The organism is Sphingomonas sp. PAMC 26621, assembly GCF_000251145.1.
In the GTDB taxonomy this organism is placed as follows: domain Bacteria; phylum Pseudomonadota; class Alphaproteobacteria; order Sphingomonadales; family Sphingomonadaceae; genus Sphingomonas.
In genome coordinates this window covers 165,980-221,220 of record NZ_AIDW01000003.1, presented here as the reverse complement: position 1 = coordinate 221,220, position 55,241 = coordinate 165,980, and the positions used below count along the sequence as shown (strand labels likewise).

Below are 55,241 nucleotides of genomic sequence, written 5' to 3'. Positions count from 1 at the left end.
CGAATTCGCGGTGCCGTTCGCCGAATTCGAACCAGACGCCGAACAGCATCCATTGCAGCGAACAGGCGGCGATCAGCAGCAGCAGCGAAAGCGGAATCCGGCTGTTCCGCAACGCGGTACCCGCCAGCATCGCGATGTGCGCCAGTTGCGCGACCGGCCATAGCAATGCGGCAAGCGCGACGGGCAGCGCAGGCTGCATCGCGGTCAGTCGCGCGACGCCGAACACGCCGATCCCGCCTGCGCGCGCCAGCTTGGTGGCGGTCAGGCGCAGGAATGCGGTCGGGTGGTTATCGATCCAGTCGAGCGCGATCGCCTTGATCCGCGCATTATAGACGAGTTCGGGGAGGCCCTTGAGCGCGGGCGGTGGGGTTTCCCAATTGCCGGTCGCGGCCGGGTTGTTGCCGATCCACAGGCTCGCCCCGCTCGCGCTGGTCAGCGGGACGAAGGCGTGGAACACCGCCCAGTTGCGCACCCACCACGGCAGCAGCACCCCCGCCGCGACGATCGCGCCGCGCAGCCCGAACAGCAGGATTCGCCAGCGCGGCATGCGTCCGAGCAGGACGATCCCGAACAGCGCGGCCAGCGGAGCCTCCCCGGGCTGCGTCAACGCGAGCAATCCGGCGGGCAGTCCGAGCGCGACCGCGCCGCGCCAGCCGGGGCGCGGCGTCAGCCACGCCAGCGCGAGCAGCACGACGAGCAGCGCGCACAGCGATTCCTTCTGCCCCAGCGGGGCGGAGAACAGCACCGACGGCCAGACGAGATACAGCCACGCCGCGCGCCGCCCCGCGGTCGGATCGCCCAGCCGTCCCCCGAGCCGCGCGATCAGCCACGCCGTCGCCAGATCGGTCAGTGTCCCCAAGGCGAGCAGGGACGGTGTCGAGACCCCCGCCAGCGCGCCCCATCCCGCGAGCAGCAACGGATAGACCGGGGGAAACAGGGCATGCCAGTCAGACCCGAAATAGGGTTCGTAGAATACGAGCCCCCGCCCCGCGCGCATCGTCTGCGCCAGGACGAGATAGGCATGCGGATCGCCCGGGGAGACACGGCCTGCGCCGATCCAGGCGGCACTCGCGCGCAGCGCCAGCACCAGCGCGAACAGCAGCGCGGTTCCGGCGGAGGTCGGGGCCTCGCGCAACCGCGCGATTCCGAACGCCGCGACCGCGATCCACACCGCGACCGCCCCGACACTCCCCCATCCCAACCCCCAGCGCGCGGCCAGGTCGGGCAGCGCCGACAGGCCGTAGACCGCAAGCACGGTGAAGAGCGCGGCCGTCGCCAGCCGCAACGCACGCGGCGCGGGCATCACTCGCCGAACGCGGTGGCGCGGTACAGCAGCGTGATCGCGACGCGGCGGTTGCGCGGATCGGACGGATTGTCCCGGATGATCGGTTCGCGATCGGCGACGCCCTCGATTCGGTTGAAGCGGTTCTCGGGCGTGCCGCCCGCCGCGAGGCGTCGCCGGGTCGCCTCGGCGCGCGCGCTCGACAGCATCCAGTTGTTCATCGCGAGCGGGTCGCCATAGCCCAGGCTATCGGTATGCCCGCGGATCATGATCGGGTTGGCGGTGCCCTTGATCGACTGCGCGATCAGCCCGAGCAGCGCGGAGGCGCGCGGTTCGAGCTGGGTCGTACCGAGGTCGAACATCGAATAATCGGCATCGTCGAGCAGATCGATCCGCAACCCGCTCTGCGTCCGGACGAAGCGGACGTGCGACGACAGCTTCACCAGTTGCGGGTTGGACGCCATCGCGCTCAGCACCTGGCGACGCATCTTCTCGAAATTCTTGCGATCCTCGGCGGACAGCGCGGCACGGTCCTTGAGCGTGCCCTTCTGGCCCGAGCCGACCTGCATCCCGCCAGTCGCATCGATCGGCACGGTCATCGCCCGAGTCCCGGTCTGCGACGCCTTGTGCTGGTAATTGTCCTTGTCGGTGATCGACGAGCCGCCGAACAGCCCCATCGAGCCCGCGCTGTTCTGCTTGAGCTGGACGAGCGTGGGCGAGAAATAATCGGCGAGCGCCTTGCGCTGCTTCTCGTTGGTCGCGCCGAGCAGCCACATCAGCAGGAAGAACGCCATCATCGCGGTCACGAAATCGGCATAGGCGACCTTCCACGCGCCGCCGTGATGGCCGCCATGCCCTTCGATATAGATCTTCTTGTAGATGATCTTGGGCGGCTGGTTGGTGCCATGCGGCGCGCGCGCGGCCATCAGCGGCGGTTCCCGAGCACGACCGGATCACACAGCATCGCCACCGCGCGAAGCGCAGAGACGGCATCGGCGTAGGCACTACCGCGGGGAGGCGCTGAACCGAGTAAGTTTGGCTCGCACAAAGCCACAAAGTCACGAAGAGAAGAGGGCGTCTCATTCTCGCGTTGCCGCGCCTCGATCGGGCGACCGACCAATGCGGACCGCTTTGCGGCTTTGTGGCTTTGTGCGAGATTTCCTGCTTCGAAACGCGTCGCGCCAACGGTTTGATGGTGAACCATCACGTCACCGCGCCCGCAGGCCGTCGAAGACTTCGGCGAAGCCCGGCTGGTTCGAATGCGCGATTCCCGAGCGCGCCGCCTCGATCACCAGCGGCTGCGGGTGGCCGTGGAGCGAGGCGATGATGATCTGCTTGACCACGTGATAGATCGCGCCATCCGCCTCGATCACCTGCTTCAGCCGGTTGGCGAGCGGGGCGACGATGCCGTACGCCAGCAACACGCCCATGAACGTGCCGACCAGCGCTGACCCGATCATCGCGCCCAGGATCGCGGGCGGCTTGTCGATCGAGCCCATCGTCTTGACCACGCCCAGCACCGCCGCGACGATGCCGAGCGCGGGGAGCGCGTCGGCGAGGCTGTTGATCGTGCCGTGCGGGCCCTCGACCTCGTGGTGGTGGGTCTTGATCATGTTGTCCATCACGTCCTCGACCGCATGGACGTCGAGCGTGCCCGAGGAGACGACGACCAGCCGCAGCGTGTCCGCGATCAGGTTGATCAGCGTATGATCCGCCAGCAGCCGCGGATATTCCGCGAAGACCGCGGAGGACTTGGGATCCTCGACATGCGGTTCGAGCGCGATTGGCCCTTCGGTACGGAGCATCTTCATCAGCTTCGAGACCAGGAAGATGACGTCGAGATAATCCTGCTTCTTGTATTTCGGCCCCTTGAAGACCTTCAGGAAGCCGCCGCCGAGCGCCTTCAGTTCCTTCATCGAATTGCCGATGATCAGCGCGCCGACCGCGGCGCCGCCGATGATGAGCATTTCGTGCGGAATCGCTTCCATCACCGGGCCAAGCGCGCCGCCGGTGATGGCAAAGCCCCCGAAGATCATCACGAGCAGGACGACTAGGCCGATTGCGGGAAACATGAGGGGCGGTACGCCTTTGTAAACGCTGCAATAAATTGTGCTGTACGACACTCGCGACGCACGTTTGCCGCTATAAGTACGGTCTACGGGGATTCCGTAGCAAAACGGTTAACCGGCGTGGGGTCGGCGTTAATTCCTGGGCGCGCCAGCGGAGGTCTTGCGTCCGGGCAGCACGCCGACGTTCTCCGGCAAAAGCCGGAGTCGAGGGGTACGGACGCGCCGCCCGTTGCCCTGGCCTCCTGCGTTCGCAGGCGCACGAAGAGACGCCGAATCAGCGCAGATAGGTGAAAAGCGACAGGCTGCTCAGCTTGGTGAAGCTCGCCTGCGTCGCCGACAGGATCGTCATCTGCTTCTGCAATTCGGTGATCGCGCTCGACAGGTCGGTATCCTCGAGCCCGGTGCGATCGACCTCGCGCGCGGCGGCGGCGTCGGTTGCCTGGGACGACACGATGTCGAGTCGCGCGCCACGCGCGCCGACCGAGCCCTGGACGTTGTTGACCTGCGTCTGGGCAGCGCTGAGCCCGTCGATCGCATCGGAGGAGGCCGTGGAAACGTCCCCGCCGGTATCGAGCGCTGTGATGTAGTCGGAGAGGATCGCAAAGACGTCCGTCGTGCCGCCGGCCTTGGTGGGAATCTTGCCGAACACGCGCTCCGCGCTGTCGGTCGCCGCCACCGCGGTGCCGTCGCCAACCGGGATCGCGGGCAACTCGCCCGTCCCGCCAAGCGACACCTTGCCGTCCGCCGCCTGCGTGACCGCAGCGGTCCCGGTCGCCGCGCCGAACAACGGCTGGCCCCGCGCGTCGCTGGTGTTGGCGAGGTTGACGAGATCGTCGAGGATGCTCTTGAGTTCGATCGCGATGGTCTTGCGGTCGCCGTCGTTGAGCGTGCCGGTATTGGCGCGGATCGTCAGTTCGGACGCGCGCTGCAACTGCGTCGACACCGCGGTCAGCGTCGAATCGGACTGTTGCAGCAGCGATTTTGCGAGGCTGATGTTGCTCGAATAGGCCGACTGGTCGGCGGTCGCCTGCTTGATCGACGCGAGCCGGTTGTACGCGACCACGTCCTGCGACGGCGCGGTCAGTTTCTTGCCGGTCGCGATCTGCGTGTTGAGCGTGCTCGTCTGCGCGGACAGATTGGTCATCTGCGCGGAGGTGCGATCGAAGAACAGGCTGGTGCCGATTTGCATGGCGGGTTCCGTCCGGGGCCTAGTGGAGGTCGAGGATCGACTGGAGCGTATCCTTGGCGACCTGAATCACCCGGCTGGACGCTTGATAGGCCTGCTGGAAACGCAGCAGGTCGACCGCTTCGGTATCGAGGTTGACGCCCGACACCGCATCGCGCGCGGACACGGCGTTGGTGCGAATCGCGCCCTGCGCATCGGCCACCTGCTTGCGGGCGGCGAGCGCGGCGGCATTGCCCGAGACGAGCGCGGTCGTGTTCGATTCGAAGGCACGGCTGGTGCGCAGCGTATCGAGCTTGCCGAGATTGCTGTTGTCGCGTGGCCCCGCGCCGACCGCCGCCGCGGCGACGCCGCGCGGATCGGTCAGCGCGACGGTGATGTCGGTCGGGTTGGTCCCGGTCGCGAACAGCGCGGTGCCGGGCTTCGAATCGAGATCCGCGCCGCCCTGTTGCACCGCATTGACGCCGTCGGTGAAGGACGTCGCAATGGCGTTGAGCTTGATCCGCGCGTCCGAAATCCGCTGCGCGCCCTCGACGACGCCCGCCAGCGCGCCGCCGGACGGCGAAACGCTCGCCTGCGACCGCTGGAGCGTGAAGGCGATCACGCCGTCGGTGCCGCGCGCGAATTGCAGCGTCTCGGCCTGGTTGCCCGAGACGAACGGCGGACCGCCCGCATTGCCGAGCTTCACCGCGGCGCGACCGTAGGGGTCGATCGACACCGAAACGTCGCTGATCGCGCTCATCTGGTCGAGGATCGAGTCGCGCTGGTCGGCAAGCTGCGCCGCGCCGGTCGAGCCGGGCTTGACCCGCGAGAGCCCCTCATTGACCTTGGCGAGCGCGGTGCCGAGGCCGTTGAGCGTGCCGACCGCGGTGGTCGCGGTACTGTTCACGTCGCTGTCGAGCTGATCGAGCGCCTTGCCCGTCGCGTTGAACGATCCCGCGACCGACGTCGCCTGTTCCAGCAGCGCGGCACGCGGCGTGGTCGCGGTCGGATCGGCGGAAACCGTCTTGGTCGCGTTGAAGAAGCTGGTCAACCGGTCGCCGAGCTGGTTGCCGGTCAGCGCGGTCTCGATCCGGCCCATCCAGGCGATACTGGTGTCGCTGCGCGCGAGGTCCGCCTGCGAGGTGCGCACATCGGCATCGCGGAGCGTATCGGCCGAGCGGGTGATTCCCGACACCGCGACGCCAAAGCCGCTGCCGTTGACCGTCGCCGAATTGATCCCGGTGGCGGGTGCGATTTCGGACAGGTCGGTGGTGCGCTTGGCATAGCCCGGCGTCGACGCATTGGCGATATTGTCGGAAACGGTGGTCAGCGCGGTCTGATACGCTTTGACGCCACTCGCGCCGATGCTCAGCATGTCGCTCATGGCGTCTTCGCCTTGTCGGTCGCGGGTGCAGCCTGCAGCCCGGCCTGGACGCCCGCCTGCGATTTCGCGAGAAACTCGGTCATCGCCTTGCCGATGCCGAGCGGCGCGTGCGCGGCCATGTTCTGCGCGACCTGCGTGTCCTGCATTTCCTTGAACGTATCCATGCCCTTGGACCCGAACAGATCGTCCTCGGCGAGATGCGTCGAGCGCATCGCCTTGACCATCATGCCGGTGAACACCGCCTCGAACTTCTTTCCGGCGGCATCGAGGTTGGCACGGTTCGACAGCCGGCTGGTGTCGCTTGCGACACCACCGACCGCCGAAGGCGCGTTGACCGGGGGAAGGGCAGGGACGTCACTCACAATACGATCAACTCCGCTTTGAGCGAACCCGCTTCCTTGAGCGCCTCGAGGATCGCGACCAGATCGGCGGGCGACGCGCCGATCGCGTTGATCGCCTTGACCACGTCGGACAGTTTCGGCCCCGGCGCGATCAGGAACATCGGGTGCTTTTCCTCGTCGACCACGACGCCCGACTTCTGCGCCTTGGTCGTCTGGCCCTGGCTGAACGGCGCGGGCTGGCTGACGCGTTCGTTCTCGTCGATCCGGACGGTGAGCTTGCCGTGCGTGATCGCAGCGGTGCTGACGCGGACCGCCGAATTGATCACGACCGTGCCGGTGCGCGCGTTGACGATCACCTTGGCGGGCGGCTCGGCCGAGACGACGCTCAGATTCTCGATCTCGCTCATCAGCGTCGCGCGGACGTCGCCACCCATCGGCGCGCGGACCGACACCGACACCGCATCCACTGCCTGCGCCACCCCGTTGCCGAAGCGCGCGTTGATCGAGCCTGCGACATTCTGCGCGGTCGTGAAATCGGCGCGCGCGAGGTTGAAGGTGAGCGCAGGCGTGTTCTCGAACCCGGTCTTGACCGCGCGCTCGACCGTCGCGCCCTCGGGGATGCGCCCGGTCGACGGGATGTTGATGACGATCTGCGACCCGTCCTTGCCCTCGGCGCCGAGGCCGCCGACCGCGAGGTTGCCCTGCGCCATTGCGTAGATCTGGTTGTCGGCACCAAGCAGCGGCGTCAGGATCAGCGCACCGCCGCGCAGGCTCTTGGCCTTGCCCATCGAGGCGACGGTGATGTCGAGCTTCTGCCCGGGCTTGGCGAACGGCGGCAGTTCGGCGGTGATCATCACCACCGCGGCATTCTTCAGGCCCGGGTTGATGTTGGCAGGAAGCTGCAGCCCGAAGCGCGAGGTCACCGCCTTCATCGACTGGATGGTATATTCGAGATTGTCGTCGCCGGTGCCGGGCAGCCCGACGACCACGCCGTAGCCGGTCAGCTGGTTGGTGCGGATCCCCTGGAACCCGCCGAGATCCTTGATCCGATCGGCGGACGCGGGGGACGCGACGACCAGCGTCGCCAGCAACGCGAGCAGGAGCGGGAGCAGCCGGCGCATCAGAACGGACTCACGACGGAGAAGAACCGGCCGAGCCAGCCCTGGCGGCTCGCGCGCGCGACGTCGCCCTTGCCGGTATAGGCGATCTGCGCGTCCGCGACGCGGGTCGACAGCACGCGATTGTCCGCATCGATATCGGCGGTGCGGATCAGCCCCTTGATCTGGACGAACTCGTCGCCGCGGTTGAGCGTGACGCGCTTCTGGCCCTGCACCAGCATCGTGCCGTTGGGCAGGACGCGGCTGACCGTGACGCTGATCTCGCCCGACAGCGTGTTCGACTGGTCGGCACCACCGCCGCCCTTGAAGGTGCGGGTGCCGCTGGTCGCGACGTCGGTCCCCTGGAACAGCGCAAGCCGCCCGGTGGTCGGGGGGATGAGCGACAGGCCGCCCGACGAATCGAGCTTCGAATTGGCGGACTTGGAAGCAGCGGTGCGCTCGACCAGCACGATCGTCAGCGGATCACCGACGCGGCGCGCGCGCGTGCCCTCGTAGAGCGCGGCATAGCCGTCGTTGACCTGGAAGATCGATCCCGTCGCCGCGGCGGGAGCCAGCGCCGCTTCGGGCATCGCCGCCGAGAAATCGACCGGCGGCGTTTTCTTGCCAAGCAGGCGCGACTCGGCTGCGCTGGGCAAAAACAGCGCAAATCCGACGGTCAGCTGAATGACGAACGGTTTCATGACCTTAGTCATCAGATATTTTGATTAACATATTTGAGCATTTCGTCGGTCGCGGTGATCATTTTTGAATTCACCTCATACGCGCGCTGGGTTTCGATCATGTCGACCAGCTCCTCGACGACGTTGACGTTCGATCCCTCGAGCTGCCCCTGGCGGACGTTGCCGCGCCCATCCTGCCCGGCGACGCCGAGGTTGGCGGCCCCGCTCGCAGCGGTCTCGACGAGGTAATTGTCACCCTTGCTCAGCAGCCCCGCCGAATTGGGAAAGCTCGCGACCTGGATCTGGCCGAGCTCGCTCGGCGCGGTCTGGCCGGGGACCATCGCGGTGACGGTGCCGTCGGTGCCGATCGTGATCGCGGTCGCGCCCTGCGGCACGGTGATGCCGGGCTGGACCTGATAGCCCTCGCTTGTGATCATCAGACCCTCGGGCGAGCGGGAGAAATTGCCCGCGCGGGTGTAGCCGAGCGTGCCGCCGGGCATCTGCACCTGGAAATAACCGTCGCCGTCGAGCGCGAGGTCGAGGCTGTTGTTGGTCGACTGGAACGAGCCCTGCGTGTCGATCCGCGCGGTACCCTGGATCTTGACGCCGGTGCCGAGGTTGAGCCCGGTCGCGTATTTCGTCTCGGACGTGCTTGGCGCGCCCGGCGCGGTTACCGTCTGGTACGCGAGCGTCTCGAACGCGGCTCGGTCCTTCTTGTACGCGGTCGTGTTGACGTTCGCGAGGTTGTTCGAGATGACTCGCATGCGCATGTCCTGGGCATCAAGCCCGGTCCGCGCGATATGCATGGCTGCACTGCCCATCGTCTATTCCTTCAGCTCGGGAGCCGCATCACGGATGCGGCGCTTTCGTCCATGTCCTTGGCCGACTTCATCATGTTGGCCGAAACTTCGTAGCTGCGCTGGTTCTCGATCATGTCGACCAGCGCCTGAGTCATGTTGACGTTCGATCCCTCGAGCGCGCCGCTCTCGACCTTCGCGTCCATGTCCTGCGGCAGCGTTCCGCCGCCCTTGACGTAGAGCAGATTGTCGAGCCCCTTGACCGTCGTCGTGCCCTTGGGGGTGGCGAGCTTGAGCTGGTCGATCACCTGCGGGTTCTTGGCGTCGCCGCCCTGCGGGACGATCGACAGCGTACCGTCCGCCGAGATCGAGATGCTCTGCGCCGGCGGCACCGTGATCGGCCCGCCCGCCCCCATCACCGGGAAGCCGTCGCCGGTCTGCAGCACCCCGGAGGGAGCGACCTGAAGGTCACCACGCCGCGTGTACGCTTCGCTCCCGTCGGGCGACTGGACCGCGAGCCAGCTTTCGCCGGTGATCGCGACGTCGAGCGGGCGTCCGGTCTGCTGGATCGCGCCGGTGCTGCGATCCGCGTCGAGCACGTCCGCCGAGGAGGGCGTGCGCGTCTCGAGCGGGGAGCCTTTCAGCGACAGCCGGTCGAACACGACGCGATCGGCGCGGAACCCGATCGTCGAGGCGTTCGCCATGTTGTTGGCGATCGCGGCTTGCGACGCGAGATGCGCCTTGAGCCCCGTCGCCGCCGTGTAGACCAGCTTGTCCATGTTCCGCTCCGGTTCCGCCTAGATCAGTTGCGGATGTTGAAGATGGTCTGCGAAATCTGGCCGTTGATATCGAGCGCCTTGGCATTCGCCTGGAAGTTGCGCTGCGCGGCGATCAGGTCGACCAGTTCCTCGGTGATATCGACGTTCGAGCCCTCGAGCGTGCCCGCGCTGAGCGAACCGAAGCCGTTCTCGTTCGCCGACCCGAGCGCCGCGCTGCCCGAGATGCCGGTCGACGACCAATAGCTGTTGCCGGTCTGGCGCAGCCCGGTCGGGTTGGCGAAGTTGGCGAGCGCGACCTTGCCGAGCGCGACCGTGTCGCCGTTCGAATAGTTCGCCGAGACGATGCCCTGCTTGTCGACCGAAACGCCGGCGAGCTCGCCGACCGAGGCACCGTCCGCGGTCTTGGCGTTGACCGAGAAGGGGCTCGACTGCTGGGTCGATCCCGCGAGATCGAGCTTGATCGCCTGCGCGACGCCGCCGGTGATGGGGTTGAACGAGTCATAGGTTACCGACGACGGCGTCGAGGACAGGTTGCCCGATGCATCGAACGTCACCGGCGTGCCGGCGTTCGACCCGCCGACCTTGAGCTCCTGGTCGCCGACATAGCTGTGGACGGTCCAGGCATCGGTGCCGGTATGAACGTAATAGCTGGTGAGCGTGCTCGCCTTGCCCGCTGAATCGTAAATCGTCGTCGCGGTCGAGCTGTTGTAGCTCGACGCGTTGGTCGGCGAGAACGCCGCACTGGGGACCGAGGCGGCGGCATACAGGTTGATCTTGAGCCCGACATTGCTGGTTGCGGCGGGCGTCCCGTTGGTCTCGGGCAGGTTCAGCGCGATCAGGCCGTCGGTGCCGCTCGCGGTGGTATTGCCCTTGGCGTCGACCGGATAGCCGAGCAGCGCCGAGCCCTGCGCGTCGACGATGTTGTGCGTCGCCGGATCGACCTGGAACGCGCCGTTGCGCGTGTAGGCGGTCGCGGTGTTCACGCCGCTGGTCTTGACCGCGAAGAAGCCGTCCCCGGTGATCGCGAGGTCGAGCGACGAGCCGGTCGTCTTGAGGTTGCCCTCGCCGAACTGCTGGCGGTTCGACTTCACCACCGCGCCCGAGCCGACGAGCTTGGTCGGATCGGTCGCGATGCTCGACGCGATGACGTCGGCAAAATCGGTGCGGCTCTTCTTGAAGCCGTTGGTCGAGACGTTGGCGAGGTTGTGCGACACGGTCGAGAGTTCGGTCTGCGCGGCCTGCAGGCCGCTGAGCGAGGTGTAGAAGGACATCGGGTTGCTCCTGTGCGATTCGGATTAAGCGAGGAAAGGGATCAGCCGACCTGGCGGACGGCGCTGGCGGCGACCTGTCCGATCCCGGGCAGGGTGAGCATCGGGGTGCCCGAGGCGGGCAGTGAGACCGCGGCGACCGGCGCCCAGACGAGGTTGCGCGACGTGACGCTGTCACCGCCGTTCGCGGCGTTGACCGAGACGGTGAATGGCCCGGTCCCCGCCTCCGCGCCGTCGGCGGTCTTGCCGTCCCAGTCGTAGGTCGCGGTGCCCGCCTTCTGCGCGCCGAGCGACAGCGTGTTGAGCGTCTGGCCGTTGGCGTCCTTGATCGACACGGTGACGTTGGTCGCGTCCTTGTCGAGCTCGACCGCGCCGGCGAGCCCGCCCGCGGCGCGCCCGTAAGCGGTCGATCCCTCGGTCAGCACCGTACGCCCGACATAGGCGAGCGCGTCGCTCGGCGTGGTCGCGCCGAGCTTGTCCTGGATCGCCTTGAGCGTGGTGCCCATGTCCGCGATTCCCGACGTGCTCGAGATCTGGGCGAGCTGCGCGACCATCTGCGTGTTGTCGACCGGCGAGAACGGATCCTGGTTGTTGAGCTGCGCGGTCATCAGCTTGAGGAAATCGCCGGTGCCGAGCGTCGACGACGTCTTGGGCGCGTTCGCCTTGGCGGTGGTGGTGGCATTGACGCCAAGGCTGTTGAGCGTGGAATCGAACGTGGAGGCCATGATCAGCGTCCCAATTTGAGGGTATCGAGGATGAGCGACTTCGCGGTCTGCATGACCTCGACGTTGTTCTGGTAACTGCGCGAGGTCTCCATCATGTCGACCAGCTCGCGGGTTTCATCGACGCCCGACTGCCAGATGTTGCCATCCTTGTCGGCGAGCGGATGCGACGGATCGTAGACCTTGGTCGGGCCTTCGCCCGCGGTGACGATGCTCTCGACGTTGACCGTCGCGAGACCGGACGCCTTGTCATATTGCGTGCGGAAGACCGGTTTGATCGTCTTGTAGGCGGTGTCCGCGCTGCTCGTGACCGCGCCCGCATTGGCGAGGTTCGATGCTGTGGTGTTCATCCGCACGAGCTGCGCGGACATCGCGCGTCCGGCGACCTGGAAGATGGAAAGCGGTTGGTCGGCCATCTGTTATTCGCCCTTCAGAGCACGGGTGATCTGGCCGATCCGCCCGTTGAGGAAGGAGAGCGTCGTCTGATAGGCGACGGCGTTTTCGGCGAAGGCAGTCTGCTCGGTCGACAGTTCGACCGTGTTCCCGTCGAGCGACGGCTGCGACGCGGTACGATAGCGCATCGCGCCGGCGATGCTGGCGCTGCCGCCGGTATCGATCGCGCTTTCGGCGGACGACAGCGCGGTCTGGAAATCGATGTCCTGCGCCTTGAAGCCGGGCGTGGACGCGTTCGCGATGTTGGACGCAAGCACACCCATGCGCTGCGAGCGCACCTCGAGTGCCGCACCATGTACACCGAACAGTCCTTCGCTGGGCATCGCCCGTCTCCAGCGCCTCATTGCGCAGCCAGGTCTCAGCAAGGGGCGTGCCAAATGCGCATGGGGGCCGGGCGGCAAGCGAAGCACTGGCAAAGCGGCAATGGCTTGCCGGGCGGCGGCAAGCGGGTTGCCGCCGCTGCCGCTGCCCCGGCGGCACCGGCGGTCGCCCGGGTGACGGCGGGAGCGTTTACCAGATTGGCCCACGGCTTGCAGTGGCCGCTGCGATGCCAATGACCCTTGCCCCGTTCCTCGACCCCATCGCCTTCGCCATCGTCGTCGGCGGTACGCTGACGGCGGTCGTGCTACGCACGCCCGCGGGCGACCTCGGGCGGGGCATTGCGGCACTCCGCACGCTCGCCGCGCCGCGGTTCGCCGCCGATCCGCTGGTCGAGCAGATCGCCGCGTTCGGGCGGATCGCCAAGCGACACGGGGTGCTCGCGCTCGACCGCTCGGTCATCGCCGACCCCGACATCGCCGCCGCGGTCGCCGCGATCGTTGATGGCGCCGCGCCCGAGGAGATCGCCGAGCTGCTCCGCCAGCGCCGCCGCGCGCGCGCCGAGCGCGCCGCCGCAAGCGCCGAACTCTGGTCGGGTGCCGCCGAGACCGCGCCTGCGATGGGGATGGTCGGCACGCTGATCGGGCTGGTCGGCATGTTCGTCAAAATGCAGGATCCGCGCGCGATCGGCGCGTCGATGGCGGTCGCGTTGCTGGCCACGCTTTACGGCGCGCTGCTCGCCAATCTCGTGCTCGCGCCGGTTGCCGCGCGGCTGCGCCGGATCGCGCGCGACGAGGCGGTCGACCGGCTGCGGCTCGAACCCCCGTTGATCGCGCTGGCAACGCGCGAACAGCCGCGCCGCCCGCTCGCCGTGGCGAAATCGGCATGATCGCGCCCGACAACGACCTACCCGAGATCGCCGCCGTGCGCCCTGCGTGGCTTATGACGCTGGCGGATCTGGCGTTGCTGCTCGTCGCGTTCTTCGTCTTCATCCAGGCCAATCAGCAGCTCGACGGCGGCACCCTCGCGCGCGGGATTCGCGCGGGCTTCGGTGCGCCCGATACGGGCGCGATCGTCCCGCCGGCACCGATGCCGGTCACCGCCAACGCGGTCGGCGGCTTTGCGCAGGGGTCGGCGGAGCTGCCGGGTCCGGTCGCCGCGCTGTCCGACTGGGCACGCGAGGCGCTGCGCGATCCGCGGGCGATGCTTGCGGTGACGGGCATGGTCGACGGCTCGCCGCCGGATGTCGATCCCACCACCCATAGCGCAGCGCTGCTCGCCGCCGACCGCGCGCGATCGGTCGCAAGTGCGCTGATCACCGCGGGAATCGCCCCCGATCGCATCGCCATCACCGCCGCCGGCCGGTCCGGCCGGCGCGGCGTCAGCGTGACGACGGGGTTTGCCGGCAACCGGCAAGACGCTGCCGTTCCGGTTGCCGCTCCCCCTGCCGCTCCCCCTGCCGCTCCCCTAGCCGCCAAAAGGACCTGACCCATCATGCGCCGTTTCCCGCTGTTCCTCCTCGGGCTCGTCGCCACCCCCGCGTTGGCCGCGCCATTCCAGGATACCGGCGCGATCGATCGCGCGGTTGCCGCCTTCACCGGACACGGCGTCGGCAACGAAGGCGGCGCGCGCACGCCCGTGGATGCGCGGCTGAAGCTTGCCGCCTGTCCGATGGTGTCGATGGCGTGGCGCACCGACACGCACGACGCGGTGGTCGTCACCTGCACCGGCCCCGAATGGCGGCTGTTCGTCCCGGTCAAGCTCCCCGCCGTCCTGCCCAAGGGCGCAAGCCCGCTGGTCATCACGCCGAGCGCGCAGCCCGCCGCGATCAAGGCGGTCTATGTCATCAAGCGCGGCGATCCGGTCACGATCAGCGCGGGGTCGCCCGGCTTCTCGATCACGCGCGAAGGCGTCGCGGTCGGCGATGCGGTCGTGGGCGGGCGGTTCATGGTCAAGGTCGATGACCAACGGAACCCGGTCCAGGCGGTCGCGACCGCGGCGGGAAGCGCGACGCTGCCGGGTTGGACAGAATGATTTAAGCTTTGCCCGGAACGGTCGTTATACCTTTCGTCATCTCTTCCCAAAGGTGCTGATGTGGTGGACGCGATCGGACCCAAGACTGTTTCAACGCCGGATCGGCCGGTCATTTCGACCCCGCCGGTGACGACGATCGCGGCTGCGGCCAAACAGCCGGCCAATCCCGCGCGCCAGCCGCTCGAGCTGTCGGCGGTCGCGTCGGAAGTCGGCAAGGGCGTGCCGGTCGATAGCCAGCATGTCGAGGATGTCCGCCGCGCGGTGCGCAACGGCACCTATCCGCTCACCCCCGACACGATCGCCGACCGCATGCTCGCCTTGAAGCTCAACTGGAGCCCCAAGAAATGATGCCGCCCGAAACGCGCCGCGACGCCCTCATCGCCGTGATCGAAGCGCTGCATGCCGAAATTGAGGCGCTCAAGACCAACGACGTGCGCGCGTTGGAACAGGCGACCAACGACAAATTGATGCGGATCGAAGCGGTCGCGGCGTTCGGGGATTTGCCCCCGGGCGCCGAAACCCGCGCCTTGGCCGAGGAAGCGCAGCGGCTGAACGACACCTGCCGGATCTACGTCAACCTGATGGCGGCAAATGTTCGCCGCCGCCTGCAAAATCTGACCGGGTCTGCCGGGGTGGCGATGGGATCGGCACCGGGGAGCGTGTATCGCGCGGGGATGGGGCTGGCGGCGTTCGCCTGAGGGGCGGCATCGCTACCTTTTCATAACCGCTTCCCCGGCGAAGGCCGGGGTCCAATAGCGCAGGTCTTGGTAACGAAGCGCTGACCTCCGCCACTTCTGCTCCTCTCCTGGGCCCCGGCCTTCGCCGGGGTAGCAAAAGGTAGGAAGCAGCAGCTCCCCAAAAACTGGCACGTCTCTTGCTGATACCCGGCTGTCCGCCTGATCGCGGATCAAAAGCCGGGGACCAATGCCTTTCAATCCGCTTTCCATCCTGAACGGAGCCGCCGACGCGACCGGCGCGGGCGGGTCGATTCGCAACGCGATCGCGAACGCGAGCCAGAAGACCGGCATCGATTTCAACTATCTGATGGGCCAGGCCAAGCTCGAGAGCGGGATGCGCAGCAACGCGCATTCGGGCACGTCGAGCGCGAGCGGCCTGTATCAGTTCGTCGACCAGAGCTGGTTGCGCGTGGTCAAGGCGCATGGCGCGGAGCACGGCCTCGGCTGGGCCGCGAACGCGATCTCGACCAGCGCGAGCGGCAAGGCGGTCGTCAACGATCCCGCGACGCGCCAGGCGATCCTGTCGCTCCGCAACGATCCGACCGCCGCGTCGCTGATGGCCGCCGAGCATGCCAGCGACAACAAGGGCGCGATCGAGGGCTCGCTCGGGCGCGCCGCGACCAGCACCGATCTTTACATGGCGCATTTCCTGGGCCTGGGCGGCGCGCGGCAGTTCCTCACCGCGATGCAGGCGAACCCGGACCGCAGCGGCGCCGCGATGTTCCCCGCCGCCGCCAATGCCAATCGCAGCGTCTTCTACGATTCGACCGGAGCGCCGCGCTCGCTCGGCCAGATCTACGGCCGCTTCGCCGCCAAGCTCGATGCGGCGGGCGCGACGCAGCCGACCGATGCGACCTCCGGCCTGTCCGCGACGCGGCTGGGCGAATGGGGCGCGGACGTCATTCCCGGGAATGGCGAGGAGTCCACCTCCAACGCCGCGGTCTGGGCGCAGAACACGCTCGCGCAGTTGAACGGCACCAGCAGCCTTGCGGGCACGCGCACCGAAACCGCGAGCTTGCTGCGCCCGACCCCGAATACCGCGCGGCTCGCGTACATGATGCTCGCGACGATGGGAGCCTGATCCAGTGGCCTTGCCCCCCAAGCCAGGCGGCGTGATGCCGCTGCTGCGCTCCGCCGCGCTGCCGGTCGCGATCCTGTTGCTGGTCGTGCTGATGGTCGTGCCAATCCCGGCGGCGATGCTCGACGTGTTCTTCATCATGAACATCACGATCAGCCTCGCGGTGTTGATGGTCAGCCTCAACGCGCAGAAGCCGCTCGATTTCTCCGCCTTCCCGACCGTCCTGCTGTTCGCCACACTGTTCCGCCTGAGCCTCAACGTCGCCTCGACCCGTGTCGTCCTGGTCCACGGGCATGAGGGCGAGAGCGCGGCGGGCCATGTGATCGAGGCGTTCGGCACCTTCCTGATCGGCGGCGATTATGTCGTCGGCCTGTTCGTCTTTGCGATCCTCGTGATCATCAACATGATCGTGGTGACCAAGGGCGCGGGCCGCGTGTCCGAAGTGTCCGCGCGTTTCACGCTCGATGCGTTGCCGGGCAAGCAGATGGCGATCGACGCCGATCTCAACGCCGGACTGATCACCCCCGACGAAGCCAAGGCGCGCCGGATCGAGGTCTCGACCGAGGCCGATTTCTACGGCTCGATGGACGGTTCGTCCAAGTTCGTGAAAGGCGACGCGGTCGCCGGCCTGCTGATCCTGGCCGCCAACATCGTCGGCGGGCTGATCCTCGGCCCAGTCAGCCACGGCATGACGATTGCGGCCGCCGCGCACAATTATGTGCTGCTCGCGATTGGCGATGCGCTCGTCGCGCAGATCCCGTCGCTGATGCTGTCGATCGCCGCCGCCGCGATCGTGACTCGCGTCACGTCCAGCATGGATCTCGCGGGCCAGATCGGCAGCCAGTTCGGCTCGGCGCGGACGTGGACGCCGGTCGCGATCATCCTTGCGCTGCTCGGGCTGATGCCGGGGATGCCGCATCTGGTGATCCTCCCCGCCGCCGGGCTCGCCGGGTTCGCCGCGTGGAAGATGCGCCAGGCGTCGCGCCGCCCCGCCCCGGTCGAGGTGGTCGCGCCCGAGCCGGTCGATCATTCGAAGATCGGCTGGGACGAAGTGTCCGACCTCATGCAGGTCAACCTCGACATCGGATACGGCCTCGTGCCGCTCGTGGACGAACGTCGCGGTGCGCCTTTGATGGGCCGGATCACCGGGGTCCGCCGCCAATTGTCGAAGGACATGGGCTTCGTCATCCCGCAGGTCCGCGTCCGCGACGACATCAACCTGCCACCCTACACCTACCGGATCATCGTCGGCGGCGTGGTCGTCGGCGAGGACAGCGTGTCGCCCGACGAGATGCTCGCGCTCGACACCGGGCAGGCGATCGGCGGGCTGATGGGCAAGCGCGCGAAGGACCCGACCTTCGGGCTCGACGCGGTGTGGATCGCGGCGGGGGATGCCGATGCGGCTACGGGTGCGGGCTATCTCGTGGTCGATCCGGGCACGGTGATGGCGACGCACCTCAACCATCAGCTTACCCAGCATTCGGCCGAGCTGCTCGGCCCCGACGAAGTCCAGTCGCTGCTCGACGGGTTGAAGGACCGCGCCGCCAGCCTCGTCGCGTCGCTGTCGCCCAACCCGCTGCCGCTCACCACGCTGACGCAGGTGCTGCGCGGGCTGCTCGCGGAGAACATCCCGCTCAAGGAATTCCGCCGGATCGCCGCCGCGATCGCGGTCGCCGCGCAGCGCACGCTCGATGCCGAGGAAATCATCGAGGCGATCCGCCCCGATCTCGGCGGGCTGATCATCGGCAAGATCTGCGGCGTGCGCGAGCCGCTGCGCGTGATGACGCTGGAGGGCGGGCTCGAGGGGCTGCTCGGCCAGGCGATGCGCGCCGATCCGTCGCGCCGCCATACGATCGAGCCCGATCTCGGCCGTCGTATCGTCGATGCGCTGCAACGCGCGGCGCAGCCGCTGGTCGACGAGGCCAAGCCGTTCGCGCTCGTCGTCCAGCCCGCGATCCGCGTCGCGATCCGCAAGCTGGTCAAGACCTGCCTGCCCGACATTCCGGTGATGAGCTTCTTCGAAGTGCCGGAAGAAAAAGCCGTCGAAGTCGTCGCCGTGATCGGCGCTCCCGGAGCCCTGCCCGCATGATGCAGTTTTCGCCCAATGCCTTCACCGATGCGCAGCCGCTGGTCTATGGCCGCACCGCCGCCGGGCCCGACCTCAAGCTGCTCGCGAAGAAGCATTTGCCGCTGGTCCGGCGGATCGCGTGGCACGTCCACGGCAGCATGTCCTCCTCGGTCGAGGTCGAGGATCTCGTCCAGATCGGGCTGGTCGCGCTGGTCGAGGCGGCGGGCGCGTTCGAGGAGCGCGGGCAGGTGACGTTCGAGCAATATCTGATGACGCGCGTGCGCGGCGCGATGATCGATGCGCTGCGGCGTTCGGCTACGCTCACGCGCGGCGCGATGCAGCGCAAGCGGCTGTATGCGCAGACGGTCGCGGCGATGACGACCGAGCTGGGGCGTGCGCCCGACGAGGCGGCGGTCGCGGCGCGGCTGGGCGTGTCGCGCGAGAAACTGCGGATCGATTATGCAAGCGCGCAGCCGGTACGATTGGAGCCGATCGAGGATTTGTATTCGGACGAAGGCCCGTGGTTCGCAAGCGACGAACCCGACGCCTTCGCGCAGCTTTCGGAGAGCGAGGAACGCGATACGTTGATCGCCGCGATCACCGCGCTGCCCGAGCGCGAGGCGCTGGTGATCCAGCTCTATTATGTCGAGGAAATGAACCTCGAGGAGATCGGGCTGGTGATCGGCGTCGGCGCGGCGCGGGTGTGCCAGATCAAGGCGTCGGCGCATGCCAAGCTGAAGAAGGCGATGCTGGGGTAGCGTCACCCTTACCATCCTCCGTTCGGGCTGAGCGAAGTCGAAGCCTCGCGCGCAGCGATGGCCCTTCGACTTCGCTCAGGGCGAACGGGAGGGGGGCGGTGACCCTAACCCAATATTAGGGTCGCCCCCGTTAGTCCGCGGACGCCATTCCCTGCTTCCGCGCGCCCACGATCATCTTCCTCGCGATCCCGCGCACGGCTTCGTCGTCCTGCGTCCCGTCGCTCGCCGGATCGCCGAGGTGATCGAGGCTGCCTTCGAGATACTCGAGCAGCCCCGGATGCTTGTCCTCGACATATTCCATCAGCTTGAACAGCAGATGCTCGGTGGCGATCTCGCGCTGGCGGACCTGGACTGTGGTGTCGTCGCTCATCATTGCCTCCCGTGTTACCGCTCGACCGACTTGGTCAGCATCGGCGTCTGCTGATGCTGGACGACGCGCCACACGTCATGCTCGAGCCGGCGGATCACCGAGGTGCAATGCGCCGCATACGCCTCGTCGCCGCGCTGCGCGTGGACGTGATAGCCGATCACGATCAGCCCTTCCTGCGGGCGCGACACCGTGCGTTCGGTAAGTTCGGCGCTGTCCCACACCGGCGTATCCGCGACCGCGTCGATCGCCGCGCTGCCCTGCAGCACGAACGGCGGGCGCGGCAGGACCATCACCACGTCCGCGTCGACCTTTTCGCGGTAATTGTCAGGACCTTCGGTCCAGAGGCTTTCCTCGAAGCTCCACAGCCGTGCGTCTTCCATCATCATTCTCCCGAGTGTCAGGGGAGGAAGGCCGGACGGCGCAAATCGTTCCGTATCAAGGGCTACGTCCGCCCGGTCGGGCATCGTCGCGTCGTGCTGTCGGATCGTGCGGTCGTTGTATCGGCTGCCTCTCCTGTCTCCTCGTTGGCGATCCCCAACGAAGGATCCGGTTTCGACAGGATGAAACCGTACGACCCGGGAACCGGCCGGTCAGCCGACGTTCGCCCACTGCAGGATCGACCGGGTCAGCGCCTCCGCCACCGGCTCGCCCCGGCCGGGGCCGAGGATGACGAATTCGATCTCGGGCAACGCTGGGAGCAGGGTATCCGCCGCAACCCGCGCGAGTCCGGCGGGAAGCAGCCGCAGCGAATGCGGCATGATCCCGACCCCGGCGCGCGCGGCGGCGGTGAGGCCGCTGAGGCTCGCGCTGGTGAAGGCGACGCGCCACGGCCGCCGCGCCGCATCCAGCGTCGCGATCGCCATCGCACGCGTGACGCTCGGCGGGGGATAGAGCAGCAACGGCAGCGGCGCGGTCGCGTCGAGCGCGTAATCGGCGCGCGAGACCCAGGCGACCTGTTCGCGCCATGCGGTCACCCCGCGCGGATCGCCTGCGCGGCGTTTGGCGAGGACGATGTCGAGCTGCCCCGCGTCGAACGCGTCGTAGAGCGTCTGGCTCAACCCCGCCGTCACCAGCAGATCGACTTCGGGATGCCGCCGCGCAAAGCTCGCGAGCACATCGGGCAGCGCGGACAGGACGAAATCCTCCGACGCGCCAAATCGCAACCGACCGCGCAGCGGAACGCCCGTCAGATGCCGGTCGAGCGCGTCATACGCCTCGAGAATCTTCCGCGCGGGATCGAGGAAGCTCTCCCCCGCGACCGTCAGCGCGACCCGGTGCGTATCGCGCGCGAGCAGCCGCCGCCCCGCCAACGCCTCCAGGCGTTTGATCTGCTGGCTGACCGTCGACTGCCCGGTCCCGAGCGTCCGCGCGGCGGCGGTGAAGGTGCCGGTCTCGACCACCGTGACGAACGCGCGCAGCAGTTCCGGGCTGATCCGATCCATGGTCATCAGGTTGCATGATGACTGTTATCCTGTCCATCACGATTGTGGATGGCGGATGCGACGCGTATTTCGGAGGCGGACAACAGGACGATATCCATGACCACGCTGCGCGCGCTGATCGGCCGTTTGCCGATCGACCCCTATCTGCTGCTGCTGATCACGACGGTCGCGCTCGCCTTCGTGTTTCCCGCGCGCGGCGCGGCGCAGCCGATCGCCGAGGGGAGCGTCACGATCGCGGTCGGGCTGTTGTTCTTCCTGTATGGCGCGCGACTGTCGCCGGGGGCGGTGTGGGCGGGGATCACGCACTGGCGGCTGCAGTCGCTGGTGTTCGCGAGCACCTTCCTGATCTTCCCGGTGATCGGGCTTGGTGCTTATTGGGCGACGCGCGGCTGGTTGCCCGAGGATATCGCGGTCGGCCTGCTGTACCTGTGCCTGCTGCCGTCGACAGTCCAGTCGTCGATCGCCTTCACGTCGATCGCGCGCGGGAATGTCCCCGCGGCGCTGTGCAGCGCGTCGGTTTCCAACCTGCTTGGCGTCGTACTGACGCCGTTGCTCGTCGCCTTGCTGCTGCGCTCGGTCGGGGGCGGGGTGTCGCTCCACGCGATCGAGGGGATCGCGCTGCAGATCCTGCTGCCGTTCGTCGCCGGACAGGTGGCGCGTCCGGTGATCGGCGCGTGGCTGGTCGCGCATCGCACTTTAACCTCGGTGGTCGATCGCGGGTCGATCCTGCTGGTCGTCTATGCCGCGTTCAGCGCCGGGGTAGTGGCGGGGGTGTGGAGCAGCCTGTCGCCGGGCGATCTCGGGATCGTGCTGGGAATCGATCTGGTGATCCTCGCGGTCATCCTGGCGATCACGACGCTGCTCAGCCGCTGGCTCGGCTTCTCGAAGGCGGACGAGATCGCGATCGTGTTCTGCGGGTCGAAGAAGAGCATGGCGGGCGGAATCCCGATGGCGACGATCCTGTTCGCGGGCCATTCGGTCAGCCTGATCGTGCTGCCGCTGATGCTGTTTCACCAGGCGCAACTGTTCGTCTGCGCGACGCTCGCGCGGCGTTATGCGCGGCGGGATGAAGATGCGGCGAGGGCGGCGGTGCTGGTCTAACCCCCCCACCGTTCGTTTCGAGCGAAGTCGAGAAACCTGCGCCGTGCCCGGTTTCTCGACTTCGCTCGAAACGAACGGGAGGGATGGAGGAAGCGGTCCGAGCCTACCCCAGCAGCAACCCCGCCAGCGCCGCCGACATCAGATTAGCCAGACTCCCCGCCGCCAGCGCACGCAGGCCGAGCTTGGCGATCATCGGCCGCTGGTTGGGGGCGAGGCTCCCGGCCGATGCCATCTGGATCGCGATCGAAGAAAAATTGGCGAAGCCGCACAGCGCAAACGTCACCACCGCAGTGGTGTGCGGCGACAGGGTCTTCATCTTGCCGAGGTCGATGAACGCGACGAATTCGTTGAGCACGATCTTCTGCCCGAACAATTCGCCCGCCGCGCGCGCCTCGGTCCACGGGATGTCGAGCAGGAACATGACCGGCGCGAAGACGAAGCCGAGCATCCCCTGGAAACTGAGGTCGGGATAGCCGAACCACCCGCCGATCCCGCCGAGGATCCCGTTCGCGAGCGCGACCAGCCCGACGAACGCGAGCACCATCGCGCCGACCGCAACCGCGATCCGCACGCCGGTCTGCGCGCCGTTGGCGGCGGCCATGATGATGTTGGCGGCGCGTTCTTCCTCGAGCGCCTTTTCGGCGACGTGGAGCACCGCTTCCTCGGGATCGTCGCCGAGCGCGAGCTCGCCCGCGGGCGCGGTGGTCTCGTCGGGCATGATGATCTTTGCCATCAGCAACCCGCCCGGCGCGGACATGAACGACGCGGCGAGCAGATACGGCAGCGCACCCTGGCCGAGGAAGGTCGCGTAGGCGAGCAGGATCGTCCCCGCGACCCCCGACATGCCGACCGTCATCACCGCGAACAGTTGCGGCGGGGTCAGCCCGGCGAGATACGGGCGGATCACCAGCGGCGATTCGCTTTGCCCGACAAAGATGTTGGCGGCGGCGCACAGCGCTTCCACCTTGGACACGCCGATCACCTTCTCGATCGCGCCGCCGACCCAGCGGATCACGAACTGCATGATCCCGAGGTGATAGAGGATCGACACGAGCGCCGCGAAGAAGATGATGACGGGCAAAGCCGAAAAGGCGAATGCGGTGCCGAACGTCGGGTCACTCGCCAGCCCGCCGAAGATCGTCGTGGTCCCCGCCTTGGCATAGCCGAGCAGGTTCCACACGCCGCGCGACATGCCCTCGATGACGGTACGGCCGATCGCGCTGTGGAGCACGAGGATCGCGATCGCCACCTGCAGCGCGAAGGCGGCCCCCACGACACGGAGACGGATCGCGCGGCGATTGGTCGACAACAGGACGGCGAGCCCCAGGATCACGACGATGCCCAGGATGCCGATCGGAAATTTGTCCACGTATTCCCCGCAGTTTCGCGCGCACTCCCCAAATTTCGGCGCGCTACCGGGGGGGGACCATACACGCAGACGCGGATAGGGCTAGGGGGCGAGGGAGAAAGTGGCGGGTGGGTTCCGACCGCACGCGGTTTCTACAAACCCCCGTCATCCTGAACTCGTTTCAGGATCCAGCCCGCCGAGAGTCAGGATCGGGCCCGTTGCACGGTGGATGCTGAAACAAGTTCAGCATGACGGCAGCTATTTTGAACGCGGGGGGCTGCCCGAGAAGCGATTCCCTTTCCGCACACGATCCGCTAGCGTCGCCCGCGATGACGACACCTGCTCCCGCGATCTCGCGCTCGCTTTTCGCCTTTTCGATCTTCTACGGCGGCATGGTCTGCATCGCGGGGGTGCTCGGCAACAAGCAGGTCTCGCTCGGGCCGATCTCGCTGCTCGGGCCGCTCGTCGGGATCGGGCCGCTTGCGGTCGAATCCGGGATCTTCGCGTTCCTGCTGCTCGTCGTCGTGTCGAGCGCGGTGGCGGAACTCCACGGGCGGACGGTCGCCAACCGGCTGGTGCAGATCGGGTTCGTGCCGCTGATCGCGTCGATCCTGCTGTCGATCGCGGTGCTCGCCGCCCCCGCCGCACCCGCGATGGAGCCCGCGCGGCGCGATGCGTTCGCGCTGATGATGGGCGGCACGCCGCGGATCTGGCTCGGCGGGATCGTCGCCTACGGAATTTCGCAGACGCTCAACGTCACGATCTTCAGCTGGCTCAAGCGCAACGAGAAGGGCGGGCTGTTGTGGCTGCGCGCGGGGATCTCGAGCATCCTCAGCCAGATCGTCGACACGCTGCTGTTCGTGACGATCGCGTTTTATGGCGTGTTCCCGATCGGGTCGCTGCTCGCCGGGCAGATGCTCGCGAAGGTGACGCTGTCGGCGGTGCTGGTGCCGCCGCTGATCTATCTGGTGGTTGGGATCGGGCGGCGGCTGGATCGCGGGTGACTTAAGCGATAAGGCGCGGGCATGACCGATCATTCCCCCGCCCCAGCCTTGCTCGCCAAGGCCGAAACGCTGGTCGAGGCGCTGCCCTACATGCAGCGGTACGCCGGCAAGACCTTCGTCGTGAAATATGGCGGGCACGCGATGGGCGACCCCGAAGCCGCGCGCGATTTCGCCGAGGACGTCGTGCTGATGAAGGCGGTCGGGATCAACCCGGTCGTCGTCCACGGCGGCGGGCCGCAGATCGGCGCGATGCTCAAGCGATTGGGCGTTGAATCGCGCTTCGTCGATGGCCTGCGGGTGACCGATGCGGAAACCGCGCGGATTGCCGAAATGGTGCTCGCAGGCTCGATCAACAAGGAAATCGTCGGCTGGATCGGGCAGGCGGGTGGCCGCGCGGTCGGGATTTCGGGCAAGGATTCGAACTTCGTCACCGCGGTCAAGGTCGGGCGCGAGACGCCCGATACGCTGCAGGGGATCGAGCGGCACGTCGATCTCGGGTTCGTCGGCACGCCGGTGGGCGTGGATCGGCGAATCATCGATACGCTGTCCGAGGCCGGCATCATCCCGGTGGTCGCGCCGATCGCGATCGGCACCGACGGCCATACCTATAACATCAACGCCGACACGATGGCGGGCGCGATCGCCGCCGCCTTGGGCGCGGAGCGGCTGTTCATGCTGACCGACGTGGTCGGCGTGCTCGACAAGGACAAGGAGCTCGTCACCGATCTCGATCCGGCGGGCGTCGCCCGGCTGCGCGCCGACGGGACGATCTCGGGCGGGATGATCCCCAAGCTCGAGACGTGCGTCCATGCGGTGGAAAGCGGCGTCGGCGCGGCGGTCATCCTCGACGGGCGCGTGCCGCATGCGATGCTGCTGGAGATCTTCACCGATCGCGGGGCGGGGACGCTGGTCCGGCGCTGAGCGATCCGGACTTTTTTGTCTGCCGTCACCCTGAACGCGTTTCAGGGTCCACCGTGCCGCGAGTCCCGTCCGCGCCCGTTGCGCGGTGGATGCTGAAACGAGTTCAGCATGACGACGGGGGCGGGGCGGGGGTGGGCGCGGGATGGGTCCGCGCGCACCTTCGAAACGATGCGGCGCCGTCGCAAGACGCTAAGGGGGTGTTCGCATTTGCGAGATACCGCTAGGATCGCACAGCTCAACGCCCGGAGACGCCATTTTGCATACGATCATCCAGATATTGCAGGTCCTGATCAGCGCGATCACGACGATCGTGCTGATTCAGGTGGTCCTGTCGCTGCTCGTCTCGTTCAACATCATCAACACGCATAACGAGCTGGTGCGGTCGATCTACAACGGGCTCGAGCGCGGGACCGAGCCGCTGTACCGCCCGTTCCGCCGGATCCTTCCCGATTTCGGTCAGATCGACCTCGCGCCGTTCGCGCTGTTGCTGACGCTCAAGATCATCAGCATCGTGCTCAACAATTACGACGCGCATCTGCTCGTCGGCGCGCCGCTCTGAGCCGGAGCTGACCGCATGACCGCTACGATCATCGACGGCAAGGCGTTCGCCGCCGGCCTGCGCACGCGCATCGCCGCGCAGGTCGCGACCTTTACCGAGGCCGCCGGTCGCGCGCCCGGGCTCGCGGTCGTGCTGGTCGGCGAGGATCCCGCGTCCGCGGTCTATGTCCGCAACAAGGGCAAGGCGACGCAGGGCGCGGGGATGATCAGCGTCGAGCATCGCCTCGCGGCCGACGTCGCGCAGGACGAACTCCTCGCGTTGGTCGACACGCTCAACGCCGATCCCGCGATCGACGGGATCCTCGTCCAGCTCCCGCTTCCCGGCCATATCGACGAGCGCGCGGTGACGACGCGGATCGACCCCGACAAGGACGTCGACGGTTTCCACCCGGTCAATGCCGGGCGGCTCGCGACCGGGATCGCAGGCTTCGTGCCGTGCACTCCGCTCGGCTGCGTGATGCTGCTCAAGGACACGCTCGGCGACCTGACCGGGCTCGACGCGGTGGTGATCGGCCGGTCGAACATCGTCGGCAAGCCGATGGCGCAATTGCTGATCGCCGAAAGTTGCACCGTCACCGTCGCGCATTCGCGCACGCGCGACCTGTCGAGCGTGGTCAAGCGCGCGGACATCGTGATCGCGGCGGTCGGACGGCCCGAGATGGTCAAGGGCGACTGGCTTAAGCCGGGCGCGACCGTGATCGACGTCGGGATCAACCGGACCGAGGCGGGGCTCGTCGGCGACGTCGATTTCGCGGGCGCGATGAGCGTCGCGGGCGCGGTGACGCCCGTGCCGGGCGGAGTCGGCCCGATGACGATCGCGTGCCTGCTGCGCAACACGCTCGTGTCGGCGGCAGGGCGCGAAGGCGTGGTGCTCGACGAGGCGGCCCTGTGATCGCCGCCCGGATGGCGGTCGGCGCATGATCGAACTCTTCATCTCCTCGCTCATCACCTTCTTCGTGGTGATCGATCCGCCCGGCTGCGCGCCGATCTATGCCGGGCTGACCGCGGGTGCCTCGCCCGCGCATTCGCGCGCGATGGCGGTCCGCGCGGTGATGGTCGCGGCGGGAATCCTGCTGGTGTTCGCGCTGTTCGGCGAGGCGTTGCTGCGCGGGCTGGGGATCAGCCTTTCCTCGTTCCGGATCGCGGGCGGGATCATGCTGTTCCTGATCGCGCTCGAAATGGTGTTCGAGAAACGCACCGAACGCCGCGAGGACCGCGCCGCCAAGGTCGCGAACGACCCCGAGGTCGAGGACGTGTCGATCTTCCCGATGGCGATGCCGATGATCGCGGGGCCGGGGTCGATCGCCTCGGTCATGCTGCTGATGGGCCGCAACGAAGGGCTTGAGCGTTCGGCCGTCGTGCTGGCGGCGCTGGTGACGATCCTGCTGCTGACGCTGGTCGCGTTGCTCGCGGCGGGGCCGATCATGCGCGTGCTCGGCGCGAAGATCGAGGCGGTGATCACGCGTCTGCTCGGCGTGCTGCTCGCGGCACTGGCGGTGCAGTTCGTGATCGACGGGGTGCGGGTGAGTCTGGCCTGAACGGTCACGTCTGACGGAACGGCCTAGTTCGTAGCGCCCCCGCCTTCGGTTCCCAGAGTTCGATCTTGGTCCCGTCCGGATCGACGATCCATGCGAACTTGCCGCTCGCATCGCTGTCGTCGCGCTTGAGGATGGCAACGCCCTTCGCCTTCAGGCGATCAATAAATGCCGAAAGATCATCGACGGCAAAGTTGAGCATGAAGTCGCGTCTGGATGGCGCCATGTAGTCCGATGTGTCCTTGAAAACATTCAGGATCAGCGCCGGCGGATGGTTTGGTGCGTCATAGGGGAGCATTGCCCCGCCCCAGGATTCGATCGAGAGGCCAAGGACATCGCGATACCAGGCCATGAGCGCCTGCGGGTCCTTGCTCTTGACGAAAACCCCACCGACGCCGGTGATCTTTCCCCCTGATGGTTCTGCGGCAAGCGACATGGGCGTCAGCACCGCCCAGGCGGCAACGAGGCACGACAACCTGCGACGACTCGGCACGGCATAAGCTCCCCCCGATGCTTCGTTGGGCGGAGGCTATCCGTAGGATGGCGGCACCACAAGCGGGTGCCGCTGCCGACCGTCCCTTACTCCGGCTTGATCCGCCACAACCGCAGCGGCGACCCGCGCGGCAGGTCGATCGGCTCGAGCCAGTCGAACGTCTTGCGATGCGCGAGCTGCGCATAGAAACCGTTCGGCGAACGGACGCGGTAGATCGTCGATTCGGACAGGTTCGGGCACACCAGCAGCAGCGTCGCGCCATGCCGCTTCGCGGTCGCGCGGAAATTCTCGGGCGTGCCCGAGAAGGCGTGCTGCACGTCGAGGATCGCATCGCCGTTGCGGTGATACGGCCCCGCGATCGCGCTGTGATGCGTCAGCGTGATCAGCCGCGGCCCGAGATCGACGAAAGTGAACACGGTCTGCGCCGGAATCCGGTCGAGCGGCGACAGCGCCGTCATCGTCGGGCAGCGCGCACCCGCACGGTCGACCACCTGGACTCGCTTGGTCGGCCGGTCGGGCGGCGTGTAGCGCAGGTTGAGCCCGCTCCAGCGCAGGTCGAGCGGAGTCATCACCGGCCCGGTGAACGACCCCGAGGCAAGGATCACCACCCCCGCCGTCCCCAGCACGCGCACGACACTGCTGCGGCTCCCCAGCGTCATCGGCACGAGCAGCCAGATCAGCGCCGCCGACCCCGGCACCGACAGCATCTGCGCCGCCGGCCCTGCGCGGATCTGCCACAGCAGCATCAGCGCGGCGAAGGCGACGAACAACAGGACCGGGGCCCACAGTCCGCCCCGCGCGGTCCCGCGCGCACGCCACGTCGCGAGCATCGCGCCGAGCACGCCGATCATCGGCAGCACCGCAATGACGAACGCGGTGCGGAACGGGTGCTCGTAGATCGGCTTGGCTTCGCGGACGTTGTTGAGCCAGGTCTTCGCAAGCTCGGGCGAAACCTGTTCCGGCCGCCCGAGGCACTGCGGGAACACCAGCGCGAAGCCGACGACGACCACCCCGCCCGCCGCCAGCGCGAGCGCAAGGCGGACCCAGCGGTTGGCGGGGTTGGCCCAGGCCATCGCAAACAGCAGCGCGCCACCCACCACCATTACGCTCAGCCACACCGGCGTCAGCGCATCGCAGCGCAACACGCTGTTGGCATAAGAAGCGAACAGCGCATAACCGATCGCGCAGCCGCCGCCGAGGCTCAGCGCATAGACGCTGAGGCGTTGCGCCTCGGTCCGATCCCACACCCAGCGCAACGCGAGGATCACCCCCGCCATCGCGGCATAGGGCAGCATCTCGAGCCCGATCGCGAGCGACACCGCGCTCGCCAGCCCGACGATCGCGCCGCCGCGCGCCGCGCGCGGGTCGCACAGGCCTGCGACGGTCAGGCTCAGCATCGCGAGCTGCCAGCCGTGATGGTCGATCCGTTCGGGCATGAACATCGGCATCGTCGCGGGGCAGACGATCAGCAGCCCGATCGCGACCGGCCACGCGCGCGGGTCGATCAGCCGCCGCACCGTCGCACCGAGCCCGAGGATCACGATGCTCAGCGGCAGCAGCGGCGCGATCCCGCACGCCAGCATTTCCGCCTCGCGCACCCCGACGAACGGGCGCAGCAGCACGATCAGTCCGGCGAGCGGAAGATCGACGATCCGGCTCCAGTGCATGTCGAAGCCGAGCGGCGGGTTCATGCGATATTGCCGCAGGTCGTACCAGCCCTGCCCGCCGAGCCAGGCGCGCACCTGCATCAGGCGCATGTTGTCGTCTGTATCGCCGAGCTGGAGGAAATGGATCCCGGTCCAGCGGTTGATGACGTAGTACAGCGCGATCAGGCCCCAGGCGATCAGGCTCCAGCGAACCCAGTCGCGCTCCAGCGTGCGCGTCAGCGAACCGTCATTCATCCAAAACGCTTTCCTAGAACGAGAACGCCCTCTAGTGCGGCAGGCGTAAAGGGCAAGCGAACGTGACAGCACTCAACCGACAGTTTCAAAGCCTCCGCGACAGCGGGATGCTCGGGCAGATCATCCGCTTCGGCATTGCCGGGGGGCTGTCCACGATCGTCTACGCCGCGGTGTACCTACCGCTGACGCATTATGTGTTCGAGCCGGCGCACGCGGTCTACGCGGTGCCGTTCGCCTTTGCGGTCGCGGTGCTGGTCGGCTTCCCGCTGCACAGCTACTGGAGCTTCAAGGGGCACGGCACGCGCGACAACAGCGGCAAGCAGCACGGCAAGTTCGTCGCAGTGCAGGCGTTCGGGCTGGTGCTCAACGCGCTGATCACCTGGATCGTCACCGGCTGGTTCCACCAGCCGACCTGGGTCCCGTTGCTGTTCGCGGTGTCGGTCGTGCCACTCGCGACCTTCGCGCTCAACCGTGCCTGGGTGTTCGGCTGATGGACCGCATCGTCTACGACCGGATGGCGGCGCATGACTCGACGCATTGGTGGTATCGCGCGCGGCGCGACATCCTCGCCGACTATCTGACGCGCGAGGGCGGTCTGCCGAAGGACGCGCGGATCCTCGAGATCGGTTGCGGCACCGGGCACAATCTCCCGATGCTCGCGGCGTTCGGCTCGGTCGAGGCGATCGAGATCGACCCCGCCGCGCGCGAAATCGCGTCCGAACGGCTGGGGCGCCCGATCAGCGCCGCACCGCTGCCGACACTCCCGGGGATCGAGCGCGGCGCGTATGACCTGATCGCGGTGCTCGACGTGGTCGAGCATATCGAGGACGACGTGGCGGCACTGCGCGCGATGGCGGCGTGCCTCAAGCCCGGCGGCAAGATCCTCGTTACCGTGCCTGCGCACCGCTGGATGTGGAGCGCGCACGACGTGGTGAACCATCACCACCGGCGCTATTCCAAGGCGACGCTCGCCAAGGCGATCAGCGATGCCGGGTTGCGCTCGAACGGGTTGCGCTATTTCAATTCGCTGCTGTTCCCGCTCGCCGCTGCCGCGCGCGTCGCGGGGCGGATGACCGGACGCGACGACAGCGACGATTCACCCCCTCCGCCCGCGCTCAACCGGCTGTTCGAGACGATCTTCCGGTTCGAGCGTCACCTGGTCGGCAGGGTGCCGCTGTCGCCGGGGGTCTCGATCGTCACGTTGCTGTCGCCCGCGGGCTCCTCCGCGCGATAACCGAGCGTCGCGCGGCCCTGGATCGGGCCGACGACGTCGCCGACGATGTACAGCGGGCGGCGCTTCGATTCGACGTAGAGCCGCCCGAGATATTCGCCGATCATCCCGAGCACGAACATCTGGAACGCGCCGAGCAGGACGACGACGAGCATCGTCGAGGTCCAGCCCGCCACCGCGCTGCCGCTGAAGAAGCCGACCGCGATATAGAGGAACAGCAGCAGCGACGCGCCCGTCAGCGCGAGCCCGAGATGGCTCGCGAAGCGCAAGGGCGCGGTCGAGAAGCCGGTGACCGCGTCGAATGCGAGCCGGATCATCTTGCTCAAGGGGTAATTGGTCTCGCCCGCATGCCGCTCGGCACGGTCATAGGGGAAGGGGACCTGCTTGAACCCGACCCACGCGACCATCCCGCGAATGAAGCGCGCCTGCTCGGGCATCGACAGGAACGCATCGAGCGCGCGCCGGCTCATCAGCCGGAAATCGCCGGTGTCGAGCGGAATCGCGGTGTCGGTCACGCGGTCGAGCAGGCGGTAGAACGCTGCGGCGGTCGCCTTCTTGAACAGCGTCTCGCCCTCGCGCTTGCGGCGCACCGCATAGACGACGTCCGCGCCTTGCGACGCCATTGCCGCGCGCATGTCGGTCAACAGCTCGGGCGGATCCTGCAGGTCGGCATCGATGATCAGGATCTGCGCGCCGCTGCACAGGTCGAGCCCGGCGGTCAGCGCGAGCTGGTGCCCGTGGTTGCGCGACAGGTTGATCACCACCAGCCGCGGGTCGGCGGCGGCGAGGCGCTGCATCACCGGCCAGCTGTCGTCGCGCGAGCCATCGTTGATCAGCAGGATCTCGTAATCGTCCCCCACCGCCGCGCGTGCCGCGCCGGAGACGCGCGCGTGGAGCACGTCGAGACACGCCGCTTCGTTGTAGCAGGGGATAACGACGGACAGCGCGGGCGTGGTCGGGGAAACGGGACGGGTCATGCGCGCCGGTCTAGAAGTGTTTGGGTTTGAGTGGAAGCGGGCGGTTTGATGCTTCCCCGGACGCGCGCGATAGACTCCGCTTCCCTTCCTTCGCGCTTCGTCTCCTACGCGCTTCGTCTCCTACGCGCTTCGTCTCCTACGCACTTCGTCTCCTACGCGCTTCCCCGGCGAAGGCCGGGGCCCAGGAGCGCAACCTGAATTGTCACAGGCTGCGCACAGTTGCAAAAACCTTCGCTGCTGGGCCCCGGCCTTCGCCGGGGAAGCGTTTTGGATGGGGGAAGCGAAGGGTATACGTTACGCGATCGGCGTCCCCGCAAGCTGCGCCCGCGCACGCTCCTCGCTCAGCCGCTCGAGGATCGTCAGCGGGACCGGTCCGTCGCGCAGCACTTCGTGGAACTGCTTCTGGTCGAACTTCGCGCCCAGGATCTTCTGCGCCTTGTCGCGCGCGCGCATCCAGCTGAGATGCCCGAGCTTGTAGCTGCACGCCTGCCCCGGCATCGCGCAATAGCGCTCGATCTCGCTTTGCGACCGCCCGCGCGTGAAGCCGACGACCTCGACGAAATAGTCGGTCGCCTTGTCGCGGCTCCAGCCCTTGGAATGGATCCCGGTGTCGACCACCAGCCGTGCGGCGCGGAACAGGAACGACTGGATATAGCCCGCGCGCTCGATCGGCGTGGCATAACCGCCAAGCGGTTCGGCAAGCTGTTCGGCATAATGCGCCCAGCCTTCGCCGTACGCGCTGAAGAAGCCGAGCTTGCGCAGCACCGGCATGTCGAGTGCGGCGACGAGGCTGAGCTGGAGGTGATGCCCCGGCACGCCCTCGTGATAGCTCAGCGAGGGGAGCGTGTATTTCGGCCAGTTCTCGATATTCTTCAGGTTGATGAAGTAGATCGCCGGGCGCGAGCCATCGAGCGCGGCGCGCTTGTAATAGCCGTTGGGCGCGCCGTCCTGGATCTCGACCGGGACCGAACGGATGTCGAGCGGGGCGGACGGCGGGTTGAGGAACGCCTGCCCGAGCTTCGCCTGCATCGCGGCGACCCCGGTGTTGAGCCCCGCGATCAGCTCGGCGCGGCCCGCCGCGCTATCGGGATAAAGCTGCTCGGGCCGCTGGTTAAGCGCGGTCAGCCGCGCGCCGGTCGAGCCTTGCGTCAGTCCCTGCGTCTTGAGCAAGGCATCGAGCTGGGTGCTGAGGTCCGCGACCTGCTCGAGCCCGATCTTGTGAACTTCGTCCGGGGTGAAGCTGGTCGTCGTCGCCGCAGCCAGCGCGGCGGCGTAGATCTCGCTCCCGCGCGGGAGCGGCGCGATCCCGGCGGTGCTGCGCGCGTTTGCACGGAGCGTCTTGACCAGCGCGATCTGCCGGTCGAGCGCTGGGTAGACCCTGTCGTTGAGGCTCGCGGCGGTGCGCTTGTCCCAGTCGCCGGAGAGACCGCGCGCTTTGGCGCGCGTCGCGACCGAGGACACGATCGAGCTGTCGGCGGGGGCGGGCGCGCGCAGCTTCGCAAGCTGGCCGAGCGTCAGGTCGAGCAGGAAATCGGGCGCGACGATCCCGCGCGCGGCCTCGCTCCGCTGCAGCGCGCTGTCCTGGTCGAGCGCGGTCGCGAACGCATCGACGCGCGCGCAATAGGCGTCGGCATCGGCGGCGGTGACGATCGTGTGGGTGCTGTTGAGGAAATCCGGGATCTCGAAATAGGCCCCCGATTGTTGCGACAACACATAGGGCCGGTTGGGCGAGCCAAGCCCGAACTTCTCGGGGCCGACGGTCCGCTGCGTCAGCGAATAGAGCACGACCTCGCGGTTGAGCTTGCCGCTGCGCGACAGGCCCGCGACGGGCACCGCCTGCACCGCGGCAATCGCCTTGCGGGTCCGCACGAGCGCGTCGGTCCGCTCCGCCGCAGTGCGCGCGTCGAGCTGGCTTTTCAGCGCGCCGTTCGCGCCCTTGTCGAGCCCGAGGCTGCTCGCCTGTTCGGGCGATTCGCGGACATTCTGTTCGAAGATCGTCTGGAAGGTCGCGTTAAGCGCGGCATCGCCCGCCGGGGCGGCGGCGCCAGCGCCGCGGGGCGCGAGCGCGATCGCGGCAGCCGCGCTGCTCGCGCTGAGAAAAGTACGACGTTCCAAGGGGCAGTCCTCTCGCGTGACGATGATGCGGGGATCGTATCAGGGCCGATCGGATCGGCAAGGGGCGGCGGGGCCATCGGTCGAAACCGACCGCTTTCGACATTGACGCAGTGCAGCATAAAACCTACGTGCCCGCGCTCTTACGCTAAGCCCGTTCAGGCGCAGCCTTGCTCAGCGCTGGAGGCGCCGCGACCATGACCATGACCATGACCATGACCTTCCCCGATCTCGCCTTGTCTCCGCTGATTCTCAAGGCGCTCGCCGAGGAAGGCTATGCCACCCCGACCCCGATCCAGGCGCAGTCGATCCCGCTGCTGCTCGAGGGCCGCGACATGCTCGGCATGGCGCAGACCGGCACCGGCAAGACCGCCGCCTTCGCGCTCCCGCTGCTCCACCGCCTCGCCGCGAACCCCCGCCCGGCCCCCAAGGGCGGCGCGCGTATCCTGGTCCTCGCGCCGACGCGCGAGCTCGTGTCGCAGATCGCCGCGGGCTTCGAGAGCTTCGGTCGGCACCTGTCGCTCAAGGTTACCACCATCTTCGGCGGCGTCAGCCAGTTCCATCAGGTCGCGGCGCTCGACGCCGGGGTCGACATCCTCGTCGCGGCACCCGGGCGCTTGCTCGACCTGGTCGATCAGGGGCTGTGCGACCTGTCCGCGCTCGAGGCGCTGGTGCTCGACGAGGCGGACCAGATGCTCGACATGGGCTTCGCCAAGCCGATCGAACGCCTCGTCGCGACGCTGCCGAAGGACCGCCACACGCTGCTGTTCTCGGCAACGATGCCCAAGGCGATCGCCGCGCTCGCCGAAAGCCTACTGACCGACCCCGCCAGCGTCGAGATCGCGCCGCCGTCGACCACGGTCGACCGGATCGCGCAGTCGGTGATGTTCCTCGACGCCGCGAACAAGAAGACCGCGCTGCTCGAATTGCTGCGGACCCCCGAGATCGGCCAGGCGGTCGTCTTCACGCTCCAGAAGAACATCGCCAACGAAGTCTGCGCGTTCATCACCGAGGCGGGGATCACCGCCGAGGCGCTCCACGGCAACAAGTCGCAGGGCCAGCGCGAACGCGCGCTCGATGCGTTCCGCGCGGGCACGGTGCAGGTGCTCGTCGCGACCGACATCGCCGCGCGCGGGATCGACGTCGACACGGTGACGCACGTGTTCAACCACGATCTGCCGAGCCTGCCCGAAAGCTATGTCCACCGCATCGGCCGCACCGGGCGCGCCGGGCGCAGCGGTTTCGCGATCACGCTGTGCGATGCCGAGCAGCGCGCGTGGCTCCACGACGTCGAACGCGAGATAGGGCGGACGCTGACCGTCCACGACGATCACGCCTGGCATTGCGAAGTGGCGCGCCACTCGACCAAGCGCGCGCCGGTGCTCGGCGGCGGCCCGGTCAAGCAGGTCAAGCCTGAGAAGGCGCCGCGCGAGCGCAAGGTCTGGACCGAGGAAGAAAAGCTCGCCGCGCGGATGGCCGCCCGCGCCGCCTGACCCTTTATGTCTTCCGGCGAAAGCGAGACTTCCGCTGAACCACATCTGTTCTCCCGCGAAGGCGGGAGTCCAGGGTCAGGCAAAATAACGGCTGTTGCGCGTAACGGCCGTGCTTCGTCCTCCGCCGCAGCCCGTGGGTAAGGACGCTTACGGGCTCCCCTTGCCGCCATGCGCGCCGACGGCAGTGCCGGTCGAGAAGCTCGTCTCGTCCGACGCGAGCATTACGTAGAGCGGCGCAAGCTCGGCCGGCTGCCCGGCGCGGCCCAGCGGGGTATCCTGTCCGAACTCGCCCATCTGCCCCGGCAACTGCCCGCCCGCGACCTGCAGCGGCGTCCAGATCGGCCCCGGCGCGATCATGTTGACGCGAATCCCGCGCTTGGCGAGCTGCTTGGCGAGCCCCTTGGTGAAGATCAGGATCGCGCCCTTGGTCGAGGCGTAATCGAGCAGCTCGATCCCCGATCGTAGGAATTGACCGAGCCGGTGTTGAGGATCACCGATCCCGCCGGCATATCCTTCGCCACCGCCTTGGCGATGCGGAAATAGGCAAAGATGTTCGTCTCGAACGTACGGACCATCTGTTCGTCGCTGATCGCGAAGATGTCCTCCTTCGACTGCTGGTAAGCCGCGTTGTTGACGAGCAGGTCGATCCCGCCGAGTCCTTTCCGCGCCGCCGCGACGATCGCCTCGCACCCTTCCAGCGTCCGCAGGTCGCGCGGGATCGCAACCGCCTTGCGCCCGGCCTGGCGGATCAGGTCGACCACTTCGCGCGCGTCGGGTTCCTCATCGGGGTGATAGTTGATCGCGACGTCGGCGCCCTCGCGCGCAAAGGCGATCGCTACGGCACGGCCGATACCCGAATCTGCGCCGGTGATCAGCGCCTTGCGCCCGGTCAGCTTGCCGGAGCCGCGATAACTGCGTTCGCCGCAGTCGGGCTTCGGGTTCATCTTGGACTGGAGCCCGGGCCACGGCTGATGCTGCTCGGGAAAAGGGCGCGTTGGTGTATTTGGTCCGCGGGTCGCGCAGCGGGGATGCACCCTGGCTGGCCGGGGTGCCTTGCGCACCGACGCCCTGCGCCGCCGCCAGCCCGCCGATCCCGATCGCCGCGGCGCCGAGCACGCCCCGCCGTGAAGTTCCACTGTCCATCGCCATTGTCCCGTCGCCGTCGTCGGGTTGGGAACGAGCCATACATCTTTTGGTTCAGCGAATGACTCCTCCGCTGGAGGGTGACGGGTGAGTATGAGAAGGCCGCCGCTGCGGCTCCAAACTCCTCACGCGCCGTCATGCTGAACTTGTTTCAGCATCCACCACGCAACGGGCACGGGCCGGGCTTGTGAAGCGGTAGACCCTGAAACGAGTTCAGGGTGACGGCGGAAATAGAACACCGCCAGCAACGAACCGACCGCGCAATCCTAGACCCGCGTGACCCCGCTCACCGCGTCCGCGGCGCGCAATGCGCCGATCACGCGCATCAGATGGTGCACGTCATGCACCTCGACGTCGATCGTGTTGGTGTGGAAACCGGTATCGCGATTGTCGAGCCGCAGGTTGACGATGTTCGCCTTCTGCGCGCCGATGATCGTCGCGATCGTCCCGAGCGCGCCCGGTTCGTTCTTGACCTCGACCGAAATCCGCCCGGTCGCGCCCTCGGACTTGTCGCCCCATGACAGGTCGACCCAGTCGGCATCGTCCGCGTCGCTCAGCAGGTCGCAGTCGATCGCATGGACCTCGATCCCGACATCGGGGCGGCGCAGGCCGACGATCCGGTCGCCCGGCACCGGGTGGCAGCATTCGGCGAGATCGAACGCGACCCCGGGGGTGAGCCCGAGGATCGAGATCGCGCTCGATTGCGGCGGCAGGTCGCGCAACGCGTCGGTCCCCGCCGAGCCCGGCATCAACGCCTCCATCACCGCCGCATCGGGAATCCGGCGGCGCGCGATCGCCTCGAGCAACGCGGCCTCGTCCGCCACCTTCAACCGTTGCAGCGCCATCGCCTGCGCCTCGCCCGACAAGGGCGCAGGGAGCCGCGAGACGAGTTCGTCGTACATCTTCCGCCCGAGCGCCTGCGTCTCGATCCGCTCCTTCTGCCGCAGGTGCCGGCGGATCGCGGCGCGCGCCTTGCCGGTGATCGCGAAGTTGAGCCAGTTGGGCTGCGGCTCCTGCGCCTTCGACCGCAGGATCTGGACCTGGTCGCCATTCTCGATCGGGGTGCGCAGCGGCACGACTCGCCCGTTGATCTTCGCGCCGACCGACTGATCGCCGAGATCGGTGTGGACCGCGTACGCGAAGTCGATCGGGGTCGCGCCCTTGGGCAACTGGTGCAGCTCGCCCTTGGGGGTGAACGCGAAGATCCGGTCCTGGTACATCGCCATGCGAGTATGCTCGAGCAGCTCCTCGGGGCTCTCGGCATTGTCGAGGATCTCGACGAGGTCGGTGATCCAGCTGTGCTGCGTGTCGGGGCGGACCTTGTCCTGCTTGTACGCCCAGTGCGCGGCGAGCCCGAGCTCGGCTTCCTCGTGCATCGCGCGGGTGCGGATCTGGATTTCGACGCGGGTATTGTCGGCGTGGATGATCGTGGTGTGGAGCGACCGATAGCCGTTGCGCTTCGGGGTCGAGATGTAGTCCTTGAACCGTCCCGGCACCATCGGCCAGCGCCGGTGGATGACGCCGAGCGCCTCGTAACACGCCTCCTCGCTCGGCACGATCGCGCGGAACGCCATGATGTCGCTCAACTGCTCGAAGCTGATGTGCCGTTCGGCCATCTTCTTCCAGATCGAATAGGGGTGTTTCTCGCGTCCCGAGATATCCGCCTCGAGCCCGTGGCGCGACAGCAGCAGTTTCAGCCCCGAGCCGATCTTGGCGATCCGGTCGCCGCCGCCCTCCTTGAGCTGCGCGAGGCGCCGGACGATCGATTCATACGCCTCGGGTTCGAGCTGTGCGAAGGCGAGCGTCTGCATCTCCTTCATGAACTCGTACATGCCGATCCGCTCGGCGAGCGGGGCGTAGATATCCATCGTTTCCCGCGCGATGCGTTTGCGCTTGTCGGGGTTCTTGATGAAATGCAGCGTCCGCATGTTGTGCAGCCGGTCGGCGAGCTTGACCAGCAGCACGCGAATGTCGTCCGACATCGCGAGCAGGAACTTGCGGAGGTTCTCGGCGGCGCGCTCGTTCTCGGTCTGCGCCTCGATCTTCGACAGCTTGGTGACGCCGTCGATCAGCCGCGCGACATTCGCCCCGAACAGCCGGGTGATCTCCTCGGGCGTCGCGACCGTATCCTCGATCGTGTCGTGGAGAATCGCCGTCGCGATCGTCTCGTCGTCGAGGTGGAGGTCGGTCAGGATCCCGGCGACTTCGATCGGGTGGCTGAAATAAGGGTCGCCGTTCGCCCGCTTCTGGCTGCCATGTGCCTGCATCGAAAACACATAAGCACGATTGAGCAGGGCTTCGTTTGCCGTGGGATCGTAGTCCAGGACGCGATCGACAAGTTCATACTGACGCAACATCTGGATCAAGATGGCGTCGTGAGGGTTTGATTTGCAACCTGTTTGCGCAACAAACCGAAAAAACCCCGCCGACGCGCGGGGCGTCGGCGGGGGGAAAGGTCCTCGGGGAGAGGATACCGGAGGGCGGATCGTGTCAGCGGATCACTTCGCGCGCGCGTTGCACTTGGCCAGCGCGTCGTCGTCGAACGGCTTGCCGCCCGCGGTGAAGGCGGTGAGCTTGCCCGCACGCTGCGCGACCAGTTCGCACATGATGAACTCGCGCTGCCCGCTCTTGCTCGCGGTGAACACGGTGTCGCGCCACTTCCACACGGTGCCGCTGGTGATCAGCGTCTGTTGTGCAGGTGCAGCAGCGGGGGTGGCGACATAATAGGGGCCGGTGTCGGCGGCCTGGGCCGCGACTGGCGTCAAGACGAGGGCGGACGCCAGAAAAGGCGCAGCCGCGCGTGGAAACGAGATCATCGGAACGACTCCAGCAATGAGTTTGCAATGCAACAATTAGCAAAGTAGGTTGCGACTTGCAACTGAAAATACGGTGGCGCTGCGCACATGGTTTCCCTGCGCCGTCAAAATGCGATACGATGAGGAATCATGGACGAAAAACTGCGCGAACCGCTGCGCGAACAACTGGTCAATTGCAGCCTGCCCGCCGCGCTGGAGGCGATGGGCGAGCGCTGGAGCTTCATGATTTTGCGCGCCGCCTTCAACGGGCTGCATCACTTCGAGGAATTCCAGTCCGAACTCGGAATCGCGCGCAACATCCTCGCCAACCGGCTGGGACGGCTGGTCGAGCACGGCATCCTGACGCGCGACGCGATCGCCAAGGACCGGCGCAAGATCCACTATCAATTGACCGACAAGGGCGCGGCGCTGCTGCCGACCATGCTCGCGCTGCGGCAATGGGGGGAGCGGTGGGAGACGGGGTTCCGCGCCTCGCCGGTGCTGGTCGACGCGCGCGACCGGCGCCCGATCGGGCCGATCGAGGTGCGCTCGTGGGACGGGCGGACGCTCACCAAGCACGATCTGCTATGGGCCTTGCCCGAGGACGTCAACGCGGCTGAACCCGAGGGCGGCGAGGCGACCGCCCGCGCGGCGGAATAGCGTGGCGGGTGGCGCGATCCGCTGTGGATTCGCGCGCCGATCCTGCGTATCCTCGCCCCGTGCCTAGCCTTCACGCCCTTGCGAACCCCGCGCGCTTCCTTGCGATCGCGCGGCCGTTGACGCCGGTGCTGTTCTGGGCGGGCGTCGCGCTGATCCTGTTCGGCGGCTGGGCCGGGCTGACCCAGACCCCGCCCGATTATCTCCAGAAGGACAGCGTCCGGATCCTCTATATCCATGTCCCGACCGCGTGGCTCGGCATGGGGGGGTGGAGCGGTATCGCCTTGTCTTCGTTGGTTTTTCTTGTGTGGCGCCATCCGCTCGCGATGATCGCGGCGCGCGCGATCGCGCTGCCAGGTGCAACCTTCGCTGCCTTGTGCCTCGCGACCGGATCGATTTGGGGCCGCCCGACCTGGGGGACGTGGTGGCAATGGGACGGGCGGCTGACCTCGATGCTGCTGCTGTTCTTCGTCTATCTGGGCTTCATCGCGCTGGTCCGCGCCGAGGACGAACGCGCGGGCTTCGGCGGCGGCGGGCGGATCGCGGCGCTGTACGGCGTGGCCGGATCGGTGCTGCTGCCGATCATCCGCTATTCGGTCGTGTGGTGGAACACGCTCCACCAGGGGCAGAGCATCGGGCTGACGAAGTCGACGATCGATCCCGCGATCCTGTGGCCCTTGTGGTTCACGCTCGGCGGCTTCACGCTGTTCTTCGCCGGGATCGTGCTGATGCGGATGCGCACGATCCTCGCACGCACCAAGGCCGAGGCACGGTTGCGCCGCCGCGCGCATCATGTCTAGGTGACCGCATGAACCACTGGCCGTTCATCATCGCCGCCTACGGCCTGACCGCTGTCGGATCGGTCGCGCTGGCGGCGTGGAGCTATCTCGCGATGCGGAGGGCGGAGAAATGAAGGCCAAGCACCAGCGCCTGACGCTCGCCGCGCTCGCGGTGGCGGCGGTCGGCGGGTCGAGCGCGCTGGCCTTGTCCGCGCTCAAGGACCAGGCGGCGTTCTTCTACGCGCCGGGCGACGTGAAGAAGGAGGGCCTGCCGCTCGGCCGCGCGGTGCGGCTCGGCGGGATGGTCGCGGGCGGATCGATCCACAAGCTGGCGGACGGCGTGACGATGCGCTTCGTCGTGACCGACGGCCTCGCGCGCGTGCCCGTCGCGTTCCGCGGCATCGCGCCCGACCTGTTCAAGGAGAATTCGGGCGTCGTGGCGGAGGGGCAGTTCAACCCCGATGGCAGCTTCACCGCGAGCAACCTGCTGGCGAAGCACGACGAGAAATACATGCCGCCCGAAATGGCGGGCAAGATGCACGAGACGAAGACGCTGGTGCAATGAGCCTTTCCTTGACGGTTGCTTTCTTCGACTGGCGGGAGGGCGCGGCATGATCGCCGAGGCAGGACTCGCCGCCTTGTGGTTCGCGGCGGCGCTCGCGGCGTTGCAACTGATGCTCGCGGCGCTCGGCGTCTGGCGGTCGGCAAAGCCCGCGCTCGCCGAGCTTGCGACCACCGAGGACGTGCTGCGCGCGGTCCGCCCGGTCGCGGTGGTGCAGGGGGTGCTCGCGCTGCTTGCGATGCTGCTGCTGATCACCGTGTTCGTGCGGAGCGACATGTCGGTGCTGCTGGTCGCCGAGAACAGCCACTCCGCCAAGCCGCTGCTGTACAAGATCGCGGGCGCATGGGGCAATCACGAGGGCTCGATGCTGCTGTGGGTCACGATCCTCGGCATTGCGGGCGCGGCGGTCGCGCTGCTCGAGCGCAGCCTCGCGCGACCCACGCTGATCGCGACACTCGGCGCGCAGGCGGCGATCGCGCTGGGGTTCTATGCCTTCCTGCTGTTCTCCTCCAACCCGTTCGCACGGGTCGATCCGGCACCGGCTGACGGCAACGGGCTCAACCCGCTGTTGCAGGACCCCGGTTTGGCGTTCCATCCGCCGACCCTGTACATCGGCTATGTCGGCATCTCGATCGCCTTCTCGTTCGCGGTCGGCGCGATGATCACGCGCGACGTCGGCCCTGCCTTTGCGCGCGCGATGCGGCCGTGGGTGCTGGGCGCGTGGATCTTCCTGACGCTCGGGATCACGGCCGGATCCTATTGGGCGTATTACGAGCTCGGCTGGGGCGGCTGGTGGTTCTGGGATCCGGTCGAGAATGCTTCGCTGATGCCGTGGCTCGCCGCGACCGCGCTGCTCCATTCCGTGACGGTGTTGGCGACGCGCGACGGCTTGCGCGCGTGGACGCTGATGCTTGCGGTGGTGGCGTTCTCGATGTCGATGATCGGCACGTTCCTGGTGCGGTCGGGGATCCTGACGAGTGTCCACGCCTTTGCGGTCGATCCGACGCGCGGCAGCTTCATCCTCGCGTTGCTCGCGATCTATATCGGCGGCGCGTTGCTGTTGTTCGCGCTCCGCGTGGGCACGGTGCGCGCCGGCACGACATTCGATTTCGTCAGCCGGGAGGGCGCGCTGGTCGCCAACAACCTGCTGCTGACAGTAATTCTCGGGATCGTGCTGATCGGGACGCTGTACCCGATCGTCGCGGCCGGGTTCGGGACGCAATTGTCGGTCGGGCCGCCGTTCTTCGACAAGGCGGCCGGGCCGGTCGCGCTGGTGCTGATCGCGGTGATGGCAGTCGGCCCGCTGTTGCGCTGGCGCCGCGACACCGCACAGGCGGCGATCGCCCGCGTGACGATCCCGATCGCGGTGACGGGCATCGTGCTGATCCTCGTTGCCGCCACGACCGGCGGGATCGCGTTGCTGCCGTTGCTCGGGCTCGCGCTGGCGGCAGGGCTGGCGGCGGCAAGCGTCGCGCCCTTGTGGAAACGCAACCTGCGCCGGACGCCGCTGTTCACCTACGGCATGGTCGTCGCCCATCTGGGGATCGCGGTGAGTCTCGCCGGGATGGCGTGCGACACCGCCTTCACGCAAGCCACGCTGGTCGCGGCGCGCGTCGGCGAGCCGCAGCGGGTCGGGCCGTATCTCGTCACGCTCGACGGGGTGAAGCCGGTGGTCGGCCCGAACTGGTCCGCAATCGAGGCACGGCTGAGCGCGCGGCGGGGCGCCGACGGCGGCGTGTTCTATCTTCGGCCACAATCGCGGTTCTTCTCCAATCCCGTCACCGTGACGAGCGAATCCGCGATCGCGACTCGCTGGGACGGGCAACTCTACACCGTGCTCGGCGAGCCTGATGCGCAGGGGCGGTGGCAATTGCGGCTGTGGTGGAAGCCGTTCGTCACGCTGATCTGGCTCGGCGGCGCGCTGGTCGCGGTCGGGGGCGCGCTGTCGCTGCTCGGGCGGCTCGCGCGCGGACGGCGGGATCGCGCGCGGGTGGACGCCTACGCATGAGCCGGCGGCTGATCTGGATCCCGTTCGGCATCGCGCTGACGTTGCTCGGGCTGGTGGCGTGGGGGCTGTACAAGCCCGCCGATCGCACGGTGCGCTCGGCGCGGGTCGGGCAGACGCTGCCCGCATTCGACCTCCCGCCGATCGTCCCGACCAAGCCGGGGCTCGCCAACGCGCGCTTCGCGACCGGCAAGCCACGGCTGCTCAACATCTTCGCGAGCTGGTGCATCCCGTGCGTGGCGGAAGCGCCGCAATTGTTGCGGCTGCAGCAGGCGGGCGTGGTGATCGACGCGGTCGCGATCCGCGACACACGGGCGGACATCGCCGAATTCCTTGCGCGCAACGGCGATCCCTATGCGGCGATCGGCGATGATAAGACGAGTTCGCTGCAGCTCGCGCTGGGCTCGTCGGGCGTTCCCGAGACGTTCGTGATCGACGGGCGCGGGCGGATCGTCCAGCAGCACGTCGGCGATATCCGCGAGGAGGAGGTGCCGGGGCTGATCGCGCTGGTGCGGGGGTTGCGATGATCGGCCTCGGCTTCCTTCTTCGCCGGGGAAGTGCTGCGTTGGTGCTGGTTCTCGGCACATCTCCCGCCTTTGCCGACAGCAGCTTGCCGCCAGCGCCGCTCGCCAACGTCCAGCTCAAGGACCCGGCCAAGGAAGCGCAGGCACAGGCGTTGATGGCGACGCTGCGGTGCGTGGTGTGCCAGGGCCAGTCGATCGCCGACAGCAACGCCGAGATGGCGGGGGACATGCGCTCGCTGGTGCGAACCCGGATCGAAGGGGGCCAGAGCCCCACGCAGATCCGCGACTGGCTGATCGCGCGCTACGGCGACTATATCAGCTACGATCCCCCGTTGAGCGCGCTGACCGCCCCCTTGTGGATCGCCCCGCTGGTGTTGCTGGCGCTGGGCGCATGGCTTGCGCGGGCGAGCTTCAAGCGGCGGGGGCGGTAACAGATTCGCGCGAATGCCCGGCCACGTTAGCCGAGCAACGTCTCCCAATTCCCGGCAAACGCCGCGTCTCCTGCGCCAGCGATCGCCGTCAGCACCGCGGTATCTTCCGCCAGCGACGGGGCGAACCCCAGCCCGCCAGCAACCAGCCGCCTCAGCACGGCCCCGGCATCACCCTCGGCAGCCGCTGCGGCCAGCGCCGCACCCGCCGGATCGACGATCACGACACCCGCGCGCGCGCGCTGCATCAGGAATGCGACCCAGCACCCCAGTGCCGCAACGACATGGGCGGGCATTTCCCCCTTTGCCCGGTACGCCGCGAGCGTGTCGCCAAGCCGATAGGGCAGCTTCTGGCTGCCGTCGGCGGCAATCTGTTCGAGCCGGTGGACGATCGCGGGATTGCGGAACCGTGCCAGCACGGCAGCACGGTACGCGTCGTGATCGAACCCCGCGACCTGCGGCAGGGTCGGCACGATCTCGTCGCGGATCATCGCCTCGACGAACCCCGCCAGCGCAGCATCCTGCATCGCCTCCGCGACACTGGTCGCGCCGCGGAGCAGCCCGGCATAGGCCAGCGTCGAATGCGACCCGTTGAGGATCCGCAACTTGGCCTGTTCATACCCGGCGACATTATCGGTCAGCGTCGCCCCCGCACGTCCCAGCGCGGCGCATACGGGGTCACCCAGATCCTCGATCACCCATTGCGCGAACCCTTCGCCCTGGACCGCCGCGCGGTCGACCACGCCGAGCGTTTCCAGCACATCGGCGTACAGGGCATCGTCGGCGGCAGGCGTGATCGAATCGACCATCGTCCCCGGCACACGAACTTCGCCCGCGATCCATTCGGCGAGATACGGATCGAGCGCCCCGGCAAAGGCAATCAGCGCGGCATGGAGCTTGGCGCCATTGTCCGCGAGATTGTCGCACGGCATCACCACGAACGGCGCGGTCCCGGCGGCATGCCGCGCGCCGAGCCCGGCGACGATCCAGCCGATCACGCTACGCGGGGTCTCCGTCCCGGTCAGGTCGTGCGCGATGTCTGGGTGCGCGACATCAAGCGTGCCGTCGGCAGCAAGGCAATAGCCCTTTTCGGTGACGGTCGTCGTCACCAGGCGGACCGCCGGGTCGGCGAGCAAGGCGTGCGTCTGCGGGGAATCGTCCGGGCCGAGGAACCGGCTGTGCGCACCGATCACGCGGTGGTGCGGTTCGGCATCGCGGATCGCGAGCGTGTAAAGGCCCTGTTGCGCGGCAAGTTCGGTGACGGTGCCAGCGCTCCGCAGCGAAACCGCGGCGATCCCCCAGCTCGGGTCCTCCGCGAGCAACGTGTCGACGTACGCGGCCTGATGCGCACGGTGGAATGCGCCCGGGCCGAAGTGGACGATCCCGACCGGCGGGGGGGTGCGCCAGCCGGGACGCTCGACCGAAGCGGGGAGCGCATCGAGCGCGGCATAATCCAGTCGCGGGCCGTCCTGCATCATCATCTCACTTCCGCGCCGTCACAACAGTAGAGCCGAGGCGTTACCCGCAGCGGGGCGGGGGACGCCAGCGTCTTTCGCGTGGCCTCGGCATCGCAACTTGTCGGTGCACGCGCCACCGCTTACCAGACCGCGCAACAACCCGGTTCGGGAGAGACGAGAATGCCGCGACGCCTGGACCTGAACCCCGACCGGCTGTTCCCAGCCGATCCGACGACCCGCGGCATCGCGCGGACGCTGTACGCCGAAATCGCCGACCTGCCTATCGTCAGTCCGCACGGCCACACCGACGCGCGCTGGTTCGCCGATGACGAACCGTGGACCGATGCGACCGCGCTGTTGCTGGCGCCCGATCACTACATCTTCCGCATGCTGTACAGCCAGGGGATCGCGCTGGACACGCTTGGTATCCCGAGTCGTGCCGGCCTGCCCGCAACCGATCCGCGCGCCGCGTGGCGGACGTTTGCGGAGCAGTACACGCTGTTCCGCGGCACCCCGACGCGGATGTGGCTGGACCATGTCTTCGCCGAGGTGTTCGGCTTCGACGTCGCGCTGGAAGCCGCGACCGCCGACCTGTATTTCGACACGATCGCCGAGCAGCTCGCGACGCCCGCCTTTCGCCCGCGCGCGCTGTTCGATCGGTTCGACATCGCGTTCCTCGCGACCACGGAGGGCGCGCAGGACGATCTCGGCGCGCATCACAGGATCCAGCAGTCGGGCTGGAACGGGCGCGTCGTCACCACCTACCGCCCGGACGGGGTGATCGATGTCGAGCACGAGCAGTTCGGCGCCGCGATGTCGCGCTTTGCCGAGCTGACCGGCGAGGACGTCCACAGCTGGCGGGGGTATCTCGCGGCGCACCGCAAGCGTCGCGCCGATTTCCGCGCGGCGGGCGCAACCGCGACCGATCACGGGCACCCGACCGTCGCGACTGCCAACCTTTCGGCGGTCGAGGCAGAGGCACTTTTCGGCAAGATCGTCGGCGGCAGCTGGACGCCCGCAGATGCCGAGCTGTTCCGCGCGCAGATGCTGACCGAAATGGCGGGGATGTCGGTCGAGGACGGGATGGTGATGCAGATGCATCCGGGGTCGTTCCGCAATCACAATGCCGGGCTATTCGCGACGCATGGTCGCGACAAGGGCGCGGACATTCCGATGCGGACCGAATATGTCCACGCGCTCAAGCCGTTGCTCGACCGGTTCGGGACGAGCACCGACTTGTCGATCATCCTCTTCACGCTCGACGAGAGCGTCTATGCGCGCGAGCTGGCGCCGCTGGCGGGGCATTATCCCTGCCTGAAGCTGGGGCCGGCGTGGTGGTTCCATGACAGTCCCGAAGGGATGCGCCGCTTCCGCGAAATGACGACCGAGACCGCCGGCTTCTACAATACCGTCGGATTCAACGACGATACGCGCGCGTTCCTGTCGATTCCGGCGCGGCATGACGTCGCCCGGCGCGTGGATTGCGGTTTTCTCGCGCGCCTCGTGGCGGAACACCGTATCGCCGACTGGGAAGCCCTCGACCTCGCGCACGAACTGACCGGCGGGCTGGTGCGGCGGGCGTATCGGATCGACGGGGAGCGGTAAACGGAGACGACCGCCGCACCAATTCTGGCGCGGCGGTCGGCCCATGACGCTTAGGCGTCCGCCTTCTGGAGCGCGGGGTAGTCGATGTACCCTTCCGGCCCCTGGCTATACCAGGTCTTGGCATCGTCCTTCGCCAGCGGCGCACCGGTGCGCAGGCGCTCCGGCAGATCGGGGTTGCTGATGAACGTCCGCCCGAAGGCGATCGCATCGGCCACGCCCGAATCGATGACGGCCTGCGCCTCCTCGACCGTCATATAATCCGAGTTGAGCACGAGCGGCTTGCTGAACACCTTGCGGATTTCCGGCGACTGCTTGGGCACGTCCGTCCGGCCGAACGTCCCGTTCGGGCCTGGCTCGCGCAGTTCGAGGAAGGCGATGCCGATCTCATCGAGCACCTTGGCGGCGGCGGTGAACAGACCCGTCGCGTTGCTGTCGTCGACCCCCTGCGAGTCGCCATTGGGCGACAGGCGCACCGCCGTACGATCCGCCCCCGCGACGCTCGCCACGCGTTCGGTCACTTCCCGGAGCAGGCGGATGCGATTCTCGATCGGGCCGCCGTACGCGTCCGCGCGGAAGTTCGCGTTGTCGCGCAGGAACTGGTCGATCAGATAGCCATTGGCGGCATGGATCTGCACCCCGTCGAACCCGGCGGCGAGCGCATTGCGCGTCGCCAGCTCATAATCGTCGATCAGGCGGGGGATTTCCGAGAGCTCGAGCGGGCGTGCGGTCTCGAAGTCCTGCTTGCCCTCGTAGGTATGCGCCTGGCCCGCGGTCGCGGTCGCCGAGGACGAGACCGGCTGCATGCCGATCACCGAGGAATGAACCTGGCGGCCCATGTGCCACATCTGCACCATGATCCGGCCACCCGCGGCATGGACGCGCTCGGTGATCGGCTTCCACGCCTCGACCTGCTCGTCGTTCCACAGACCCGGCGCGAACGGCCAGCCCAGACCCTCGCGGCTGATCCCGGTCGCCTCGGTGATGATCAGGCCCGCACTCGCGCGCTGCTCGTAATATTCCTGCATGATCTCGGTCGGGACGAAGGTCTTGGTCGACCGGCCGCGCGTCAGCGGTGCCATCAGGATACGGTTGGGGGCGTGGATCGCACCGAGCTGGATGGGATCGAACAGGCTGGGCATATGCGCGAAGTCCTTTTGCTGTGACGCAGCACAGATAGGAGGCTACACGGCGACATGCATCCGCGCGCCTCCGAAAGAAAATCTGTTTCGCCCGAAAACACGACCGAGCCGACCGCGCTTGCGATCGTCGCGGTGGTCCTCGCCAACGTCGCGCTCGCGTTCGGGCCGTGGTTCGTCCGGCTGGCCGATGTCGGGCCGGTGTCCTCGGCGTTCTGGCGGATCGCACTTGCCGCCCCGCTGCTTGCTGGCGCTGCGCTGGCGACGGGGTGGCGGCCGTTCGGCGCGGGCGGCGCCAACCTGTCGCGGCTGCTGTGGGGGATGATCGCGCTCGGCGGGATCTGCTTCGCGGCGGATCTTGGCAGCTGGCACCTCGGCATCCTGCGTACGACGCTCGCCAACGCGACGCTGTTCGGCAATTGCGCGATCCTGATGTTCCCGATCTACGGCTTCCTCGTTGCGCGCGCATGGCCGACGCGAATCCAGGGAATCGCGCTGCTGCTGGCGACCGTCGGCGCGGCGCTGCTGATGGGGCGGTCGTACCAGCTCGATCCGCGCAATCTCGCGGGGGACATGCTCTGCCTGCTCGCGGGCGTGCTCTACACCGCCTATTTCATCCTCATGGCGCGCGCGCGGACGACGATGGCGCCGATCCCCGCGCTCGCGCTGTCGACGATCGCCAGCATCGTACCCTTGCTCATCTTCGCGCAACTGCTGGGCGAGCAGATGTGGCCGACCCATTGGGGCCCGCTGATCGGGCTTGCGCTGGTCAGCCAGGTGATCGGGCAGGGGTTGATGATCTTCGCGCTTGGCAAGCTGCCGCCGCTCGTCGTGGGGCTTGCGTTGCTGGTGCAGCCCGTGGTCGCGGCGACGATCGGCTGGACCGTTTACGGCGAGAAGCTCGGTTTAGCCGACCTGTTCGGCGCGTCGCTCGTCGCGGTCGCGCTGGTGCTGGTAAGCCGCCGCGCGCGGGGCTAGATAAGACGCATGGCCGATCCGATCCCGCTTCCCGTCTCCGCTCCCGTCAACCGCCTCGCGGATGCGACGCTCGACGAAATCCGCGCGGCGCTCGCGCCCGCGATCGCGGACAATGCCGGGTTCGACGGCTGGGGCGATGCCGCACGCGACATGGCGGCGGACCAGGCGGGGGTCGATCGCGACGTCGCGCGGCTCGCGTTTCCGGGCGGCGCGGCGGACATGATCGCGGCGTGGTTCGCGCAGGTCGATGCCGAGATGCTCGCGCGGCTGCCGCAGGAGCGACTGATGGCGATGAAGATCCGCGACCGGATCCCCGCGCTGGTCGAGGCGCGGCTCGACATCGTCGCACCGAATCGCGAGGCGCTGCGGCGCGCGCTCGCAATTCTCGCGCTGCCGCAGAATGCGGTGCGCGGGGTCAAGCTCGGCTGGCACGCCGCGGACGTGATGTGGCGCGCGGCGGGCGACACCGCGACCGACTATAATCATTATACCAAGCGCACCTTGCTGTCGGGCGTCTATGCCGCGACCGTCACCGTGTTCCTCGATGACGACAGCGAGGGCCACGCCGACACCAGCGCGTTTCTGGCGCGGCGGATCTGGGGGATCATGCGGTTCGAGCGGATCAAGAGCCGGTTCGTCGGCCAGTCGGAACTGCGCCCGAGCCTGTCGCGGTTCATCGGGCGGTTGCGCTATCCGGCGGTGTGATTTCGGAGCAGCCTAGCGCGTTCTGATTGCGTGCCAGCACGCCCATACCGTCCGTCATCCTGAACGCGTTTCAGGATCCAGCCCTCCGCGAGTCCGGTCCGCCTTTGTTGCGCGGTGGATGCTGAAACGAGTTCAGCATGGCGGCAGCATTTGGGGGCGCGGTGATGCGGGGCACGGCACTGCCTCGACGAGCGAATGCGACGAACTGCGAATGGCTCGCATTTAATGCTGGCGCTTCCCCACCGTTATTGATAATCAGTCGCATCATGGATATGTCCAATCCCGTGAAGCTGCCCTTGAGCCTCGAATCGCTGCCGCACCGGCAGATCGCGACAGTTGCCGCGATCGACTGGGCGCATCTGTCGACCCCCGAAGCGCGCCGGTTGCGCGAACTCGGGTTCGACGAAGGCGTCGGGATCGAAGTGCTCCATCGTGCCAGTCTCGGCAAAGGGCCGATCGCATGCCGGATCGGCCGCATGACCGTCGCCCTGCGCCGCGCCGTTGCCAGCACGATCTTCGTATCCCCCGTCACGCAATAAGTGACCCCACAACGATGACCGCCACGCCCCTCGTGGCGCTGGTCGGCAATCCCAATGCCGGCAAGAGCGCGTTGTTCAACGCACTGACCGGCGCACGCCAGAAAGTCGGTAATTACCCAGGTGTCACGGTGGAGCGGCATTCCGGACGACTCGCATTGCCCGATGGTCGGGTCGTCGATCTGGTCGATCTCCCCGGCGCATACAGCCTCGAACCGTCGAGCCCCGACGAGCGCGTCACGCGCGACGTCGTCACCGGCACGCAAGCAGGCGAGCGGCTGCCCGATGCACTGGTCGTGGTCGTGGATGCGTCCAATCTCGACAACCATCTCCGCTTCACGCTCCAACTGATCGCGCTCGGCCTCCCCGTGGTGGTCGCGCTCAACATGTTCGATCTCGCGGAGCGCGACGGGCTGACGCTCGACCCCAAGAAGCTGTCCGAGGAACTGGGGGTGCCGGTCGTCCCCACCGTCGCGGTGCGGCGGCGCGGGCTCGAGGACTCAAGACGCTGCTCGGCGGCATTGTCGACGCCGATGCCGCGATCCGGCTGCGCCCGAGCAACCATGCGATCGGCGAGGACATCGTCACCCTGCAACGCCGCGCGCGCAAAATCGCGACCGCGGCGACCGTTGCGGAAGCCCCGGCGCGCCGCTGGGGCAATGCTTTCGATTCGGTCGCGCTCCACCCGGTCTTCGGGCTGGTACTGCTGTTCGTCATCCTGTTCGCGATGTTCCAGGCGGTGTTCTTCGCGGGTGCCGCGCCCGCGGATGCGATTGCCGCCGGGTTCGACTGGGTGTCGGGATTGGTCAAGGACGTGATGCCCGATTCGATGCTGCGCTCGCTGATCACCGACGGGATGATCGCGGGCGTCGGCGCGGTGGTGAAGTTCCTGCCGCAGATCCTGATCATGTTCTTCTTCATCCTGGTGCTCGAGGCGAGCGGTTACATGGTCCGCGCTGCCTTCCTGATGGACCGGGTGATGGCGAGCGTCGGGCTGTCGGGTCGCGCGTTCATTCCGCTGCTGTCGAGCTTCGCCTGTGCGGTGCCGGGAATCATGTCGACGCGCACGATCGAGGACGAGAAGGACCGGCTGACCACGATCCTCGTCGCGCCGCTGATGACCTGCTCGGCGCGGCTGCCGGTCTATACGCTGGTGATCGGCGCGCTGATCCCCAACGTGCGCGTGCTGCCGTTCGTCGGGTTGCAGGGGCTGGTGATGCTCGGGCTTTACATCATGGGGGTGGTCGGCGCGTTCGTCGTCGCGCTGGTGCTGCGCAGCACGGTGACCAAGGGCGAATCCTCGGGCTTCATGATGGAGATGCCCAAATATCAGATGCCGCGCGCGCGCGATCTCGCGATCGGGCTGTGGAGCCGGGCCGAAATCTTCCTCAAGCGTGCGGGCACGACGATCGCCTTCACGACGATCATCCTGTGGGCGCTGCTGAGCTTCCCCAAGCCCCCCGAAGGCAGCCCGGTCTCGGCGGTCAACTATTCGATCGCCGGGCGGATCGCCAACGGGATCGAGCCCGCGTTCCGCCCGATCGGCTTCAACCGCGACATCGTGCTCGCGCTGATCCCGGCGATGGCGGCGCGCGAGGTCGCGGTGGCAGCGCTGGGCACGGTCTATGCCATTGATACCGCGGGCGAGCAGAGCGAAGCGAAGATGACGCAGACGCTCCATACGCGCTGGAGTCTGCCGACCGCGCTCGCTTTCCTGATGTGGTTCGTGTTCGCGCCGCAGTGCATCTCGACCATCGCAGTGACCCGCCGCGAGACCAACGGATGGAAGTGGCCTGCCTTCATGGTTGGCTATTTGTTCACGCTCGCCTACATCGCTGCGGGTGCCACTTATTGGGCGGCAATCGGATTCGGGCTGTAACGGCCCCACAGCAGCGGGACTTGAGACTATGGCGGGCAGCGTCAACAAGGTGATCATCGTCGGCAATCTTGGCCGCGATCCCGAAAGCAAGAGCTTCCAGAACGGCGGCAAGGTCGTGAACCTGCGCATCGCCACGTCGGAGAGCTGGAAGGACAAGAACAGCGGCGAGCGCAAGGAACAGACCGAGTGGCATTCGGTCGCGATCTTCAACGAGGCGCTGGGGGGCGTCGCCGAGCGCTATCTCCGCAAGGGCTCGAAGGTCTATATCGAGGGCGCCCTCAAGACGCGTAAATGGCAGGACGCACAGGGCCAGGACCGCTATTCGACCGAGATCGTGCTGCAGGGCTTCAACGGCGTGCTGACGATGCTCGACGGCGCGCCGGGCTCGGGCGGCGGTGCCGGCGGCGGCGGCGGCGGTGGTGGCCGTGACGATTTCGGCGGCGGCGATGACTTCGGCGGCGGTTCGGGCGGCGGTGGCGGCTACGGCGGCGGCGGCGGTGGCAATCGCGGTGGCGCGAGCCGGGGCGGCCCGCCCGCCGGCGGCGCGGCGCGCGGCGGTTTTGCGGACGACCTCGACGACGACGTCCCGTTCTGAACCGAACCTGTTCTGTGGCGTTAGCTTAACCGATGATAAATGCCCTCTCTACCGACGCGCCGATCGGCAACGGCTGGCGCGTCGATGAGGCGGTCCGCGCGGCGGCGATCGCCGAGCATGAGATCGAGACGCTGCGCGACGACGCGGCGCTTCGGACGATCACCGATTTTGCGGCAGCGCTCTGCGAGGCGCCGATTTCGCTGGTCAGCATCGTCGAGGCGAGCCGACAGACGTTCCTGTCCCGCACCGGGCTCGAGCCGAGCGAGACCCCGCGCGAGACTTCGTTCTGCGCCTATGCGATGCTTGGCGACGACATCATGGTCGTGCCAGACGCCCGGCTCGACCCGCGCTTTGCGACCAATCCCCTCGTTACCGGCGAGATGGGCATCCGTTTCTACGCGGGCGTCCCGCTGGTCAGCCAAGACGGGATCCCGCTGGGCTCGCTCTGCATCATCGACCGGACCCCCCGCGCCGGGCTCACGCCGTTCCAGCGGCAGGGCCTCCGGGTCCTCGCTGCCGACGTGCTCAACCGCCTGAGCGACAGCCGCACCAGCGCGATCTCGCGCGCAACGATCGCGGACAGCGAAGGGCGTTTCCGCGTGCTCGCGGACAGCATGCCGCAGATGGTGTGGTCGACGCTGCCCGACGGCTTCCACGATTATTACAACGCGCGCTGGTATGAATTCACCGGAACGGCACCGGGTTCGACCGATGGCGACGGCTGGAACGACATCTTCCACCCCGAGGATCAGGAGCGCGCGTGGGGCGTGTGGCGGCATTCGCTCGCCACCGGCACCCCCTATCAGATCGAATATCGCCTTCGCCACCGCGACGGCACCTACCGCTGGACGCTTGGTCGTGCGCTGCCGATGACGGATACGAGCGGGGCGGTCACGCGCTGGATCGGCACCTGCACCGACATTCACGAGCAGAAACTGGCGAGCGAGGAGCGCGAGGTCATCGCGCAGGAACTGAGCCACCGGATCAAGAATATCTTCGCGGTGATTTCCGGGCTGATCACCTTCGCGGCGCGCGCGCATCCCGAATTCAAGGGTATCGCAGAGGATCTCCGCCACCGCGTCACCGCGCTCGGTCGTGCGCATGATTTCGTTCGCCCGCACAGCGCGCAGTCGCGGCCCCAGGCCGAACAAACGAGCCTGCACGGCCTGCTCGACGCGCTGTTCCTGCCCTATCAGTCGACCAACGCGTCGCGGCTACATGTCGGTGGCACCGACGTGGCGATCGACGACCGGTCCGCCACGCCGCTTGCGTTACTGTTCCATGAGCTTGCCACCAACGCGACCAAATATGGCGCGCTGTCGAACGATACCGGGGCAGTGACCGTGACGAGCATCGTCGACGGCGACGAGATCATGCTGATCTGGGAGGAGCAGGGTGGTCCGGCGGTCGAGCAGCCCGAGAGCACTGGCTTTGGAGCACAGCTGATCGACCTTAGCGCGAGCCGCCAACTGGGTGGCAAGGTTGCCCACGATTGGGCCGCGGATGGCTTGCGAGTCGTCGTCGAGGTTTCAAAAGCCGCGCTCAGTCGCGGTTGAGCGTCAAACGAGCAGGACGAAATCGCCGTTGGTCGCCTCAAGGGGGCCACGATCGCGGGCGGTGGCGACGGCGGCAGCTGTCAGGATCGCGGATTCGCTGAACGGTTTGCGGACATAGCCGACCGCGCCGCTCGGGTGGGCGATCTGACCCGGATTGGCGGTGACGAACACGACCTTGAGCCCGAATTCGTCGGCCAGCATACGCGCGAGTTCGGGACCGGTCGCCCCGTCGCGAAGGTTGATGTCGACCAGCGCGAAGCTGCAATCCTGCGCAGCATCGAGCGCGCCGAGCTTGTCCGCCGCGATCGCCTTCACCGCATAGCCGGCGTCGATCAGGATCCGCTCGAGGTCGAGCGCGACGAAAATCTCGTCTTCTACGATCAAG

Annotated in this window: 57 protein-coding genes and 2 pseudogenes (2 of these 59 running past the window's edge); 31 read left to right on the top strand and 28 right to left on the bottom strand. The window is 67.5% G+C overall.

Annotated features, from left to right (window positions below; genetic code table 11):
* The 14 genes from RI03_RS01145 to flgB form a co-directional block, all read right to left on the bottom strand.
* A protein-coding gene (locus RI03_RS01145) for a glycosyl transferase (protein ID WP_010214603.1) crosses the window boundary here: on the bottom strand, positions 1-1,303 show its 5' portion. 77 nt of this gene lie to the left of the window's left edge; the window shows 1,303 of its 1,380 coding nt (coding positions 1-1,303); the start codon lies at positions 1,301-1,303; its stop codon lies beyond the left edge, outside the window.
* Positions 1,303-2,208 (bottom strand): flagellar motor protein MotB, encoded by a 906-nt coding sequence (locus RI03_RS01140; RefSeq protein ID WP_010214602.1) that lies wholly within the window; start codon positions 2,206-2,208, stop codon positions 1,303-1,305. Before RI03_RS01140 ends, RI03_RS01145 begins: the two co-directional genes overlap by 1 nt.
* A 282-nt stretch (positions 2,209-2,490) precedes the next feature.
* On the bottom strand, positions 2,491-3,354 hold the full coding sequence (gene motA / locus RI03_RS01135) for a flagellar motor stator protein MotA (protein WP_010161453.1): 864 nt from the start codon (positions 3,352-3,354) through the stop codon (positions 2,491-2,493).
* 271 nt (positions 3,355-3,625) lie between these two features.
* A complete protein-coding gene (gene flgL / locus RI03_RS01130; RefSeq protein ID WP_010161454.1) occupies positions 3,626-4,540 on the bottom strand; it encodes a flagellar hook-associated protein FlgL in 915 nt (304 codons plus the stop codon).
* Between the two features lie 19 nt (positions 4,541-4,559).
* Positions 4,560-5,900 (bottom strand): flagellar hook-associated protein FlgK, encoded by a 1,341-nt coding sequence (gene flgK / locus RI03_RS01125; protein ID WP_010214601.1) that lies wholly within the window; start codon positions 5,898-5,900, stop codon positions 4,560-4,562.
* Positions 5,897-6,262: a rod-binding protein gene (locus RI03_RS01120; RefSeq protein ID WP_010161456.1), complete on the bottom strand. Its 366-nt coding sequence runs from the start codon at positions 6,260-6,262 to the stop codon at positions 5,897-5,899. The genes flgK and RI03_RS01120 overlap by 4 nt, the downstream gene beginning before the upstream one ends.
* Positions 6,259-7,362 (bottom strand): flagellar basal body P-ring protein FlgI, encoded by a 1,104-nt coding sequence (locus tag RI03_RS01115; RefSeq protein ID WP_010214600.1) that lies wholly within the window; start codon positions 7,360-7,362, stop codon positions 6,259-6,261. Before RI03_RS01115 ends, RI03_RS01120 begins: the two co-directional genes overlap by 4 nt.
* Entirely contained in the window at positions 7,362-8,039 is a 678-nt protein-coding gene (locus RI03_RS01110; RefSeq protein ID WP_010161458.1) for a flagellar basal body L-ring protein FlgH, read from the bottom strand. Before RI03_RS01110 ends, RI03_RS01115 begins: the two co-directional genes overlap by 1 nt.
* A gap of 11 nt (positions 8,040-8,050) precedes the next feature.
* Positions 8,051-8,839: a flagellar basal-body rod protein FlgG gene (gene flgG, locus RI03_RS01105; RefSeq protein WP_010161459.1), complete on the bottom strand. Its 789-nt coding sequence runs from the start codon at positions 8,837-8,839 to the stop codon at positions 8,051-8,053.
* A gap of 11 nt (positions 8,840-8,850) precedes the next feature.
* A complete protein-coding gene (flgF, locus tag RI03_RS01100; protein ID WP_010214599.1) occupies positions 8,851-9,594 on the bottom strand; it encodes a flagellar basal-body rod protein FlgF in 744 nt (247 codons plus the stop codon).
* A 23-nt stretch (positions 9,595-9,617) separates the two neighbouring features.
* Positions 9,618-10,865, bottom strand: coding sequence for a flagellar hook protein FlgE (locus RI03_RS01095; protein ID WP_010161461.1), 1,248 nt, complete (start codon positions 10,863-10,865; stop codon positions 9,618-9,620).
* A 41-nt stretch (positions 10,866-10,906) separates the two neighbouring features.
* A complete protein-coding gene (locus RI03_RS01090; RefSeq protein ID WP_010214596.1) occupies positions 10,907-11,587 on the bottom strand; it encodes a flagellar hook assembly protein FlgD in 681 nt (226 codons plus the stop codon).
* A gap of 2 nt (positions 11,588-11,589) precedes the next feature.
* Positions 11,590-12,000 (bottom strand): flagellar basal body rod protein FlgC, encoded by a 411-nt coding sequence (gene flgC / locus RI03_RS01085; RefSeq protein WP_010161464.1) that lies wholly within the window; start codon positions 11,998-12,000, stop codon positions 11,590-11,592.
* Between the two features lie 3 nt (positions 12,001-12,003).
* The gene (gene flgB, locus RI03_RS01080; RefSeq protein WP_010161465.1) at positions 12,004-12,360 is read right to left on the bottom strand and encodes a flagellar basal body rod protein FlgB; all 357 of its coding nucleotides are present in this window, start codon (positions 12,358-12,360) and stop codon (positions 12,004-12,006) included.
* 230 nt (positions 12,361-12,590) lie between these two features.
* Between flgB and RI03_RS01075 the strand changes: the two genes are divergently transcribed.
* From RI03_RS01075 to RI03_RS01040, 8 genes are all read left to right on the top strand, one after another.
* Entirely contained in the window at positions 12,591-13,244 is a 654-nt protein-coding gene (locus RI03_RS01075) for a motility protein A (protein ID WP_010214593.1), read from the top strand.
* Positions 13,241-13,843, top strand: coding sequence for an OmpA family protein (locus RI03_RS01070; protein WP_010214592.1), 603 nt, complete (start codon positions 13,241-13,243; stop codon positions 13,841-13,843). Before RI03_RS01075 ends, RI03_RS01070 begins: the two co-directional genes overlap by 4 nt.
* 6 nt (positions 13,844-13,849) lie before the next feature.
* Entirely contained in the window at positions 13,850-14,389 is a 540-nt protein-coding gene (locus RI03_RS01065) for a flagella basal body P-ring formation protein FlgA (RefSeq protein WP_010214590.1), read from the top strand.
* Positions 14,390-14,452: 63 nt separating this feature from the next.
* Positions 14,453-14,737: a flagellar biosynthesis anti-sigma factor FlgM gene (locus RI03_RS01060; RefSeq protein ID WP_010161469.1), complete on the top strand. Its 285-nt coding sequence runs from the start codon at positions 14,453-14,455 to the stop codon at positions 14,735-14,737.
* Positions 14,734-15,087, top strand: coding sequence for a flagellar protein FlgN (locus tag RI03_RS01055; protein ID WP_010161470.1), 354 nt, complete (start codon positions 14,734-14,736; stop codon positions 15,085-15,087). Before RI03_RS01060 ends, RI03_RS01055 begins: the two co-directional genes overlap by 4 nt.
* Before the next feature lie 226 nt (positions 15,088-15,313).
* Positions 15,314-16,207 carry a hypothetical protein gene (locus RI03_RS01050; protein WP_010214589.1) on the top strand — a complete coding sequence of 298 codons (894 nt, stop codon included), beginning with the start codon at positions 15,314-15,316 and terminating at the stop codon, positions 16,205-16,207.
* A gap of 34 nt (positions 16,208-16,241) precedes the next feature.
* The gene (gene flhA / locus RI03_RS01045; RefSeq protein WP_010214588.1) at positions 16,242-18,293 is read left to right on the top strand and encodes a flagellar biosynthesis protein FlhA; all 2,052 of its coding nucleotides are present in this window, start codon (positions 16,242-16,244) and stop codon (positions 18,291-18,293) included.
* Positions 18,290-19,030, top strand: a complete 741-nt coding sequence (locus RI03_RS01040) for a sigma-70 family RNA polymerase sigma factor (RefSeq protein WP_010214587.1) — start codon at positions 18,290-18,292, stop codon at positions 19,028-19,030. The genes flhA and RI03_RS01040 overlap by 4 nt, the downstream gene beginning before the upstream one ends.
* A gap of 130 nt (positions 19,031-19,160) precedes the next feature.
* Here the strand turns inward: RI03_RS01040 and RI03_RS01035 are convergent, their stop codons facing one another.
* From RI03_RS01035 to RI03_RS01025, 3 genes are all read right to left on the bottom strand, one after another.
* Positions 19,161-19,400, bottom strand: a complete 240-nt coding sequence (locus tag RI03_RS01035; protein ID WP_037514534.1) for a hypothetical protein — start codon at positions 19,398-19,400, stop codon at positions 19,161-19,163.
* A 14-nt stretch (positions 19,401-19,414) separates the two neighbouring features.
* The gene (locus RI03_RS01030) at positions 19,415-19,786 is read right to left on the bottom strand and encodes a DUF4440 domain-containing protein (protein ID WP_010214585.1); all 372 of its coding nucleotides are present in this window, start codon (positions 19,784-19,786) and stop codon (positions 19,415-19,417) included.
* A gap of 204 nt (positions 19,787-19,990) precedes the next feature.
* Entirely contained in the window at positions 19,991-20,848 is an 858-nt protein-coding gene (locus RI03_RS01025) for a LysR substrate-binding domain-containing protein (RefSeq protein WP_010214584.1), read from the bottom strand.
* Positions 20,849-20,938: 90 nt separating this feature from the next.
* Between RI03_RS01025 and RI03_RS01020 the strand changes: the two genes are divergently transcribed.
* Positions 20,939-21,943 carry a bile acid:sodium symporter family protein gene (locus tag RI03_RS01020; RefSeq protein WP_037514552.1) on the top strand — a complete coding sequence of 335 codons (1,005 nt, stop codon included), beginning with the start codon at positions 20,939-20,941 and terminating at the stop codon, positions 21,941-21,943.
* Between the two features lie 103 nt (positions 21,944-22,046).
* Here the strand turns inward: RI03_RS01020 and RI03_RS01015 are convergent, their stop codons facing one another.
* Positions 22,047-23,312 (bottom strand): NupC/NupG family nucleoside CNT transporter, encoded by a 1,266-nt coding sequence (locus tag RI03_RS01015; protein ID WP_010214582.1) that lies wholly within the window; start codon positions 23,310-23,312, stop codon positions 22,047-22,049.
* Positions 23,313-23,620: 308 nt separating this feature from the next.
* Here RI03_RS01015 and RI03_RS01010 point away from each other — a divergent pair, with 308 nt between their 5' ends.
* The 5 genes from RI03_RS01010 to RI03_RS00990 all read left to right on the top strand — a co-directional run bounded on the left by RI03_RS01010 (position 23,621) and on the right by RI03_RS00990 (position 27,312).
* On the top strand, positions 23,621-24,295 hold the full coding sequence (locus RI03_RS01010) for a queuosine precursor transporter (protein WP_010161480.1): 675 nt from the start codon (positions 23,621-23,623) through the stop codon (positions 24,293-24,295).
* A 21-nt stretch (positions 24,296-24,316) separates the two neighbouring features.
* On the top strand, positions 24,317-25,216 hold the full coding sequence (gene argB / locus RI03_RS01005; RefSeq protein WP_010161481.1) for an acetylglutamate kinase: 900 nt from the start codon (positions 24,317-24,319) through the stop codon (positions 25,214-25,216).
* 256 nt (positions 25,217-25,472) lie between these two features.
* Positions 25,473-25,775 carry a YggT family protein gene (locus tag RI03_RS01000; RefSeq protein ID WP_010161482.1) on the top strand — a complete coding sequence of 101 codons (303 nt, stop codon included), beginning with the start codon at positions 25,473-25,475 and terminating at the stop codon, positions 25,773-25,775.
* A 15-nt stretch (positions 25,776-25,790) separates the two neighbouring features.
* Positions 25,791-26,666: a bifunctional methylenetetrahydrofolate dehydrogenase/methenyltetrahydrofolate cyclohydrolase FolD gene (folD, locus tag RI03_RS00995; protein WP_010214581.1), complete on the top strand. Its 876-nt coding sequence runs from the start codon at positions 25,791-25,793 to the stop codon at positions 26,664-26,666.
* Between the two features lie 25 nt (positions 26,667-26,691).
* Complete coding sequence (locus tag RI03_RS00990) at positions 26,692-27,312, top strand: MarC family protein (RefSeq protein WP_010161484.1); 621 nt, start codon at positions 26,692-26,694, stop codon at positions 27,310-27,312.
* 4 nt (positions 27,313-27,316) lie between these two features.
* On the opposite strand, the gene RI03_RS00985 is transcribed toward RI03_RS00990, so the two are convergent.
* Entirely contained in the window at positions 27,317-27,802 is a 486-nt protein-coding gene (locus RI03_RS00985; RefSeq protein ID WP_238542181.1) for a VOC family protein, read from the bottom strand.
* A gap of 86 nt (positions 27,803-27,888) precedes the next feature.
* Positions 27,889-29,703 (bottom strand): hypothetical protein, encoded by a 1,815-nt coding sequence (locus RI03_RS00980; protein WP_010214579.1) that lies wholly within the window; start codon positions 29,701-29,703, stop codon positions 27,889-27,891.
* Between the two features lie 107 nt (positions 29,704-29,810).
* Between RI03_RS00980 and RI03_RS00975 the strand changes: the two genes are divergently transcribed.
* Both RI03_RS00975 and RI03_RS00970 read left to right on the top strand, forming a co-directional pair.
* Positions 29,811-30,194: a GtrA family protein gene (locus RI03_RS00975; RefSeq protein ID WP_010214576.1), complete on the top strand. Its 384-nt coding sequence runs from the start codon at positions 29,811-29,813 to the stop codon at positions 30,192-30,194.
* Positions 30,194-30,937 carry a class I SAM-dependent methyltransferase gene (locus tag RI03_RS00970; RefSeq protein ID WP_010214575.1) on the top strand — a complete coding sequence of 248 codons (744 nt, stop codon included), beginning with the start codon at positions 30,194-30,196 and terminating at the stop codon, positions 30,935-30,937. The genes RI03_RS00975 and RI03_RS00970 overlap by 1 nt, the downstream gene beginning before the upstream one ends.
* Here RI03_RS00970 and RI03_RS00965 read toward each other — a convergent pair.
* A complete protein-coding gene (locus RI03_RS00965) occupies positions 30,856-31,911 on the bottom strand; it encodes a glycosyltransferase family 2 protein (RefSeq protein ID WP_010214574.1) in 1,056 nt (351 codons plus the stop codon). The two genes, RI03_RS00970 and RI03_RS00965, sit on opposite strands and share 82 nt — an antisense overlap.
* Before the next feature lie 294 nt (positions 31,912-32,205).
* On the bottom strand, positions 32,206-34,026 hold the full coding sequence (locus RI03_RS00960; protein WP_010214573.1) for a DUF885 domain-containing protein: 1,821 nt from the start codon (positions 34,024-34,026) through the stop codon (positions 32,206-32,208).
* A 194-nt stretch (positions 34,027-34,220) separates the two neighbouring features.
* On the opposite strand from RI03_RS00960, the gene RI03_RS00955 reads away from it, so the two are divergent.
* Positions 34,221-35,516 (top strand): DEAD/DEAH box helicase, encoded by a 1,296-nt coding sequence (locus RI03_RS00955; RefSeq protein WP_010214572.1) that lies wholly within the window; start codon positions 34,221-34,223, stop codon positions 35,514-35,516.
* Positions 35,517-35,663: 147 nt separating this feature from the next.
* On the opposite strand, the pseudogene RI03_RS00950 reads toward RI03_RS00955, so the two are convergent.
* From RI03_RS00950 to RI03_RS00940, 3 genes and pseudogenes are all read right to left on the bottom strand, one after another.
* Positions 35,664-36,659, bottom strand: a pseudogene (locus RI03_RS00950) (SDR family oxidoreductase).
* 266 nt (positions 36,660-36,925) lie between these two features.
* Positions 36,926-39,016, bottom strand: coding sequence for a RelA/SpoT family protein (locus tag RI03_RS00945; RefSeq protein WP_010214568.1), 2,091 nt, complete (start codon positions 39,014-39,016; stop codon positions 36,926-36,928).
* A 141-nt stretch (positions 39,017-39,157) separates the two neighbouring features.
* Positions 39,158-39,475 (bottom strand): CC_3452 family protein, encoded by a 318-nt coding sequence (locus RI03_RS00940; RefSeq protein WP_010214567.1) that lies wholly within the window; start codon positions 39,473-39,475, stop codon positions 39,158-39,160.
* A gap of 129 nt (positions 39,476-39,604) precedes the next feature.
* Between RI03_RS00940 and RI03_RS00935 the strand changes: the two genes are divergently transcribed.
* Genes RI03_RS00935 through RI03_RS00910 form a run of 7 tightly spaced genes read left to right on the top strand, consistent with a single transcriptional unit; the run spans position 39,605 to position 44,412 of the window.
* Positions 39,605-40,114, top strand: coding sequence for a winged helix-turn-helix transcriptional regulator (locus RI03_RS00935; RefSeq protein ID WP_010161496.1), 510 nt, complete (start codon positions 39,605-39,607; stop codon positions 40,112-40,114).
* Positions 40,115-40,173: 59 nt separating this feature from the next.
* Positions 40,174-40,911: a heme ABC transporter permease CcmC gene (gene ccmC / locus RI03_RS00930; RefSeq protein ID WP_026046348.1), complete on the top strand. Its 738-nt coding sequence runs from the start codon at positions 40,174-40,176 to the stop codon at positions 40,909-40,911.
* Between the two features lie 8 nt (positions 40,912-40,919).
* Entirely contained in the window at positions 40,920-41,024 is a 105-nt protein-coding gene (gene ccmD / locus RI03_RS23370; protein ID WP_138995576.1) for a heme exporter protein CcmD, read from the top strand.
* Complete coding sequence (ccmE, locus tag RI03_RS00925; protein WP_010214565.1) at positions 41,021-41,455, top strand: cytochrome c maturation protein CcmE; 435 nt, start codon at positions 41,021-41,023, stop codon at positions 41,453-41,455. The genes ccmD and ccmE overlap by 4 nt, the downstream gene beginning before the upstream one ends.
* Before the next feature lie 46 nt (positions 41,456-41,501).
* Positions 41,502-43,460: a heme lyase CcmF/NrfE family subunit gene (locus tag RI03_RS00920; protein ID WP_010214563.1), complete on the top strand. Its 1,959-nt coding sequence runs from the start codon at positions 41,502-41,504 to the stop codon at positions 43,458-43,460.
* Complete coding sequence (locus RI03_RS00915) at positions 43,457-43,984, top strand: redoxin family protein (RefSeq protein WP_010214561.1); 528 nt, start codon at positions 43,457-43,459, stop codon at positions 43,982-43,984. The genes RI03_RS00920 and RI03_RS00915 overlap by 4 nt, the downstream gene beginning before the upstream one ends.
* Positions 43,981-44,412: a cytochrome c-type biogenesis protein gene (locus RI03_RS00910; protein WP_010214558.1), complete on the top strand. Its 432-nt coding sequence runs from the start codon at positions 43,981-43,983 to the stop codon at positions 44,410-44,412. Before RI03_RS00915 ends, RI03_RS00910 begins: the two co-directional genes overlap by 4 nt.
* 26 nt (positions 44,413-44,438) lie before the next feature.
* On the opposite strand, the gene RI03_RS00905 is transcribed toward RI03_RS00910, so the two are convergent.
* Complete coding sequence (locus tag RI03_RS00905; RefSeq protein WP_010214557.1) at positions 44,439-45,890, bottom strand: mannitol dehydrogenase family protein; 1,452 nt, start codon at positions 45,888-45,890, stop codon at positions 44,439-44,441.
* A 156-nt stretch (positions 45,891-46,046) separates the two neighbouring features.
* Here RI03_RS00905 and uxaC point away from each other — a divergent pair, with 156 nt between their 5' ends.
* Positions 46,047-47,471 (top strand): glucuronate isomerase, encoded by a 1,425-nt coding sequence (gene uxaC / locus RI03_RS00900; protein ID WP_010214556.1) that lies wholly within the window; start codon positions 46,047-46,049, stop codon positions 47,469-47,471.
* Between the two features lie 50 nt (positions 47,472-47,521).
* Here the strand turns inward: uxaC and RI03_RS00895 are convergent, their stop codons facing one another.
* Complete coding sequence (locus RI03_RS00895) at positions 47,522-48,610, bottom strand: alkene reductase (RefSeq protein ID WP_010214555.1); 1,089 nt, start codon at positions 48,608-48,610, stop codon at positions 47,522-47,524.
* 54 nt (positions 48,611-48,664) lie between these two features.
* On the opposite strand from RI03_RS00895, the gene RI03_RS00890 reads away from it, so the two are divergent.
* The 6 genes and pseudogenes from RI03_RS00890 (at position 48,665) to RI03_RS00865 (ending at position 54,856) form a co-directional block, all read left to right on the top strand.
* Complete coding sequence (locus tag RI03_RS00890) at positions 48,665-49,585, top strand: DMT family transporter (protein ID WP_010161506.1); 921 nt, start codon at positions 48,665-48,667, stop codon at positions 49,583-49,585.
* 9 nt (positions 49,586-49,594) lie between these two features.
* Positions 49,595-50,290 carry a COQ9 family protein gene (locus RI03_RS00885; protein WP_010214554.1) on the top strand — a complete coding sequence of 232 codons (696 nt, stop codon included), beginning with the start codon at positions 49,595-49,597 and terminating at the stop codon, positions 50,288-50,290.
* 266 nt (positions 50,291-50,556) lie between these two features.
* A complete protein-coding gene (locus RI03_RS00880; RefSeq protein WP_010161509.1) occupies positions 50,557-50,829 on the top strand; it encodes a FeoA family protein in 273 nt (90 codons plus the stop codon).
* Positions 50,830-50,843: 14 nt separating this feature from the next.
* Positions 50,844-52,705 (top strand): annotated as a pseudogene (feoB, locus tag RI03_RS00875) (ferrous iron transporter B).
* 28 nt (positions 52,706-52,733) lie between these two features.
* Positions 52,734-53,300 carry a single-stranded DNA-binding protein gene (ssb, locus tag RI03_RS00870; RefSeq protein ID WP_010214553.1) on the top strand — a complete coding sequence of 189 codons (567 nt, stop codon included), beginning with the start codon at positions 52,734-52,736 and terminating at the stop codon, positions 53,298-53,300.
* A 32-nt stretch (positions 53,301-53,332) separates the two neighbouring features.
* Positions 53,333-54,856, top strand: coding sequence for a sensor histidine kinase (locus RI03_RS00865; RefSeq protein WP_010214552.1), 1,524 nt, complete (start codon positions 53,333-53,335; stop codon positions 54,854-54,856).
* A gap of 3 nt (positions 54,857-54,859) precedes the next feature.
* Here RI03_RS00865 and RI03_RS00860 read toward each other — a convergent pair whose 3' ends face one another.
* Positions 54,860-55,241: the 3' portion of a response regulator gene (locus RI03_RS00860; protein WP_010214551.1), read on the bottom strand. It continues 17 nt past the right edge of the window; 382 of the gene's 399 nt are visible here — the last part of the coding sequence; its start codon lies off the right edge, out of view; it ends in the stop codon at positions 54,860-54,862.

Bases quoted from the DNA above. Each gene is read 5' to 3' on its own strand.
- RI03_RS01140 (WP_010214602.1), bottom strand. From the start codon at position 2,208: ATGGCCGCGCGCGCGCCGCATGGCACCAACCAGCCGCCCAAGATCATC.
- motA (WP_010161453.1), bottom strand. From the start codon at position 3,354: ATGTTTCCCGCAATCGGCCTAGTCGTCCTGCTCGTGATGATCTTCGGG.
- flgL (WP_010161454.1), bottom strand. From the start codon at position 4,540: ATGCAAATCGGCACCAGCCTGTTCTTCGATCGCACCTCCGCGCAGATG.
- flgK (WP_010214601.1), bottom strand. From the start codon at position 5,900: ATGAGCGACATGCTGAGCATCGGCGCGAGTGGCGTCAAAGCGTATCAG.
- RI03_RS01115 (WP_010214600.1), bottom strand. From the start codon at position 7,362: ATGCGCCGGCTGCTCCCGCTCCTGCTCGCGTTGCTGGCGACGCTGGTC.
- RI03_RS01110 (WP_010161458.1), bottom strand. From the start codon at position 8,039: ATGAAACCGTTCGTCATTCAGCTGACCGTCGGATTTGCGCTGTTTTTG.
- flgG (WP_010161459.1), bottom strand. From the start codon at position 8,839: ATGGGCAGTGCAGCCATGCATATCGCGCGGACCGGGCTTGATGCCCAG.
- flgF (WP_010214599.1), bottom strand. From the start codon at position 9,594: ATGGACAAGCTGGTCTACACGGCGGCGACGGGGCTCAAGGCGCATCTC.
- RI03_RS01095 (WP_010161461.1), bottom strand. From the start codon at position 10,865: ATGTCCTTCTACACCTCGCTCAGCGGCCTGCAGGCCGCGCAGACCGAA.
- RI03_RS01090 (WP_010214596.1), bottom strand. From the start codon at position 11,587: ATGGCCTCCACGTTCGATTCCACGCTCAACAGCCTTGGCGTCAATGCC.
- flgC (WP_010161464.1), bottom strand. From the start codon at position 12,000: ATGGCCGACCAACCGCTTTCCATCTTCCAGGTCGCCGGACGCGCGATG.
- flgB (WP_010161465.1), bottom strand. From the start codon at position 12,360: ATGCCCAGCGAAGGACTGTTCGGTGTACATGGTGCGGCACTCGAGGTG.
- RI03_RS01075 (WP_010214593.1), top strand. From the start codon at position 12,591: ATGACCCTTGCCCCGTTCCTCGACCCCATCGCCTTCGCCATCGTCGTC.
- RI03_RS01070 (WP_010214592.1), top strand. From the start codon at position 13,241: ATGATCGCGCCCGACAACGACCTACCCGAGATCGCCGCCGTGCGCCCT.
- RI03_RS01065 (WP_010214590.1), top strand. From the start codon at position 13,850: ATGCGCCGTTTCCCGCTGTTCCTCCTCGGGCTCGTCGCCACCCCCGCG.
- RI03_RS01055 (WP_010161470.1), top strand. From the start codon at position 14,734: ATGATGCCGCCCGAAACGCGCCGCGACGCCCTCATCGCCGTGATCGAA.
- RI03_RS01050 (WP_010214589.1), top strand. From the start codon at position 15,314: ATGCCTTTCAATCCGCTTTCCATCCTGAACGGAGCCGCCGACGCGACC.
- flhA (WP_010214588.1), top strand. From the start codon at position 16,242: ATGCCGCTGCTGCGCTCCGCCGCGCTGCCGGTCGCGATCCTGTTGCTG.
- RI03_RS01040 (WP_010214587.1), top strand. From the start codon at position 18,290: ATGATGCAGTTTTCGCCCAATGCCTTCACCGATGCGCAGCCGCTGGTC.
- RI03_RS01035 (WP_037514534.1), bottom strand. From the start codon at position 19,400: ATGAGCGACGACACCACAGTCCAGGTCCGCCAGCGCGAGATCGCCACC.
- RI03_RS01030 (WP_010214585.1), bottom strand. From the start codon at position 19,786: ATGATGATGGAAGACGCACGGCTGTGGAGCTTCGAGGAAAGCCTCTGG.
- RI03_RS01025 (WP_010214584.1), bottom strand. From the start codon at position 20,848: ATGACCATGGATCGGATCAGCCCGGAACTGCTGCGCGCGTTCGTCACG.
- RI03_RS01020 (WP_037514552.1), top strand. From the start codon at position 20,939: ATGACCACGCTGCGCGCGCTGATCGGCCGTTTGCCGATCGACCCCTAT.
- RI03_RS01010 (WP_010161480.1), top strand. From the start codon at position 23,621: ATGACGACACCTGCTCCCGCGATCTCGCGCTCGCTTTTCGCCTTTTCG.
- argB (WP_010161481.1), top strand. From the start codon at position 24,317: ATGACCGATCATTCCCCCGCCCCAGCCTTGCTCGCCAAGGCCGAAACG.
- folD (WP_010214581.1), top strand. From the start codon at position 25,791: ATGACCGCTACGATCATCGACGGCAAGGCGTTCGCCGCCGGCCTGCGC.
- RI03_RS00990 (WP_010161484.1), top strand. From the start codon at position 26,692: ATGATCGAACTCTTCATCTCCTCGCTCATCACCTTCTTCGTGGTGATC.
- RI03_RS00980 (WP_010214579.1), bottom strand. From the start codon at position 29,703: ATGAATGACGGTTCGCTGACGCGCACGCTGGAGCGCGACTGGGTTCGC.
- RI03_RS00975 (WP_010214576.1), top strand. From the start codon at position 29,811: ATGCTCGGGCAGATCATCCGCTTCGGCATTGCCGGGGGGCTGTCCACG.
- RI03_RS00970 (WP_010214575.1), top strand. From the start codon at position 30,194: ATGGACCGCATCGTCTACGACCGGATGGCGGCGCATGACTCGACGCAT.
- RI03_RS00965 (WP_010214574.1), bottom strand. From the start codon at position 31,911: ATGACCCGTCCCGTTTCCCCGACCACGCCCGCGCTGTCCGTCGTTATC.
- RI03_RS00955 (WP_010214572.1), top strand. From the start codon at position 34,221: ATGACCATGACCATGACCATGACCTTCCCCGATCTCGCCTTGTCTCCG.
- RI03_RS00945 (WP_010214568.1), bottom strand. From the start codon at position 39,016: ATGTTGCGTCAGTATGAACTTGTCGATCGCGTCCTGGACTACGATCCC.
- RI03_RS00940 (WP_010214567.1), bottom strand. From the start codon at position 39,475: ATGATCTCGTTTCCACGCGCGGCTGCGCCTTTTCTGGCGTCCGCCCTC.
- RI03_RS00935 (WP_010161496.1), top strand. From the start codon at position 39,605: ATGGACGAAAAACTGCGCGAACCGCTGCGCGAACAACTGGTCAATTGC.
- ccmD (WP_138995576.1), top strand. From the start codon at position 40,920: ATGAACCACTGGCCGTTCATCATCGCCGCCTACGGCCTGACCGCTGTC.
- ccmE (WP_010214565.1), top strand. From the start codon at position 41,021: ATGAAGGCCAAGCACCAGCGCCTGACGCTCGCCGCGCTCGCGGTGGCG.
- RI03_RS00920 (WP_010214563.1), top strand. From the start codon at position 41,502: ATGATCGCCGAGGCAGGACTCGCCGCCTTGTGGTTCGCGGCGGCGCTC.
- RI03_RS00915 (WP_010214561.1), top strand. From the start codon at position 43,457: ATGAGCCGGCGGCTGATCTGGATCCCGTTCGGCATCGCGCTGACGTTG.
- RI03_RS00910 (WP_010214558.1), top strand. From the start codon at position 43,981: ATGATCGGCCTCGGCTTCCTTCTTCGCCGGGGAAGTGCTGCGTTGGTG.
- RI03_RS00905 (WP_010214557.1), bottom strand. From the start codon at position 45,890: ATGATGATGCAGGACGGCCCGCGACTGGATTATGCCGCGCTCGATGCG.
- uxaC (WP_010214556.1), top strand. From the start codon at position 46,047: ATGCCGCGACGCCTGGACCTGAACCCCGACCGGCTGTTCCCAGCCGAT.
- RI03_RS00895 (WP_010214555.1), bottom strand. From the start codon at position 48,610: ATGCCCAGCCTGTTCGATCCCATCCAGCTCGGTGCGATCCACGCCCCC.
- RI03_RS00890 (WP_010161506.1), top strand. From the start codon at position 48,665: ATGCATCCGCGCGCCTCCGAAAGAAAATCTGTTTCGCCCGAAAACACG.
- RI03_RS00885 (WP_010214554.1), top strand. From the start codon at position 49,595: ATGGCCGATCCGATCCCGCTTCCCGTCTCCGCTCCCGTCAACCGCCTC.
- RI03_RS00880 (WP_010161509.1), top strand. From the start codon at position 50,557: ATGGATATGTCCAATCCCGTGAAGCTGCCCTTGAGCCTCGAATCGCTG.
- ssb (WP_010214553.1), top strand. From the start codon at position 52,734: ATGGCGGGCAGCGTCAACAAGGTGATCATCGTCGGCAATCTTGGCCGC.
- RI03_RS00865 (WP_010214552.1), top strand. From the start codon at position 53,333: ATGATAAATGCCCTCTCTACCGACGCGCCGATCGGCAACGGCTGGCGC.